General features: G+C 33.3%; 46 protein-coding genes, 2 pseudogenes and 1 CRISPR repeat array. Of the genes and pseudogenes, 34 read left to right on the plus strand and 14 right to left on the minus strand.

Annotated features, from left to right (window positions below; translation table 11 throughout):
- Nucleotides 1–61: 61 nt before the first annotated feature.
- Nucleotides 62–817, plus strand: coding sequence for a cobalt-precorrin-6A reductase (locus tag ACN4EE_RS09780; protein WP_431706256.1), 756 nt, complete (start codon nucleotides 62–64; stop codon nucleotides 815–817).
- Between the two features lie 129 nt (nucleotides 818–946).
- Here the strand turns inward: ACN4EE_RS09780 and ACN4EE_RS09785 are convergent, their stop codons facing one another.
- From ACN4EE_RS09785 to ACN4EE_RS09800, 4 genes are all read right to left on the minus strand, one after another.
- Nucleotides 947–1510 (minus strand): Uma2 family endonuclease, encoded by a 564-nt coding sequence (locus ACN4EE_RS09785; protein WP_431706257.1) that lies wholly within the window; start codon nucleotides 1508–1510, stop codon nucleotides 947–949.
- A gap of 105 nt (nucleotides 1511–1615) precedes the next feature.
- A complete protein-coding gene (locus ACN4EE_RS09790) occupies nucleotides 1616–2188 on the minus strand; it encodes a Uma2 family endonuclease (protein ID WP_431706258.1) in 573 nt (190 codons plus the stop codon).
- A gap of 97 nt (nucleotides 2189–2285) precedes the next feature.
- The gene (locus ACN4EE_RS09795; RefSeq protein WP_431706259.1) at nucleotides 2286–3167 is read right to left on the minus strand and encodes a DUF2887 domain-containing protein; all 882 of its coding nucleotides are present in this window, start codon (nucleotides 3165–3167) and stop codon (nucleotides 2286–2288) included.
- 16 nt (nucleotides 3168–3183) lie between these two features.
- Nucleotides 3184–3654 (minus strand): SH3 domain-containing protein, encoded by a 471-nt coding sequence (locus ACN4EE_RS09800; protein WP_431706260.1) that lies wholly within the window; start codon nucleotides 3652–3654, stop codon nucleotides 3184–3186.
- A 165-nt stretch (nucleotides 3655–3819) separates the two neighbouring features.
- Here ACN4EE_RS09800 and ACN4EE_RS09805 point away from each other — a divergent pair, with 165 nt between their 5' ends.
- The 3 genes from ACN4EE_RS09805 to ACN4EE_RS09815 all read left to right on the plus strand — a co-directional run bounded on the left by ACN4EE_RS09805 (nucleotide 3820) and on the right by ACN4EE_RS09815 (nucleotide 7292).
- Nucleotides 3820–4917: a tetratricopeptide repeat protein gene (locus tag ACN4EE_RS09805; protein ID WP_431706261.1), complete on the plus strand. Its 1098-nt coding sequence runs from the start codon at nucleotides 3820–3822 to the stop codon at nucleotides 4915–4917.
- A 135-nt stretch (nucleotides 4918–5052) separates the two neighbouring features.
- Nucleotides 5053–5880, plus strand: coding sequence for an HAD-IIB family hydrolase (locus ACN4EE_RS09810; protein ID WP_431706262.1), 828 nt, complete (start codon nucleotides 5053–5055; stop codon nucleotides 5878–5880).
- A gap of 254 nt (nucleotides 5881–6134) precedes the next feature.
- Entirely contained in the window at nucleotides 6135–7292 is a 1158-nt protein-coding gene (locus ACN4EE_RS09815) for an aminotransferase class V-fold PLP-dependent enzyme (RefSeq protein ID WP_431706299.1), read from the plus strand.
- 96 nt (nucleotides 7293–7388) lie between these two features.
- Here the strand turns inward: ACN4EE_RS09815 and ACN4EE_RS09820 are convergent, their stop codons facing one another.
- Nucleotides 7389–7739, minus strand: coding sequence for a YkgJ family cysteine cluster protein (locus tag ACN4EE_RS09820; protein ID WP_431706263.1), 351 nt, complete (start codon nucleotides 7737–7739; stop codon nucleotides 7389–7391).
- 143 nt (nucleotides 7740–7882) lie between these two features.
- Here ACN4EE_RS09820 and psb30 point away from each other — a divergent pair, with 143 nt between their 5' ends.
- Nucleotides 7883–8014, plus strand: a complete 132-nt coding sequence (gene psb30, locus ACN4EE_RS09825) for a photosystem II reaction center protein Ycf12/Psb30 (RefSeq protein WP_066115540.1) — start codon at nucleotides 7883–7885, stop codon at nucleotides 8012–8014.
- A gap of 204 nt (nucleotides 8015–8218) precedes the next feature.
- On the opposite strand, the gene ACN4EE_RS09830 is transcribed toward psb30, so the two are convergent.
- Nucleotides 8219–9724 carry a TIGR03985 family CRISPR-associated protein gene (locus ACN4EE_RS09830; RefSeq protein WP_431706264.1) on the minus strand — a complete coding sequence of 502 codons (1506 nt, stop codon included), beginning with the start codon at nucleotides 9722–9724 and terminating at the stop codon, nucleotides 8219–8221.
- 150 nt (nucleotides 9725–9874) lie between these two features.
- Between ACN4EE_RS09830 and ACN4EE_RS09835 the strand changes: the two genes are divergently transcribed.
- Entirely contained in the window at nucleotides 9875–10051 is a 177-nt protein-coding gene (locus ACN4EE_RS09835; RefSeq protein ID WP_431706265.1) for a hypothetical protein, read from the plus strand.
- Between the two features lie 493 nt (nucleotides 10052–10544).
- On the opposite strand, the pseudogene ACN4EE_RS09840 reads toward ACN4EE_RS09835, so the two are convergent.
- Nucleotides 10545–10804 (minus strand): annotated as a pseudogene (locus ACN4EE_RS09840) (ParE family toxin-like protein).
- Nucleotides 10805–11095: 291 nt separating this feature from the next.
- On the opposite strand from ACN4EE_RS09840, the gene ACN4EE_RS09845 reads away from it, so the two are divergent.
- On the plus strand, nucleotides 11096–11551 hold the full coding sequence (locus ACN4EE_RS09845; protein ID WP_431706266.1) for a hypothetical protein: 456 nt from the start codon (nucleotides 11096–11098) through the stop codon (nucleotides 11549–11551).
- A gap of 102 nt (nucleotides 11552–11653) precedes the next feature.
- Here ACN4EE_RS09845 and ACN4EE_RS09850 read toward each other — a convergent pair whose 3' ends face one another.
- Nucleotides 11654–13567 carry a hypothetical protein gene (locus ACN4EE_RS09850; RefSeq protein WP_431706267.1) on the minus strand — a complete coding sequence of 638 codons (1914 nt, stop codon included), beginning with the start codon at nucleotides 13565–13567 and terminating at the stop codon, nucleotides 11654–11656.
- A 96-nt stretch (nucleotides 13568–13663) separates the two neighbouring features.
- Between ACN4EE_RS09850 and ACN4EE_RS09855 the strand changes: the two genes are divergently transcribed.
- Nucleotides 13664–14188, plus strand: a complete 525-nt coding sequence (locus ACN4EE_RS09855) for a tetratricopeptide repeat protein (protein ID WP_431706268.1) — start codon at nucleotides 13664–13666, stop codon at nucleotides 14186–14188.
- A gap of 176 nt (nucleotides 14189–14364) precedes the next feature.
- Here the strand turns inward: ACN4EE_RS09855 and ACN4EE_RS09860 are convergent.
- Nucleotides 14365–14547, minus strand: a pseudogene (locus ACN4EE_RS09860) (ISAs1 family transposase); the annotation flags it as partial.
- A 22-nt stretch (nucleotides 14548–14569) separates the two neighbouring features.
- Nucleotides 14570–14854 (minus strand): hypothetical protein, encoded by a 285-nt coding sequence (locus ACN4EE_RS09865; RefSeq protein WP_431706269.1) that lies wholly within the window; start codon nucleotides 14852–14854, stop codon nucleotides 14570–14572.
- 187 nt (nucleotides 14855–15041) lie between these two features.
- On the opposite strand from ACN4EE_RS09865, the gene ACN4EE_RS09870 reads away from it, so the two are divergent.
- Together ACN4EE_RS09870 and ACN4EE_RS09875 are read left to right on the plus strand one after the other, a co-directional pair.
- Nucleotides 15042–16313 carry a hypothetical protein gene (locus ACN4EE_RS09870; protein WP_431706270.1) on the plus strand — a complete coding sequence of 424 codons (1272 nt, stop codon included), beginning with the start codon at nucleotides 15042–15044 and terminating at the stop codon, nucleotides 16311–16313.
- Nucleotides 16314–16374: 61 nt separating this feature from the next.
- On the plus strand, nucleotides 16375–16641 hold the full coding sequence (locus tag ACN4EE_RS09875; RefSeq protein WP_431706271.1) for a nucleotidyltransferase family protein: 267 nt from the start codon (nucleotides 16375–16377) through the stop codon (nucleotides 16639–16641).
- Nucleotides 16642–16653: 12 nt separating this feature from the next.
- On the opposite strand, the gene ACN4EE_RS09880 is transcribed toward ACN4EE_RS09875, so the two are convergent.
- On the minus strand, nucleotides 16654–17202 hold the full coding sequence (locus tag ACN4EE_RS09880) for a hypothetical protein (RefSeq protein WP_431706272.1): 549 nt from the start codon (nucleotides 17200–17202) through the stop codon (nucleotides 16654–16656).
- A gap of 499 nt (nucleotides 17203–17701) precedes the next feature.
- On the opposite strand from ACN4EE_RS09880, the gene ACN4EE_RS09885 reads away from it, so the two are divergent.
- From ACN4EE_RS09885 to ACN4EE_RS09925, 9 genes are all read left to right on the plus strand, one after another.
- Nucleotides 17702–18172 (plus strand): hypothetical protein, encoded by a 471-nt coding sequence (locus ACN4EE_RS09885; RefSeq protein WP_431706273.1) that lies wholly within the window; start codon nucleotides 17702–17704, stop codon nucleotides 18170–18172.
- 263 nt (nucleotides 18173–18435) lie between these two features.
- A complete protein-coding gene (locus ACN4EE_RS09890; RefSeq protein WP_431706274.1) occupies nucleotides 18436–18894 on the plus strand; it encodes a hypothetical protein in 459 nt (152 codons plus the stop codon).
- A 439-nt stretch (nucleotides 18895–19333) separates the two neighbouring features.
- Entirely contained in the window at nucleotides 19334–19582 is a 249-nt protein-coding gene (locus tag ACN4EE_RS09895) for a hypothetical protein (protein ID WP_431706275.1), read from the plus strand.
- A gap of 120 nt (nucleotides 19583–19702) precedes the next feature.
- A complete protein-coding gene (locus tag ACN4EE_RS09900) occupies nucleotides 19703–19942 on the plus strand; it encodes a hypothetical protein (RefSeq protein ID WP_431706276.1) in 240 nt (79 codons plus the stop codon).
- A gap of 184 nt (nucleotides 19943–20126) precedes the next feature.
- Nucleotides 20127–20609, plus strand: coding sequence for a hypothetical protein (locus tag ACN4EE_RS09905; RefSeq protein ID WP_431706277.1), 483 nt, complete (start codon nucleotides 20127–20129; stop codon nucleotides 20607–20609).
- 156 nt (nucleotides 20610–20765) lie between these two features.
- Complete coding sequence (locus ACN4EE_RS09910; RefSeq protein WP_431706278.1) at nucleotides 20766–21320, plus strand: HD domain-containing protein; 555 nt, start codon at nucleotides 20766–20768, stop codon at nucleotides 21318–21320.
- A gap of 172 nt (nucleotides 21321–21492) precedes the next feature.
- A complete protein-coding gene (locus ACN4EE_RS09915; protein WP_431706279.1) occupies nucleotides 21493–22713 on the plus strand; it encodes a hypothetical protein in 1221 nt (406 codons plus the stop codon).
- Between the two features lie 142 nt (nucleotides 22714–22855).
- Nucleotides 22856–23518 carry a hypothetical protein gene (locus tag ACN4EE_RS09920; RefSeq protein WP_431706280.1) on the plus strand — a complete coding sequence of 221 codons (663 nt, stop codon included), beginning with the start codon at nucleotides 22856–22858 and terminating at the stop codon, nucleotides 23516–23518.
- Between the two features lie 136 nt (nucleotides 23519–23654).
- Entirely contained in the window at nucleotides 23655–24392 is a 738-nt protein-coding gene (locus tag ACN4EE_RS09925) for a pentapeptide repeat-containing protein (RefSeq protein ID WP_431706281.1), read from the plus strand.
- A 496-nt stretch (nucleotides 24393–24888) separates the two neighbouring features.
- On the opposite strand, the gene ACN4EE_RS09930 is transcribed toward ACN4EE_RS09925, so the two are convergent.
- Entirely contained in the window at nucleotides 24889–25443 is a 555-nt protein-coding gene (locus ACN4EE_RS09930; RefSeq protein ID WP_431706282.1) for a DUF6939 family protein, read from the minus strand.
- Nucleotides 25444–25558: 115 nt separating this feature from the next.
- On the opposite strand from ACN4EE_RS09930, the gene ACN4EE_RS09935 reads away from it, so the two are divergent.
- The 12 genes from ACN4EE_RS09935 to ACN4EE_RS09990 all read left to right on the plus strand — a co-directional run bounded on the left by ACN4EE_RS09935 (nucleotide 25559) and on the right by ACN4EE_RS09990 (nucleotide 35307).
- On the plus strand, nucleotides 25559–26458 hold the full coding sequence (locus ACN4EE_RS09935) for a reverse transcriptase domain-containing protein (RefSeq protein WP_431706283.1): 900 nt from the start codon (nucleotides 25559–25561) through the stop codon (nucleotides 26456–26458).
- 101 nt (nucleotides 26459–26559) lie between these two features.
- Nucleotides 26560–27630 carry a CRISPR-associated endonuclease Cas1 gene (cas1, locus tag ACN4EE_RS09940; RefSeq protein WP_431706284.1) on the plus strand — a complete coding sequence of 357 codons (1071 nt, stop codon included), beginning with the start codon at nucleotides 26560–26562 and terminating at the stop codon, nucleotides 27628–27630.
- A gap of 6 nt (nucleotides 27631–27636) precedes the next feature.
- Entirely contained in the window at nucleotides 27637–27909 is a 273-nt protein-coding gene (cas2, locus tag ACN4EE_RS09945; RefSeq protein WP_431706285.1) for a CRISPR-associated endonuclease Cas2, read from the plus strand.
- Nucleotides 27910–27934: 25 nt separating this feature from the next.
- A CRISPR array of direct repeats spans nucleotides 27935–28792; the repeat unit is 35 nt; unit sequence GTTTCCATTCAATTAGTTTCCCCTAAAAAGGGAAG.
- Between the two features lie 317 nt (nucleotides 28793–29109).
- On the plus strand, nucleotides 29110–29682 hold the full coding sequence (locus ACN4EE_RS09950; protein WP_431706286.1) for a LabA-like NYN domain-containing protein: 573 nt from the start codon (nucleotides 29110–29112) through the stop codon (nucleotides 29680–29682).
- Between the two features lie 9 nt (nucleotides 29683–29691).
- On the plus strand, nucleotides 29692–30084 hold the full coding sequence (locus tag ACN4EE_RS09955) for a hypothetical protein (protein WP_431706287.1): 393 nt from the start codon (nucleotides 29692–29694) through the stop codon (nucleotides 30082–30084).
- 107 nt (nucleotides 30085–30191) lie between these two features.
- Nucleotides 30192–30389: a hypothetical protein gene (locus ACN4EE_RS09960; RefSeq protein ID WP_431706288.1), complete on the plus strand. Its 198-nt coding sequence runs from the start codon at nucleotides 30192–30194 to the stop codon at nucleotides 30387–30389.
- A gap of 107 nt (nucleotides 30390–30496) precedes the next feature.
- Nucleotides 30497–30979, plus strand: coding sequence for a hypothetical protein (locus tag ACN4EE_RS09965; RefSeq protein WP_431706289.1), 483 nt, complete (start codon nucleotides 30497–30499; stop codon nucleotides 30977–30979).
- Nucleotides 30980–31181: 202 nt separating this feature from the next.
- Nucleotides 31182–32570 (plus strand): ThiF family adenylyltransferase, encoded by a 1389-nt coding sequence (locus ACN4EE_RS09970; RefSeq protein ID WP_431706290.1) that lies wholly within the window; start codon nucleotides 31182–31184, stop codon nucleotides 32568–32570.
- Between the two features lie 298 nt (nucleotides 32571–32868).
- Nucleotides 32869–33261: a type III-B CRISPR-associated protein Cas10/Cmr2 gene (locus ACN4EE_RS09975; RefSeq protein WP_431706291.1), complete on the plus strand. Its 393-nt coding sequence runs from the start codon at nucleotides 32869–32871 to the stop codon at nucleotides 33259–33261.
- Nucleotides 33237–33398, plus strand: coding sequence for a hypothetical protein (locus tag ACN4EE_RS09980; protein ID WP_431706292.1), 162 nt, complete (start codon nucleotides 33237–33239; stop codon nucleotides 33396–33398). The genes ACN4EE_RS09975 and ACN4EE_RS09980 overlap by 25 nt, the downstream gene beginning before the upstream one ends.
- A gap of 462 nt (nucleotides 33399–33860) precedes the next feature.
- Complete coding sequence (locus tag ACN4EE_RS09985) at nucleotides 33861–34535, plus strand: Uma2 family endonuclease (protein WP_431706293.1); 675 nt, start codon at nucleotides 33861–33863, stop codon at nucleotides 34533–34535.
- A gap of 55 nt (nucleotides 34536–34590) precedes the next feature.
- On the plus strand, nucleotides 34591–35307 hold the full coding sequence (locus ACN4EE_RS09990; RefSeq protein ID WP_431706294.1) for a Uma2 family endonuclease: 717 nt from the start codon (nucleotides 34591–34593) through the stop codon (nucleotides 35305–35307).
- A gap of 224 nt (nucleotides 35308–35531) precedes the next feature.
- Here the strand turns inward: ACN4EE_RS09990 and ACN4EE_RS09995 are convergent, their stop codons facing one another.
- Nucleotides 35532–36977: a GAF domain-containing SpoIIE family protein phosphatase gene (locus tag ACN4EE_RS09995; protein ID WP_431706300.1), complete on the minus strand. Its 1446-nt coding sequence runs from the start codon at nucleotides 36975–36977 to the stop codon at nucleotides 35532–35534.
- A gap of 317 nt (nucleotides 36978–37294) precedes the next feature.
- On the opposite strand from ACN4EE_RS09995, the gene ACN4EE_RS10000 reads away from it, so the two are divergent.
- The 3 genes from ACN4EE_RS10000 to ACN4EE_RS10010 all read left to right on the plus strand — a co-directional run bounded on the left by ACN4EE_RS10000 (nucleotide 37295) and on the right by ACN4EE_RS10010 (nucleotide 40872).
- On the plus strand, nucleotides 37295–37891 hold the full coding sequence (locus ACN4EE_RS10000) for a pseudouridine synthase (protein WP_431706295.1): 597 nt from the start codon (nucleotides 37295–37297) through the stop codon (nucleotides 37889–37891).
- 779 nt (nucleotides 37892–38670) lie between these two features.
- Complete coding sequence (locus ACN4EE_RS10005; protein WP_431706296.1) at nucleotides 38671–39684, plus strand: diguanylate cyclase domain-containing protein; 1014 nt, start codon at nucleotides 38671–38673, stop codon at nucleotides 39682–39684.
- 105 nt (nucleotides 39685–39789) lie between these two features.
- Nucleotides 39790–40872 (plus strand): MraY family glycosyltransferase, encoded by a 1083-nt coding sequence (locus tag ACN4EE_RS10010; protein WP_431706297.1) that lies wholly within the window; start codon nucleotides 39790–39792, stop codon nucleotides 40870–40872.
- 177 nt (nucleotides 40873–41049) lie between these two features.
- Here ACN4EE_RS10010 and glyS read toward each other — a convergent pair whose 3' ends face one another.
- Entirely contained in the window at nucleotides 41050–43185 is a 2136-nt protein-coding gene (gene glyS, locus ACN4EE_RS10015; protein WP_431706298.1) for a glycine--tRNA ligase subunit beta, read from the minus strand.
- Nucleotides 43186–43335 lie beyond the last annotated feature (150 nt).

Here is a 43335-nt window from a genome sequence, read left to right on the forward strand (position 1 = left end):
CTCTTCCCCCTCTTCCCCCTCTTCCCCCTCTCTCTTCTTAACTATTCACTATCAACTATAGATGATTTGGCTTATTGGCGGAACTTCAGAGAGTGTTTCGATCGTACAGTTATTAACACAACATCACATTGATTTTATCATCACTGTCACCACATCGAGTGCAGTACAACTTTATCGATCGAATCCTGAGTGTAAAATTATAGTGGGTAAACTGTCAGCATCGGAAATAGCCTCATTTATCAGGCAACAGGATATAAACCTTATCATCGATTCTTCCCATCCCTTTGCGGTGAATATATCCCAAACGGTAATTAACCTCAGTCAAGAATTAAAGATACCCTATTTACGATACGAGCGCCCAAATCTTAACCCTTCTCCTTCCATTTCCTATGTTTCTTCATTGGAATCTCTTACCACAGAAAACTCTCCTCTTTACGGTAAACGGGTATTATTAACTATCGGTGCTAAATTTTTACATCTATTCAGCAATTATCATCATTTAGCAACTCTTTACGCTCGAATACTTCCTTATCCAGAGTCTATTAATCTAGCTTATGAAGCCAATTTTCAGTGCGATCGAATTATAGCACTTCGTCCACCTATTACCGCAGAATTGGAAAAAGCATTATGGCAAATGTGGAATATAGACATCGTTGTCACTAAAGCAGGGGGGAAAGCTGGAGGAGAAGACATCAAACAGCAAATTTCCCAAGAATTAAATATTCCTCTTATTATTATTGAAAGACCAAAATTAAGTTATCCTTTAATCACTGATAATGTAGAGAAAATTTTAGAGTTTATTGTTAATAATAATTAGAATTTGCTCTTTATTAAAAGAAGTTTTTGATGAAATAGGGTTGAACATTGTTCAACCCCTACGCAAGAGAACATAGAAAAGAATTTTAATAAAATAATTATCACAAATTACAATTTTTACAAAAAATTATCAAAGTTTAAGCCAAGAAAATATTTGATTCGGTGTTAATTCTAAATCAAGGTTATTAATTATGGGTAAAATTTCTTCATCATGGTAAATTTTTAGGGCTTTTTCGGGTTGAAATACCATGATCATTTTTTCATCTGTATCGATTAACCATCCTACTTGTGTACCGTATTCTAAACAGAATAAAATATTATCAATTACTTTCGTTGGTTTTTGATTTGGTGATAAAATTTCGATCGTCAAATCAGGATAAGAATTAAATTGATTAGCTATTTCTCCTTCATCATCTAAGGGTATTCTTTCCCAATAAAAAATAGCAATATCTGGTACGATCGATCTATTAGAAAAGGTACAACGCAGTTCAGGTAAAGCATAAGCGATTCGCTCTTTTAATTGATTAATAATTTCACAAATTTTATACTGAATTTGACTATGTTTTCCTTGAGGCATGGGTTTTCTTATTACTTCATTATTAATATATTCATAGGCTGGAGCTTCGTCTATATAGTCTTTTTGCAAAAATTCTTCTAGGGTTATATGCTTTTGTTTAATAGGTGTGATCGTCATAAATTTTGATAAACTACATTTTTTTGTAATGATTTTAGGGTATTTTAATTTTCAAGAACCAAAAAGAAAAATAATGATTTTTAGTAACAATTTTAAGAAAAATTATCAAAGTTTAAGCCAAGAAAATATTTGACTCGGTGTTAATTCTAAATCAAGGTTATCAATTATAGGTAAAATATCCTCATCACGATAAATTTTAAGAGCTTTTTCTGCTTGAAATACCATGATCATTTTTTCATCTGTATCGATTAACCACCCCATTTTTGTACCGTTTTCTAAACAAAATAAAATATTATCAATTACCTTAGTGGGTTTTTGATTTGGTGATAAAATTTCGATCGACCAAATAGGAGCAAAAAAGATAGCATTATTGTCTAATTCTCCATCTTCATTAAGGGGAATTTGTTGCCTATTTATTATTACTATATCAGGTACGATCGATCTACTACCAAAGGTACAACGTAATTCTGTAAATGTAACGGCTTGTTTTTTCTTTTCCAAAACTGATTCAATGAGACTAGCTAATTTAATTTGAATACGACTGTGATGAGTTTTGGGCATGGGTTTTCTCACTACTTCTTTATTTATATATTCATAAGCAGGGGCTTCGTCTATATAGTCTTGTTGCAAAAATTGTTCTAGGGTTATTTGGGGTTTAATAGGAGTGATTGTTACCATAGTCTTTTCAAAAATTCAAGATTTGACAGAAGATTTCCTCCTATTCTATTGTTTTTAGTGGTATCTTCTTCGATCGCTTTTTATAGTAGTTGGAGAATTATTTATCGTTATTGCTAAACCAGTTTTCTAAGTCATCTATTCCTTGAAAATCTAATAACGCTTCCGCAAGGGATTCTAGTTGAGGTACACACAGCGATCGTACTCTATTTTCCACAGATTTTGATAAAGTACCACAACGTCGTTTTAGCAGACGCATTACTAATTCGACTTCACCTTGTTGTAAACCCTGTTGTAAACCCTGTTGTAAACCTTCTTTTTTAGCTTTTTCTTGCCAATATTCTACTAATGTTTCGTAGGCATTAAGTTCAGGCATTTTTGCAGTTCTCAAATCAAACATCTTCAATATCTCCTCTGTCGTTAATTGGGGCAGTTTACTTTTAAGTATAGCTTCCATGAGCTTGAATCGTCTTTGAAATTCATCCTCTGTTTCTGCCGTACTTAGAATAGATTTTCCTAGACTTTTTACTTCAGAATTTTGGACTACTATTAATTTTAACAATGATAAATTGGGACTTAAATCGTTGAATAGTAATAAATCTTCTAAATAAAGTCTTGTTATGTGAGTGTTTAACAGAGTTCGATAAGGAATATCTGAGCCTAAATCAAGATTCCTACTTTTTAATATCAATAAACCTTGCCAGTTTCTTTTCACTTCATATTGATATAGATAGAGATGACTTTGGGCAAAATATCGCCCATAAAATTTTACATCCCGTTGCATTTGGGCTTCTAAAAAGATTAATGGTACATTTATATCATCTCCTGAAGGAGTTAAAAGTCCATCTAAGCGAAATTCTGTATCTTTGATAACAGGGGAACTATAACTAAATTCACAATCGGCTGGTATTGTCGGTATTAATTCATTGATTAAAGATGGTTCAGCAAGAAAGATATTGTAAAATAGTTTATCGGTTTTCATAAGTTACCATTACAAATTATTCATTGATTTTTTCCACGTTACCTGCTTTAACCCAACCTTCTTGTTGACTATTGGGAATGCGAACTTTTTGCCACTGTCGATCGTTACTGGTGGTTAAAATAATAATTTCGGTATTGAAACCTACTCCCCCAACTCTTTCTGCACTGGCACTAGGCTCTGATCTTAAACTTAAACCCGTTGACCATGTTACTCTTGCTTTATAAGCACCATCGGGTAATTTTTCGGCAGGTGGCTCTTCTTTTTTAACTTCTTCTACTTTGGGAGGCTCTTCTTTTTTTTCAACCACAGCAGGGGTAGGAGTTTCTTTTTTCTCAGGGGTAGATTTTTCTTCGGCGAATAAATGTTTCGAGGGATTGACGGCTACATTGGTAAGGAAAAAATAAGCCCCTCCAGCGATTCCCGCACCGAATAAGATAATACCCAAGAAGAAACCCACGATAAATTGGAAAAAGCTAGACAGACTCATAATTATTACTCTCAATCACGATTTTAATTTCAAATATTAGCAAATTATTTGCCGATCGAACTCGATCGAGCTATAAAATTTTTCATGCTCAATTAATTAACTGTGCAAAAAGTCTTTTTATGTTATTATTAAGATTCTTTAAGTTTAACGGAGGTTAAAAACCGAGTGTATAAGCACATTATCCCTCAAATAATTATCTCTTTACTTTTAGGAGGTATGGGTTTATTTCCCGTAGAATTAACGGCACAAGCTCAAACGACTCAAACCGTAGCTACTAGATTAAATCCTCAACAAAGACAAGAATTATTTAGGTTACTTCAACAAGGTAAACAGTATTTCAACGCTAGGGATTGGAATAATGCTCTATCTATTTACCGTCAGGCGGCAACTTTAGATGGTGATAATCCGAAGATTTTTTCGGGAATGGGTTATCTCTACGCTTCTTTAGGGGATTTTCAGTCAGCCGTCAGTGCCTATCAACAGGCGTTAACTCTTGCTCCTGATAATGGCGATTTTTACACCGCTTTGGGTTATACTTTTGCTCAAATGGGTGACTATTCTAAAGCCATTGAATCCTATCAACGAGCTATGGCATTACAACCCAATAATGCTGATAATTTCACCGCTTTAGGGGTTTTACTACTGCGTAATCAACAATATGATTTAGTTGAAAATTACTACAGAAGGGCGATCGCACTCGATCCTAAAAATGAAACTGCTTACGATATGATGGCTACGGCTTTATATCAACAAGATAAAAATGATGAAGCTATTGCTTTCTTAGAGGATTCGATCGAGAAATTTCCCCACAACCACGATTTAAGATTAAAATTAGCTACAGCTTACTTTAAAGGAGAAAAATCTGCCCAAGGATTAGAACAACTAAAGATTTTAGAACAAAGTGATGCTCATAACCCCAAAATTATCCTAAAAATGGGGATGGTATATGAACAACAACAGGATTTAGAAAAAGCCTTAGAAGCCTACCAAAAAGCATCCGCCCTTGATAGTAATTCCATTCAAGCCTACGGAGGTATTGCTAGAGTATATGAACAACAACAAGATGATTTTCGAGCCATTGTAGCTTATCGGCGTTTTATTGAATTAGCTCCACAAAATCCCTACGGTTATCATCGTTTAGGCTTACTGCTCAAGCAACGAGGAAGAAGTGCTGAAGCCAGACAGATGTTAGAAACTGCCAAAAGTATTTATGAACAACAAGGTAAATTAGATAGCGTTGCCCAAGTGAAAAAAGAATTATAAGCGAATAAATAAAGTGACAAGTAGTGAATAATAAATAGACTGTGATCATAATTATAATTTTCCCCGTAGAACAGGCATCTTGCCTGTTTTTCTGGAGATTTCTAATTAAATTAAGAATGTTTTGAAGTATGCACAATGAATCAACTTTTAATTTGTACGGATTTAGATAGAACTTTAATTCCTAATGGCGAAGCCCCTGAATCCCCTCAAGGTAGAAATTTATTTAGTCAATTAGTATCTCAATCTAACATTCGTTTAGCCTATGTCACTGGACGTGATCGATTTTTAGTACAAAATGCCATCGAACAATATCAATTACCCTCACCTGATTTCGTCATTGCTGATGTGGGTTCAACTATTTTTACTATAGACAATAATCAATGGTTAAGGTTAAAAGATTGGGATGAGTATATAGGTAGGGATTGGCACAATAATAATTCTCAAGATTTGATCTCTTTATTTGCTGATATTAAAGAATGTCAATTACAGGAAAAAGAAAAGCAGGGTTTACATAAATTAAGTTATTATATTTCTCTTGATATTAATATCGAAAATTTACTTAATCAAGTTTCTAATATTTTAGAAAAAGCTAACTTTAAATCTAATTTAATTTGGAGCGTTGATGAAGAAAAAAATATCGGTTTATTGGATATTTTACCTCATTCTGCTAATAAGTTTCGTTCGATCGAATATTTAATGAAACATGAGAATTTTACCTTAGAAAATACAGTATTTTCGGGAGATAGTGGCAATGATTTAGATGTGTTAATAAGTCCGATAAAATCAATTTTAGTGGCAAATGCCCATGGAGAAGTAAAAGAAAAAGTTAACTCTTATATACAAGAAACAGGAGATACAAATTCAATTTATATCGCCCTAGGAAATTACTTAAATATGAATGGCAATTATAGCGCAGGAATTTTAGAAGGCATTGCCCATTATTTTCCCTTTCTAAGTGAGTAGGCAAAATTAATTGTATGTTTACTTTATGAAAGGCAAGAGGCAAGAGGCAACAAAGATGTAAGTTATTTTAATTAATTTTAAAATTCACAATCTATTTTGCATAAATATTTATAGGTAATTAGGGGGCGCTGAAAAAGTATTTTGATGAGGGTAGGTATCAGGCATCAGGTATCAGGTATCGGGTGTCAGGTTAAAGAATGAAAAATCAAGGTTTTGAAGCGTTATCTCTTTCCATTACTCATTATCTATTCACTATGATTGATATTTTAAAACACAGAGAAGAATTTACTGGTTTACAGGATAAATATTATTTTAACTACGGAGGACAAGGTATTTTACCTCGATCGAGCCTCAAAAAAATCATCGAGAGTTATCATTATCTTGAGGAAATAGGCGTTTTTAGTCTTAAATCTAATAGTTGGGTACAAAAAATCATCCAAGAAACGAAAAAAGCCATCGCCGATGAAATTGACGTAACTCCTGATACCATCGCCTTAACGGAAAATGTTACCGCCAGTTGCAATATTCCTCTTTGGGGTATGAATTGGCAACAAGGAGACGAGATTTTATTAACCGATGCCGAACATCCGGGAGTAATTGCTATCATCAAGGAAATTAGTCGCCGTTTTGGGGTTAAAATCGTTACTTGCCCTATGGTTGCTACTCTTAATGAAGGTAATCCCGTTACTGTCATCGAAAACCATCTCACGGCAAAAACAAAATTGTTGGTTATAAGTCACATTTTGTGGAATACGGGGCAAGTGTTACCCTTAAAAGAAATTGTTTCATTATGCCATAACTATTTTCATTATCCTATACCAGTATTAGTGGATGGGGCGCAGTCGGCAGGAAGTTTACCCCTTGATTTATTAGAATCTCAAGTTGACTACTATGGTTGTACAGGACATAAATGGTTATGTGGTGCGGCAGGTGTCGGGTTTCTTTATGTGCGTCAAGATTTAATTTCTCAGTTGCCTCCCACTTTCATCGGTTGGCGCAGTTTAAACTATAGTAAATCTGATTTGCCTTTAAGTGATTCTGCTAGTCGTTATGAAGTGGCGACTTCGGCTTATCCTCTGTTTTGTGCCTTACAAAGCTCGATCGAACTTCATCAACAATGGGGTACTATTGAGCAAAGATACAACAGAATTTGTGAATTAAGTCGTTATTTGTGGTTAAAATTAAACCAAATTTCAGGTATAGAATGCTTAAAACAGACTCCTCCAGCATCGGGGTTAGTGTCGTTTTATCTCAGAAATGGACAAGATGCCAATAAAGTAGTCAAAATCTTAGAAGAAAAAGGGTTTTACTTGCGCACTTTAGTTTCTCCTTATTGTATCCGTGCCTGTGTCCATTATTTCACCCTCGAATCAGAGATAGACGCATTAGTTAATTTTTTGGACAATATGTGATTAGAATTTGCTTAACAAGGCTTTTTCTTCCCCCTCTTCCCCCTCTTCCCCCTCTCTTATCTTCATCATTTTATATCGAACTCAGGTAAACTTAGATTATCCCTCTGTTTGTTTTATATAATTAATCATTTCCTCACTTTCTTCCCCGTAAACTCCTTCAATTTGTTGATGACAGCAATCAATGGCAAATTCTTCAAATTCTTCTAGGGGAATATCGTACATTTCATGGAAAATATCAGGTTTGACTCGACAAAAACGAGGTCGATCGAGATATATTTGACATTTTCTGGTTTCTCGATCGTAATTAATACACCAACCATCTTCTCCTACCATACTCATATATAGCTCTAACTCTGATTCTGTCAGGTATTCAGCTAAATTCGGACGCTCGATCGGGTCTAAGTTACAACAAGCACCACAATTTTCTACACAAAGCCAATGACTCATAAACAAAAAGATTTGTTACAAAACTTAATAAATTTTCGTTGATTTTAAGGATAACGAAAGCAACCTTTCCTAGTATCATATATTTTGTTAGCTTTATGATTAAACATTTAAAATCACCTGTTTAAAATATATTAGGAGTAAGTATGGATTTTATTACCAATCTTTTTAGCGGTTTAGATTTGCAAGTTATTTTACAATTAACCTCCGTAGGTTTCATTTTAATTGCTGGTCCTGTAATCGTTTTCATCCTTTACGCATTACGAGGAGATTTATAAATCCTTCGTCTCCATACCCCTCATCTCCAAGAGAAGGGGGGAAACATATTTAAAAATTACACACTAAACACGAAAAAATTATCATTCTGGGCTAATACAGACAGGATGCCAGTGCCACTAAATGTCGAACTGAGGTATAAATGGGCATGAAGTTATTATTCCCCCCTTTCAAAGGGGGTTAGGGGGGATTTCGATCGAATATCCTCAAATTTTAGAATTATAAACTTTCCATAATTTTTGACAATCTTCCTGCATTCTTTTTCTCAAATCATGGGGTGCTAAAATCTCCACATTATGCCCCCAACTTCTCAAGCGCATAATCACATCCGCCTCCACATTATCCCCCCCCTCCTTGCCGTGACGATAATCCATTACATAATAAGCATCATCCGGATATTTTTTGATTACCTCATTAATTAATTCCCTCTCATTATCGGTGATAATAGTTTTAATGTTAGAGTTTTTTAAATGTCGATCGAACTTTGCCCAAAAATCCTTGAGATTCTTTACATTTAATCGTTGAAAAGTATCATGACGTTTCGTATTTTCAATATAATATTTATGAAAATCTTTGGGAAAACGTAACAGCATGGTTTTAATTTCCCTATGTAAATCTACCCCTAAAGCCTTCTGCAATTCATTATAAATATCATCGGATTTTTGTTCTTGTTTTTCGTCTTTTTCATTAGGTAATTCAGGATGAATATATGGATCATCATCATCCCAATTTACAGTGATAATATACTTATTTTTTTCCCATTCCTGAAAATGATCTAAACGATAATTATAATAACTTAAATAATTATCACCCGGTTTAGAACCATAACCCGTTAAATACATTCCCCGTTGATTATAGAATAAACAAATAGGATAAGTAACTAAAGCATCATAAATTTGTTTTTGACTAGAACTTTGATATTTAATCTTAATTAAAGGTATATCTTCTTTTTCCCAAATATTTCGTAACTCATAAATTATATCTTCAACTTTATCAACATCATTTTGATTAACGATGTGTTGAAACTTGATAAAAAATCTTTGTTGATCTTTTAAATTTTCTGAAGTCATAGTTAATACCTGATCAAACTTAATATTATTCACAAAGTCATAAATATTAGTACTTTCAGCACCATTATTAACATTAATATTAGCTGTTAATTTCTGTTCAATATCTTCTAAAGATAACTTACTATAACGTTTATTTTCAGAAACTAAGAAACCTCTTTTTGCTAAACAAATAAAATCGTTATTAAAAGTTCTAATACCATTTTGACCATTTTGTTCATTTAAACAGTCAAAAGGAATTAAATTAAGTATTTCCTCTTTTTGCTCTTTTGTTAATTCAAGCCCAAATAAATCTTGAAATTGTTGAAGCCAATTTTCTTTCTTAATACCAAATGTATCTAACCAATCTTTGACAGACTCTTGTAAAAATTCTTGGTTATCTTCCCTATTAAAAAAATCTCTCCAATCTTTTTGAGTAAAAGTTTCTTGAGGATTTATAAAATAAAAATCAGAATCTTGATCATAAAAACTCATTATTTCTACATATAAACGAAAGGCTTTTTTAATATTATCAAAGAAATTTTTTTGTGCCTTTTCAAAATTAGGTCGATCGAACTTAGGATACCGTAGGTTTTTAGGTATATCAATAGTCCATAAATTAGCAGGTAATGGGGGATATTCTTGAGATAAGGACATTTCTGGCATAACTATCACACTGACAATGAGGATAACTTAACCTTAGCGTAATGGGATGCTAAAGAGTTTTAATATTACATTTTTTTTACAATGTGAGGAAAACCCCTTTTCCTGCCCTAAGTTTAAATTATATTTGTTAACCAAAAAAAGGTAAAAATTATGACTGAACAAGAAGCATACGAAAAAGGCGAACGTGACGGCGCTCACAATCAAGGCTATCATAATCCTGCCAGTGATCCCGCCAGTAGAATGGTTTGGTCGGGTGCAAAAGCTAACGCCATTAGTGAAGCCTACGCCGCTGGTTATAAAAACGGTCAAAAAAATAAGCCTAAATAGGGCGTTGACAGTCTGAAAGTATGAGTTAACAAGGGGTTTAAGCCTCTTGTTTTTTCTTAAATCGACGCAATAAACCAAAACCCAAAAATCAGTTCGATCGAGCTATCGTCTTCTAGCTAGAATTTTATCGTATTCTGTTATACAAAACTTAATCATAGTTGATTATTTAACTAAAACATTGGTTTTAGAGAGTCTGCTTCTTGCTTCATCCAGTCAAGTCGGCTTGATACTGTCCACAAGCGTTAATTCGGCTGTAACCCAACCTATTTTCCTGAAATGTTCACCTATTGCTTAACCATTATTTTCAACTGTTTTAATGTTTGTGGCATCCCAAACAACCTTGTTACAGGTAAGTTAGTTTTAAACGAGGTATGGTCTTTCTACCAGAAATATTTTACGCCTTGGTTTTCGGCTTTACTTAATCATAACACATTATATTGAGTAAAATTAATCTTTTTTTAGATATATATAGTTAAATTTGATTAACTATTCGTTAACAGTTAATCGCTCCGTGAGAACCAATCCAAAACCAGATAATTTTATCTTCATCACTTCTCATTACTCCTAATGCCCTCCATCCAATGCCCACTCGAACAGACCAAATATTTTCTTTTGGCTTAACTATTTTAAATTCTAAACTAGGATGAAAAGGATTTTGTTTCCAAATTTGGTAATTTTTTTTGCTGTTTCTTGAATTCGTGACGGTAACTGTAAAAATTGTTGACGAAAATTTTTAGTTCTTGAAGATTTTATTCGTCTTCTCCAAATCCTTACCGATTGGGTTAAATCGGATTTGTTTACCCTATACATTCTGGAGCACTGCTTTGATGATGATCCAGTAGATATCCCCTACCGATTGGGTTAAATCGGATTTGTTTACCCTCACCCCAACCCCTCTCCCAGAGCAGGAGTGGCTTTTCTTTCCCCCGTTTGGAAAGCTAGGGGAGATTATAGGTTCGATCGCATCTTAGAAAAACCCTTTTCCTGCCCCTATTTATATTAGTAATTGTTGAAACGGGATAGAGGAAAAGAGGGGAAATTTCTATGTTAAATTTAAGATTTCAAACTTTAGCACAACAATTAAAAGTATTAGCATTTGACGCAAAAGATTTGAACCCTGAACACTTACTTTCTGTTGCCGAAAAATTTGTTTCTAAACGATTAGCATGGGCAAAAAATAAACGCTATGATTTAACTGATATTTTTGTACTTTGGGAAACTTTAAATATTGATGCGGTTATGGAATTAGAAAATGCAGGAGGTAAATTAATCCGTGTTGGTGTTTCTTTTGTCGGCAATGAAGATAAAGGGCGCGATCGAGTTTATGATTTAAAAAGTCGTAGTGGTTATGGTATTCGTAAAGCATTAAAATTAGAACAATACTGGGTATTTGCCGTAAACTTCAAACATTTTCCTTGTCAAGATGAATGGATTGATATTCTTTACCGTGAAATCGATACCCCTGTCAATCATTCTGGTTGCCGTTTAATCATCTTGTAACGGAAATTCCCCCCTTTCAAAGGCTAGGGGGCTGTTTGCAAGGCTCATTGAAATACAATTCTACCCCGACTTTGAAAAAACCCTGCTCCCCTAGGGGGATATTTAATAACCGATTTGATTACCTAATTTAAGCAATGCCTTTTTCACATCCACCACGTTATTTCGATCGATTTGAATAGCGGTTATTGTTTCCTCTACTTCTGTTTTAAAAGCTCTTATTTTTGCAAAATCATCATTTCTTAATTGCCCTATCAAAGAAGTAATTGTAACTTTAGTTCGATCGTTATTTGCAATAATATTATTAAAATCATTAGTTAATTCTCCCGTCCAAATTAAACCTGCATACTCAAGATAAGTGGCTATGTGTATTAATCCCAAAATAGGACTTATAGTTATGGGTTTTAAGTTATTTAATCTTCCTAATGCCTGTTGTGCCTTTTGTTTATCTCCCATAATTACAGCAAAACTTACTACTCTTCTGAGGATACCGTGAATAGGATAATTACTATAATCAGAAGTGAGAAACCAAGGATTAATTAATAACTTAGAATCTTCCAATGCTTTTCTAAAAATACCCCATTCATCAAATTCATTTTTAAAATAAGATTGATAACCTAATCTAAATAAATGCAGTAAAGAAAACCCTTGAAAACTTATGTCTAATTGTTTAATATGTTGCATTATTTCTAAATAGGAACTTTCCTCTTTTAAATCTAAACTTTTTGCCAAATATTGACGGGAAATGTTAAAATTACCTGCAACAGCTTCTAATTGACAACGATATTGATATTGTCGTTTTTTATCATTTAAAGCCACAAATTCCGCTATAGCTTTTTCACTGTTCGATCGAGCTTTAGTTAACAATTCAGCATCATTATTTTGTAAATATTGATAGATTTGTGCTTGTAAACAAGTTCCTAAACCTTTAGCTCTTAAATCTGATTTAATAGCATTATCACTATCATCATTATCTATGATTAAAGCAAAAAATTCTTTCATTCCTTCACTAAAGAAACTATCATAAAAATCAATAATAAATTCAGTTTCTTGAATCGCTTTTTCAAAATCAAATCGATCGGTATAATGAACCGCTTTAGCCACTAAACCTTCCATAAATAAACTGAGATGCTCTATTTGGTGATATAGTTGAGATTTTAATTCATCTAATTTTTGTACTTCTTGACTAGCCTTAAATAATTTACCACTGTGATTATACGCCGTTAATGCCCAATAATGAATAGCATATTTAAACCAAATTACGTTATTTTCTTGATTCTTTTCTCTCAGCTTTTCCGCTAACTTTTGATAAACATTTTTTTCGATATTTTCTGCTAATAGATAACCTGATTCTAAACCTCTTTTTTGATTAATTTCTTGTTCTAACCAACTGATTAAATAGTTAAGATGAGCATTTCTTTCACTATAGGGTAATTTCACTAAATTATCAATAACATTATTCAGAAATTCTAGGGCTTGATTTTTATTATTTGGTAAGTTTATTTCAACTAAAATAAATCGTAAAGCAAAACCGTAGGCTTGTTCTTGAAGTAAAGATTCAATTCTTTGAGAAAATAAGGGTACAATTAAAGTAAAATTATAATCTCCAAAAGTATCCTTCATTATTTCTTTCAATTCTTGATTCAATCTTCCATAGCTTCTATAACTCCCATTACTTAATAAATCTGCTATTTGTAAGAGGCGATGATTTTTAGCAAGTTGTTGTTTTACCCTTGTTAAATTAAAATTAATAATTTTTTCTTGACGCACTTGTAGAAAACGTAAAATGGTTTCTATTTTTTCTTCATATTCTTCATTTTTTGCAAATCGAGAAGCTGGATATAAACGTAAATTAATCTTTTTAAATCCCTCTTCATCTTTTTTTTGCACAATTTTTAAGACTAATTCAGCTATCATATAAAGATAATTTTCATTATTATTTTCATAAGCTATTTTTTCTTTATTAACTATGCGTATTGGTTGCCAATTTTTACTAACTCTTATATCTAATAACGGCACACCCCACCAACAACGGCAAAAGAAAACCTCCTTTCTTAATACCGTTTACCATGAAAAATGTTAATTAATTTGTAAATTACTGAGGACATAACTATTATGACAGACAATCAAACTATCAACGACTTAACCAGTGCGATCGAACTCAACTCCCAAGATAAAGAGGCTTATTTTAATCGAGCAAATGCCTATATTGATTTAGAAAAATATGAAGAGGCGATCGCTGATTTCACTAAAGCCATTGAACTCGATCCTGAAGATTCATCAGCTTATTGTGATCGGGGAAGTACTTACTGTGAGTTAAAACAATACCCAGAAGCACTCACAGACTATGCTAAAGCGATTGAACTTGATCCTAAAGATTTCGGTGTTTATTATTGCAGGGGAATTACTTACGATGAATTAAAACAATACGAAAATGCCATCGCCGATTTTACTAAAGCCCTCGAAATTGAGCCTGAACTTGCTTTTGCCTACAGTAATCGAGGGGAAGCCTACGAACACTTAAAAAAATACGACAAAGCCCGACAAGATTGGCAACAAGCCTTAAATCTTTGTCAACAACAGGGGGATGAAACTATGGCACAAACTATCATGGAATCATTAGAAAAACTACCAAAATAATGATAATTTAGTTCTCCCCTTTCAACAGCTCGTAGCGATATTGTCCCCTTTCAAAGGCTGACAGGGATATTCCCCCCTTTCAAAGCAGGGCTGTTTCATTTTAGATGAGTAAAAAAGGCTGAAAGATTTGCCCCAAGGCATCTACGCCCTTCTATTATCGATTCAAATTTTAACTATCTAAAAAAATTAATCCCAATTGTTTTTAATACTGAGATATTTATGGCTGCTTGTTTATGTTTTATTTTTGACTTATCTTCCTCCATTATTACATCTTTTACCCAATGTAGCTGATTTTCTATTCTCCAATGATTTCTTATTTTTTTTGCTACTTCTGTCGCTTTTTCTAAGTTACTACTTAGGGTTTGATTTATTCAGCAAACCCTAATTATTTTGATTCTCTCCAAACAAATGATCTAGTATTCTTTTATTTTCTGTTTGCAACCCTTTAATTTCTGATTGCATACTACGCATAATGCCTACGCTTTCTACAAACATTTCACTAAGAGATGCTATTTGTGTTGTAAGTTGACTAATCTGTTGATTCGTTTGTCGAGCAAGTTCAGATATTTCTTGTCGAACTTCTTTAATTTCAGTTTGATTAGCAACAGTGACTTTAGCACAAGTTTCTAATAATATTTCGATTCGTTTAAGTCTTTCTTCTGACATAATAATAGTTAGGTAAATAAGTATTGGATAGTTCGCTCTATCCTTACTTCATATTTTACTTCCATACTATACTGTTCAATGTGAAATTAATTCTTTTATTAGAATCTATTGCTGAATTGGAATCAGGAAAAGGGTTTTTCTCAAAGTAAGTTTTAATAGAATTGTCAATCATCACCATTACTATAATATGGACAATAGCCAATTCACCATTAAATATCATTCTCAACTAGAAAAATCCGAATTTGTCTTAGAAGTTGCTCCCATTTCCGATGAATTTACCGTTATTGATTTAATCAAAGATGCGAAGATACAATTAAATGAATTAGTTAATCAAAATATTTTTACTGGTTTTAAAATTCTCAAAATTACTGGACGTTTACCCTTACCTATTGCCTATCTTTTTGCCCATGAATTTCAACATTTTTTCAGTACGATCGCAGTTTATTACCCCCAAAATAACGTTTATGTGATCACTAATAGCACTGATCCGAATTATCACATTGGAGATAGTATTAACCCCATAACTAATGAAAAAATAGCCGTTAAATCCTCAGAAAAAGAAGCCTTTACTGCTCATACTTCAGGAGATATTTTATATGTTGATTGTACCGTAGGTATTAAAGAAGGAAATTTGTTAGCAAAAGAAGTTAATGAAAAAATCGATCGACTAATAGAAAATAAAGAAATAAAAGGCGGTAAATTATTAAAAATTAATGGAAAATCTAGCGTTTTAACCAGTTTTATTATTGCCCATAAAGTTTGTCATTTATACGCTAATATTCTTGTCTTTGATCCTAAAATTAATGGTTATGTCACCGTTATTCGTCATGGAGGAGAGTATGCCATTGGCAATTTTATTCCCGAAAACCTATCATTAAATACATCAAAAAAAATAGTTATTGGTGGTAATGCAAACCGAGGAAAAACATTAATTAAAGACGTTTTAAGAATAGTTTTAAGTCAATATTTAGATAACAAAAATTACTATCTTGTTTCTGGATGTCCTGATGGAGATGGTGCGTGGTATAATCAACTATGTCAAAATAATCTCACTTTAGCAAGACAATTAAAAGATAAATATAAAGCTAGTTTTACCCTCGAATTTGCTCATAATAAAGCTCAAGAAATCAGAAATATTAACAACCCTTTATTAATATTTGATGTGGGTGGCAAAACTATTAATAATCAATTAACTCCTGAAAATGAGATTATTATGGCACAGGCAACCCATGCTATCATTATCGGTGCTGATGAAGCAGAAATTACTATTTGGCGTGATAGTTGTCAAGCATTAAACCTAAAAATTATCGCCGAAATTATCACTAAAACTGAGTCGGGAAAAGATACTTTTGAGGTGAAAAATGACATTTTTACTGGTACAATTCATCAATTACAAAGGGGTAATAATATTGTGGGTTCGATCGTCCTTAATAAACTAGCAGAATATTTAGTAATATGATCCATTTAGGATTGCTATAAGATTTAATTTTGCTATAGTAATTATAAATTAGATGGTAAATATGATGACAACATTAATTAAAGATAAAATAGATATTTTTCAGGAATTGCAAAAACATCAAAAAACTTTAGAAAGTTATGGTGTAAAACGTTGCGGTTTATTTGGTTCATTTCGCAGAGGAGAAGCCACAGAAAACAGTGATATTGACTTATTAGTAGAATTTCACCCTGAGTTAAAAACTTTTGTTAATTTTATGGATTTATGTTTTTTCTTGAGGATTTATTTGGGCGAAAAGTCGATATTTATCATTACTGTAGAAGAGCCATAACGATCGTCTCTGCTAAAGTAATTCTAAAGAAAATAAGGTGATTTTTTGACTATTTTTTTGATACTCAGAAAAACGAATAAATTGCAAATCATCTTCATCTAAAACCACTTGATAGTTAAACACTTGATAAATGGAATTAAGAGTAGGATAACTAGGGGAAGATTTAATTTCTTCTGTGAAACCGAGATTAATTAAAGGTTTAGTGACATTATTTAAGCCGATTTCTTCTTTCAAACAACGATATACCGCTAATTCTGGGGTTTCTCCTGCCATAATTTTCTCCGATAAACTATTTAAACCCCGTTTTCTTACCGCACCAGTAAAGAATATTTGCTTATCTTCCACAAGGGTAAATAATTGTTCTCCTAGCTTAACTTGCACATTTACCGATACTAATTTTACTACCCGATAGAGTCGATCGAGCCTTGTTTCTAAGGTAGTTTCTCCCGATTCGATTTCGTTTTGGAGTTCAACGGTGGTTTTTGTTCCTTTTTCGTGACTCCATTGTTCAAGGTTAATGTTATGTTGTGATAATAAACTATTTAATTCAGTGATACTCATTTTTTTTATTTTTAACTACAATTAGATATTAGAGTATCTGAGGAAAAGAGTCTTTCTTTGATCTTTTGTAAATACCTACGTCAGGAAAATTTAAATGAAAACAACATTTTCTCCACTCATTATTTTCACCCAGCTGTATTAGGTAATTACAGAAAAATTTTGAAATGACAATTCCATCTATTAATTAAAATCTCAACTGCTCAGTAAAGGCGATATACGCAAAATTATGAATGAGTATAAAGTAAATTCTAGGGGTGATCAAGTTCGATCGAACAACACCACAACTCGATCGAACTCTTAGAAAAACCCCTTTCCTAGCTTCTTTTATATTAGTAATTGTTCAGTTAATGAATGTAGGAGGATAATATTATGTCTTGGTAAATGTTTTTCTAAAAAATTAAGTTGCCTTACCCGGGTAAGGCGCTTAAGACTAACAGAAAAGCCCTTTTCTTAGCCCCATTTATCTTAGTAATTGTTGAAAGTAAAGGAAATAAGAAGTATGAAAAATCAAGCCCTCGTCATTACTATTTCTGGTTTATTAATTGGTGGATTCGGCATTGCTAACAAAGTTGAAATTCTTAAAATCGCTGGTACTGGTTTATTATTCTCCTCTGTCACCCTCACCCTCATCGAAGATAAAAAACAAACACAACCTAAATTAGATACCCCCCCTCAAAATCCCCCCACATTTAACCTCCCTCCCAAACCTAAAAACCCTCAACCTTCCACTAACACTGCAAAACCTATAATTCCTACTAAACCTAAAAAACCTCAAATTATCGCTTCTACTAAAACCGAAAAACCCGTACTTTCCACTAAACCTAAAAAACCTCAAATTATTACTTCTACTAAAACCGAAAAACCCGTACTTTCCACTAAACCCCAAATTATTGCTTCTACTGACACTGAAAAACCTGTACTTCTTCCTAAACCTACTCGCCCCGTAAAACAACTCGCTCAAATCCGTTAATTTTCATCGGTAATGGTAAGTCATAATTCCCTTATCATTACCAGAAAAGCCTCTTTCTTAACCTCATATATCTTATTAATTGTCGAGGGAAAAAAAATTTTTTCAAAAACCCTTGACGAAATTAAATTTTGAGGTTATATTGTGTATGTGACTCAAAAAAGGGCTTAAACCTAACCAAGTCGCAACGCATTGTTTACCTCTGTAAATAAAACCAACGATCCGCAGGATCGCTGTGTCTAAAAATAGAAATGGAGGAAAACTCAATGTTAGGTTTAAGATTTCAAACTTTGGCTTCACAATTAAGAGTATTAGCTTTCAACGCCCCCGATTTGAATGTAGAACATTTACTCTTTGTGGCTAAACAATATCTACCAAAACGTTTCTTATGGGCAAAAAACAAACGTCATGATTTAAGTGATATTTTTGTCCTTTGGGATGTTTTAAATATTGATGCCGTCATGGAATTAGAAAATGAGGAGGGTAAATTAATCCGTGTGGGTGTTTCTCTACTAGAAAATCAACACAAAGGGTTCGATCGAATCTATGAATTAAAAAGCCGTAATGGCTATAGTATTCGTAAAGCATTAAAATTAGAACAATATTGGGTATTTGCCGTAAAATGGAAAGACTTTCCCAAAGATCAAGGAGAATGGATCGATATTCTTTACCGTGAAATCGATGCCCCTGTCAATCATTCTGGTTGCCGTTTAATTGCCTTGTAACCACGCTCTTATTCCCCCCTTTCAAAGGGCATTATTGTTCCCCCCTTTCAAAGGGGGGTTAGGGGGGAACATCCTCGATATTCGGAGTTGTGATGGCATTTTCTCCTCAAGAAAACCCCTTTTCCTAATCCCATTTATGATAATGAATGTTAATTAATCTCTAAAGAGATTACTACTAACCAAACTCACCAGACAAAAAGGAGGCTTAAAAATTTAAGAGATATTTTCCCTTGCACAAAGTGAAGATTTTGTGTTATGATAACCTTTGTGTCAATTTGAAAGGCTAAAACCTTGACGGTATAAGCCCCCTGACACTAAAACGTACCTTGACAATTTAATACATGGCTTGAACAATTCGGCTAACCCACCTCAGAAAACTCTTTTCCTAGCCTCATTTATCGTAGTAATTGTTTATTAAGGGATAGATTTAAAAATTTTTATGGCAAAAAACTTACACCAATTAGAAATGTCAGAATTGTTGCAATCTGTAGATATTACTCATATCGGAGTTCAAAAAGTTATAGAAGAACTATATCAAGCCAATAATTCCATCGATAAAAACCAAATTGTACCACTGTTGCTCATCCTCAAAAATATCAGTTATAATCTCGCCATTGTCCGTCGCAATCTAATCGAGCGATTTCCAGAAGATTATGCAAAACTTTTTCAGGAATTGGTAGATGAATAACTTATAAATTAGTCAATACCTTAGAATCTTAATTAAGATCGAAGTCTATTAGGAAAACCCCGTTTCTTAGCTTAAGTAATAATCTTTTTTTGTAACTGTAAATTCAACAGAACTAAAACTATGGATATTATCCCCCAATTAAAACAATATCGAGAATACGTTTACAGCGAATTAACCTTATTAGAATCTAACGATAAACATAACCGAGTTTTAATGGAGCAAAAAGGAGAGCAGTTAACCACATTATTGGATTTACTATCTAACCTAGAAGAAGAAATAATGAAATATGAATTAATGAAAGATACCCGCCTTCAACTTTCCCATGTCGAAACCGTTGAATTTCCCAGTCGTTTCAATTAAAATCCTACCGTAAATTGTAGATAATGTTCTCTCCTTTCAAAGAGCATTATTTCTTGTTCCTTCCTTTGAAAAAGGTTCGACAAACCTGATTCCCCCCTTTGAAAGGGGGGTTAGGGGGGATAATTCAATCCATTTGTTTTTTTGTGTAATTATTAAAATATACTTAATTAGGCTAAATTTTAACATGAATAGAGAGCAAATATACGCAAAACTACGAAAAGAATCAAAAGAATTAAGAAAAAAACAAGAATTAGAGATGGTGGATAAATTACACCTAATCACTATGTTTGTATTTGACTATGTTTTTGCTCCATATGTAAAAAAAAAAGAGACGCACGAATACTGGTGCCCAAAAGTGTTAGAAATTAAATCTCTGTATAAAAATGAAGTTTTTTTTCATCAATTTGATTGTCTTTTGAGAGAATTTAGAGTAAAAATGTATAGGGACTGTTTTGAACAGGCTTTATCCTTAGAATTAGAATTTTTCCAAAGATGTAAAGATAAATGGTTTGAAGGAAAATATAGTTATGTTGATATAGTTAAGCGACGTTTTAATGATTTATTTATTATCATATATGATCTGGAATATAATTCTATGTTTGGATTGTTACAAGATGAAGAAACGAAAAATAATAAAGAAATCCTAGAGAAAATATATAAGTTATAACTCTACCACCTAGAGAAATTTTGTTAGGTAACAATGGCTAAATAATCCTCCCTAACCCTGCTTTGAAAGGGGGGAATATAGGTTCGATCGAACTTTGAGGAGGGGAAAATATAGGTTCGATCGAACTATAATATTATTTATTTTGAATCAATCATCATGTCAGAGCAAATCAAATATTGGAATCCAGAAATTTATCTGAAAGCATGGAATTTTGCGTCCTTTGCTCATCAAAGTCAATTAATGCCTAGTTCTAATGTTCCTTATCTTAATCATATTGGTAGCGTAGCAATGGAAGCCATGACGGCTATTACTTATAGCGATAATATCAAACATCCAGATTTACTTATTCAATGTGCTTTATTACACGATGCAATTGAAGATACAGATATTAATTATGAGGAAATAAAGAAAGAATTTAGTATTGAGGTAGCTCAGGGAGTTTTAGCATTAACGAAAAATAAAGAATTACCTACCAAACAGGAACAAATGTCGGACAGTCTCAACAGAATTACTCAACAACCTCCTGAAATTTGGATGGTAAAAATGTGCGATCGTATTACTAATTTACAACAACCCCCAAAACATTGGAGTCAAGAAAAAATTATCAACTATCGACAAGAAGCAATCTTGATTTGGGAAAGATTAGGGAAAGCAAATCAATATTTGGCACAAAGACTTAACAATAAAATTACCCAATACCCACAAAATTAAAATCTTACACGACAATAGAAATTTATTTCTTTACGAGATATAAGGGTTTTCATCAATAAACCGCACCACAACTCGATCACTAAAAGTGGCGCTGCTCGATCGAACTCTCAGAAAAGCCCCTTTCCTAGCCTAGTTTATCTTAATAATTGTTGAATACTAAAGCGGTAAATAAATGATGAAACCAGACAACACTACCGAATTATCCCAAGCTGAAATCCTCGTTAAATTCATCAAACAAGATCCTAATTGTAGTGAAGTTGTTGAAATTACCGAACAAGGCAAAAAATTAACTCCCCAAGATGAATCATTAGTCGAAAAAATAAGCTCTTGTTTAATCGCTAATCCCAAAGACTATTACGGTAATGTTTACGTCACCGATAAAGTCAAAAACGATGCCAAAATCACAGCTTATCTTAATACTTTTGCCAATGGATTTGACTTTGTTACTAATGCACCCTTTTACTTCTTCTGTTTCAACTTTTTAAGTTTTTTCCCAGCCCTTATTCTCGGATTGTTAACTAGTGCTGGAGTTCTTTCTTTTTCTAACATAACGGCGGCTACCGTTGCTAATCGTAGCAAAAAAAATCGAGCTTGGGCAAATGTTGGTATTTTTGGCATGGTCAGTATTAGTATAGTTAAATCCCTTGTCTCTGGTATTGGAGTAGAATTACTTATGAACCGCACTGGTATTCAGCAACAAGCCGTTGATTATTTCGTCGCTGAACAGATTGCCAAAGTAGAAGCCCTGAAAAACTTAGATTCTCCCCAATACGAAAACGCCAAATTACAATGTGAACAAGGAAGAGCAAAGTTAGCTACAATGACAGAACAGGATAGAGATTATGACGCACTCCGTGTAGATGTAAATGGTTTATGGAGTGAACGTGATAAAGACTGGAGTAATACTCCTTTAGACAAAGTTCCCTTATGTAATCGTGCCAGTGTATTAGAAACACAACATTACGCTATTTATAACCAGAGTAAGGAGGCTTTAAATGAAAAATTAAGTATCCGTGCGCAAAGAGGTAATGATTTAGCATTTTTAAGAGATGAATTTCCTGAAGTATATGAATTTCACTTTGATAAAGATGGTAATTTAAGATCGTCTGTAACTCAAGTTCAAATGGCAACCCTTAGCTTTTTTAACAAATTACGTCAAGGTGACTTTGCTAACTTAGGTTTGAGTTTATTCTTGTTTTCTCTCTCTATTATTAGCAGTGCCGCCGCCGTTTTAATTACCATTACCTACGCTAACCGTGAAGATGTGTTAAAATCCCGTGATGAAGATTTTGCCCGTCAAAGAGATATTCAATTAGAACAAATTTACAAAGAATTAATCATGGAAAATAAAGCCCGATTAGACAAGATTAACCAAGAAAAAGACCTTTCCTAACATAGTTTATCTTAATAATTGTTTCTTTGATTATTTGGGCATGGCGAAGGATGATTGAGCCTTTCAGATTCCTTCGCTATCTCTTGAAATGACATTGTTTGTGACTGAATAAATTGTATTTATTATCAAAGGGTAAAAAACCATGAATCATAGTTCTATCAGTTTAGTTGAAAAGGAATTAAAAGAGCAAATTATAAAACATGATTTAGCTCAAAACGCCCTATTTGAAGAAAGATTAATTAGAAATTTTATTACCTATGTTAAACAAACTGGTGACTGTAATTATTTAAGTTTGTTATATGCCAATAAATTAGAATTAGAAAAACAAGAGGAAGCTACCGAAGAAAAAGAAACCCTTATCCAAATCCATAACAACATTGCGGAAATTTCCCTTAATCTCAAAGACATCGTTAAACAATTTGCTGAAACTATCCACCCTGCTAATGACAGTGACAATATCCGCAATTTACTGGAAGATATTAACCAACCTACCCCTACCCCTTACTTAATCACTGCTTTAAAACAAGAACAAGAAAAATTAACTCGTTTATTAAATTCTATCATTACGATCGCCAAGAAAAAACAAGACAAATCTTTAAAACAATTTATCCGTGATTTAACCTACTATCATCAATATATCCAAGAATATGCACAACCCACCAAAATACAACATAATTTAAGCCAAATGTCTGATTCATTCTTATATTTAAGACGATTAAACCAATACTTAGATTTACTTCCTGAAACCGTTAACAACTTAATCGAAGCAATGGAAAACCTCTCAGAAGAAGAAGCCAAAACCTAGTAATCTTGTTCCCTCCTTTCAAAGGCTAGGGGGGATAAAATGCTTGATAACTTGAGATTGCTTCGTTACCTCGCAATGACAGAATATCCTTATTTTTGCGTAAATTCAGATAATAATAAATAGGAGAAAAAAAACAATGATCGAAACATTAAGAAAACAAGGACTTTGGTTTAAAAAAACGATCGATCAAAAGCAATTTGAACAGATTTATCAGCAAGGAGAAAGAGATTTTAGAGGTTATAAATTCATCGATGTTGAATTAAATGAGTATATAGACAATATCGATATAACCCATTCAGATTTACGTTTTGTTAAAGATTTAGTGGCGGTTTTAAGTAATGCCAAATTTATCAAATTAAACTTAGAAGGAGTAAATTTAGAAAGGGCAAATTTAAGTCATATAGTACTTACAAATACTAATCTAAAAAAAGCGAATCTTAGTGGTGCAGATTTAAGAGGTTCATCTTTAACCCATGTCAATTTACAGGAGGCTAATCTTAGTTTTGCTAATCTCACAGAAGCAGAATTAAGTCAGAGTAAATTGCAAAAAGCTAACCTTAATAATGCCTTTTTACAGGGTGCTAATTTATATCGAGTTAATTTTAAAGGTGCTAATTTAGCCCATGCAGATTTAGAACAAGCTAACCTTAGTTTTGCGGATTTAACTGACAGTAATTTGACTTGGGCAAATCTACAAAAATGCAATTTAAGCTCTGCTAAATTATACCGTACTAATCTTACTAATATCGATTTATATTCGGCTAATTGGAGTTCTTTAAAATTGAGAAAGGTTAATATTCAAGGTGCAAGATTTTCTGATACTTTAGATTATAAAATGCCTCAAAAATTTGAAAATGTTGACCTAGATTTATAATTATTTTCACTTCACCGTAAAACAGGCATCTTGCCCGTATTGCTACCAGATAATTTGATCCTCCCACCCTGGTTCGTAGTGAGGGCTAAGCGCCCTTATTTCAGGAATTATTGGAGATGTCTAATTGTCATTCTGAATGAACGTGAAGAATCTCTGAGTGTGCTAAACAACTGGACAAATGCGATAAATCAATTTAGATGCGATTTTTGTTGGGTTACGCTTTCGCTAATCCAACCTACAAATTCTTAAATTATGTGTCTTCTTCCTGTGTCTCTACGGGTTCATAATAACATCGGATAGTGTCTTCTTCTATATCAATATCTAATTTGAATTTATGATTGGCGGGGATTTCTACCATTCTTTTGTGAAATACTGCACAATCTGACGAAAGAATAAGCTTTTCGGGGTTTTAGCTTATTGTGTCGATTTTGAAAATCATGGAGGAAAATAGGGAAGAATTTAGGGAAGCTCGATCGAGCCTATGATGATCTCATCATTACTTTTCAAATATGGGATAATTACCTTCTACATAATATTTAATTAAATAGGCATGAGACAGGGGTTTTTTACAATTTTCAACCTCTCCATTGGTTTCATAATCTAACAAAATTACTGTTTGAGATTCAGACATTTTTCGTAATTCTTTCACCAAATCAGCGAGGGGATTTTCTAATACCCAAAGATAGCTAGGAAGATAAATTAATTTTCTCGCATCAAGATAACCTAATAATGTCGTATAACCTGCGGAATGCCCTTTACATTTACCATATTTTCTCACAGTACGTTTAATATTTTTCATGTCTTGATTACTCATTTTAGCTCGATCGACTCCCGCCGTTTCAAACACCTTTAAACCTTGCCAAATTCCCTCCACACTTTCACTTTTCCAACGGGGATAAAAAGGCACAGGAATATTACCATGGGGATAAAATGGACTAAACTTAACCCAAGGTTGCTCACCTTTCGATGTCACATCAATAATCGTAGCTGTTGGGTAGTCTTTTTGAATATTCTCTAAACGACGACGGCGACTTTCCACAATAATCGACATATATTCATCCTCTTTTTTTGATTACATTTTCAATCATAAATCAAAGGAGGAAAAGGGGTTTTCTTTGGTTTTTTTATCCTATTGATTATTCCTATCAAAAAACTATCAATCAAAAATGTCCTCAACAGAAATTATTAATCAATTTCTCGCTTTCCATAACTTTGAAAATGCTTGGCAAAAAGTAGAAAAAAATAAAGGATGTGCAGGAATTGACGGCGAAACCATCGAAAAATTTGCCCTTCAGCAAAAAACAAATTTACTGCAACTCAGAGATGAAGTCGCCAATAACACTTATCAACCGTCACCTTATCAACAAATACTAATCCCCAAAAACCATGACAGTTGGCGAGAATTAAGAATACCCACCGTCAGAGACAGAATTGTGCAACAAGCCCTATTAAATATTCTCAATCCCCTCATTGAAAAACACTTTTCTGACTCCAGTTTTGCTTACCGCCCAAATATCTCCTATTTAGATGCGGTAAAAAAAGTTGCCCACTGGCGAGATTTAGGTTATCAATGGGTTTTAAATGGGGATATTGTTAAATATTTTGATAACATTGATCATCAAATTTTACTATCATCCGTGAGAAATTGGATTAACATACCCGGTATTTTATGCTTAATTAAAGCATGGCTTTCTGTGGGTTATTTAACAAAACAAGGAATAGTAATTAGTGAAAAAGGAATCTCCCAAGGAGCAGTTATATCCCCCTTACTTGCCAATATTTATTTAGATGAATTTGATAAAATTATCTCCGCTTCTGAAGTTAAATTAATACGTTATGCCGATGATTTTTTGATTTTATCTCAAAGCCAAAAATCTATTTTACAAATCCATTCAGAAATAACAAAAATTTTTGAACAACTCCGTTTACAACTTCATCCTTACAAAACTCAAATTACTAATTTTTCTATAGGATTTCGTTTTTTAGGGCATGGTTTTTTAGAAAAGGCAATTTTCCCCCTAGAGTCAAAAAATAATAGTAAAAAAAAAATTTTCTCAGCACCATAGATGATTTTAATTTATCAGATTTATCGTTAACTATTACTAATGAGGATAATAGTTTTTTCTCCCAAAATATCAGTAATAAATCCCCAAAAGAAACAAATTTATTGCTGAATAAATCATCAATATCGGCTACTAAAAATCATTATCAAAAAAGAAATACATGGCATCAAGAAATGGCAACATTATATTTATTAGAACAGGGTACATCCTTATTTAAAGATCATCTCAGATTTATCATTTATTTAGACAAAAATCCTTCCCTAGAAATACCCATACGAGAAATAGAAAGAATCATGGTTTTTGGAAATATTCAATTAACAACTCAAGTAATTTGTGCCTGTTTAGAACAGAATATTCCTGTTATTTATTCTAGTCAAATGGGAGAATATAGAGGGCATTTATGGAGTGAAGATTCCGTTAATCTAAATTTACAATTAATTCAAATCGAATGTCATAAATTGTTGCCTTATCAATTTAAAATTGCTCAGGAAATTGTCATCGGTAAATTAAACAATTCTAAGCAGTTATTATTACGTTTAAATCGGAAGCGAAAAAGCTCTTTAGTTAACGAAGCCATTGCAGGAATTAACTCTGATTTGAAAACCTTACTTTTAGTCAATGAAATTGATAGTATCAGAGGTTATGAAGGCATCGGAGCTTCTCGTTATTTTTCTGCTTTAGGCACATTAATTGTCAATGATAATTTTACCTTTAATCTTCGTAATCGTCAACCTCCCCAAGACCCTGTTAACTCTCTTTTAAGTTTCGGTTATACTCTCTTATTTAACAATGTTTTATCGTTAATAATTGCTGAAGGTTTATCTCCTTATTTTGGTAATTTGCATTATGGAGAAAAGAAAAAACCCTATCTTGCTTTTGATTTAATGGAGGAATTTCGCTCTGTAATTGTAGATAGTTTAGTGATTAAAATTATTAACAAAGGAATTTTTACACCTCAAGATTTTCAACTATCTAATAACCAAGGCGTTTATTTGTTACCTCAAGCTAGAAAAACTTTTCTCAAACATTTTGAAACTCGCATGGACGAATTAGTATCTCACCCTGATTTACGATCGCCAGTTTCCTATCGTCAGGTAATTCAACTACAAATTAGACGTTATAAACGTAGTTTGTTAGAAAAAGAAAACTATAAACCTTTTATCAGAATGGCGTAGAAAAAAATGGTAATAATTGTTTATGACATTCCCGACAATAAAAGACGCAATAATTTATCTAATTTTTTAGAAGGCTATGGTAACAGAGTTCAATTTTCTGTATTTGAATGCTTTTTAACTTTGTCGGAAATGAAGGATTTATTTGAGAAAGTGAAAAAAAAAGTGAAAACTTCTGAAGATAATGTGAGGTTTTATTGGATTTCTAGTAATGCAACTTCTCAAATTTTAACCCTTGGCAGTCAACCTCCAGAAGCTCCGCCAAAATCTTACATCATTTAATTTGATGTTTTTGGTTTACAACGTTGTTTCCATTCAATTAGTTTCCCCTAAAAAGGGAAGCAGTTATGATTAACAGAACAGGATTTAGTGTAGAAGGAGTTTCCATTCAATTAGTTTCCCCTAAAAAGGGAAGGAAGGCTTAGGGGTAGCCCCTGGTTGCCTTCTTGAAGAAGGTTGTTTCCATTCAATTAGTTTCCCCTAAAAAGGGAAGTTTTTTTATTAATTTAATGATTCAGATTAGATATATAAATTAAAATGTTTCCATTCAATTAGTTTCCCCTAAAAAGGGAAGGGCTAAAGTTACAGGAACTATGGGAGATATTAAGTTTTGTTTCCATTCAATTAGTTTCCCCTAAAAAGGGAAGGCTGGAGGAAACGATGGAGTTGGGTACAATCCCGACCAAGAGTTTCCATTCAATTAGTTTCCCCTAAAAAGGGAAGAGCATTATTGTACTAAACTAGCTGTTGCTTCATCTAGTTTCCATTCAATTAGTTTCCCCTAAAAAGGGAAGTTTCTAAATTATGATAAATAAAAAAGATTTAAATTTAGGTTTCCATTCAATTAGTTTCCCCTAAAAAGGGAAGTAAGGAGATCTTATGACGCAGGTAACTAATGCAGGTACCTAGTTTCCATTCAATTAGTTTCCCCTAAAAAGGGAAGTTCTCTGGGGTTTTCAAAGCTCAGCAAGAAGCTGAGAGTTTCCATTCAATTAGTTTCCCCTAAAAAGGGAAGGTTAAAGCCCAAAATGTACCTGCTACATCACCATTCACTGTTTCCATTCAATTAGTTTCCCCTAAAAAGGGAAGAAGTGTTAGAATTTGAATGATTTGAGAGTGAATTTCTTCTTGTTTCCATTCAATTAGTTTCCCCTAAAAAGGGAAGTCTTCGTCTCAGAGAGCTTATACCATAAAGGTTTTAGGCGTCAAATCGACACAATAGTTATTTTAACGCAAAATATCATTTTTGCACAAGAGGAGAAGGTATCTCAAACCCTTATTTGGCAATGGATCGACACAATCTGACGAAAGAATCAGCTTTTCGGGGTTTTAGCTTATTGTGTCGATTTTAAAAATCAAGGAGGAAAAGAGGGGAGAATTTAGGGACGATCGATCGAATCCATTAAGTTAATTTTTTTGGGAAAACCCCTTTTCCTAGGGATTGTTTTAATAGGGAAAATTAAAACCAATGAAAAATTGATAATGAAAATCAAACGAAGGGTGATGATTTTTGCTGATAGTGACAATATCACGATCGCAGCTCAAAGTTTTAATCGCCGACTAGACTGGACAAAAATCAGAGACTACCTCGCCGACTCCGCCGAGGGGAGAGAATTAATCGAAATGGTAATCTATGTAGGTTTACCCCCCGCAAGACAACGCTTTGAAGAAGCCCGAAAAAGCAAAGAAAAGTTCATTTATTGGGCAAAAAGTAATGGATTTGTGGTAGTCACTAAAGAAGGAAAAGCAAAGGGTGACGAATTTGAAACCAATATCGATGTAGTCATGGCAATGGATGCCTTAGAATTTGCTTTAGAGGTTCGCCCTGATATAGTGGTGTTACTGACAGGAGATTCAGATTTTGCTTACCTCGCAGAAAAATTAAGAAGACGAGGCATTAGAGTGGAAGTAGCAGCCATCGGACAAACTTTAGGAAATGAGTTAAAAAACTCTGCTAATAGTGTTATTGATTTGATCCCTATTTTTGATCAATTTAACTCTCAAAATAATAACCAAGAGTGTCACCGTATTGGTAATATTAATATCTTTAATTAGAGGGGAGAAATGATGGAAATAATTAACGGAAAATTAATTACTGAACCTTCGGAAGAATCTCAGTTATGGCAACAGAAATTAGAGGAAATTATTAACCAATCAGATCAATTACAGCTAACTTTAACTAAGCAAAATCATCAAATAGAATCTTTAAAGTTATTGGTGACAAGTTTAGAACAAAAAATTAGCAAGGTAGAAAAGGAAAAATTAATTCCTATTCAGTCAAGTTTAATGTTATTAAATACTCGTGTTCATCGTAAATTTTTAACAGTTACCATAACTGCTATTATGGGTTTTTTAATATTAGGATTTACGATCATTAATACAGATAAAAATGAGAATAAATCTAATAATTTCTCAATAAGAGAATTAATTAATATAGCGTTCCTAAATGATTCCTGAGATATGATCCCCCCCTAACTAAACAAAGAGGGGAATTAGTTTAAATTTCTCACAAATGATTTAGGACGACTATATCACCACAGTTAATAGTTAAATAGGAGCATAAAATGAGAGCAATTGTTAACGGTAAATTAGTGGATTTACCCGAAGGTGCAACGGTGGAAGAACTCAGAAAAAAATTACCAGAAATCGGTAATGATGATGTGATGGAAGAAGGTTTTAAGGGTACAAAACCCTTGAAAGAAAACGAAGCCCTTAAAGAAGGTTCAAAGGTTTGGACTGTTCCTAAAATTGTTAAAGGTTAAATACTATTTTAGCAATCCTAAATGAATCATAGGAATATGATCCCCCCTAACCCCCCTTAAAAAAGGGGGAACTTAGTTTAAATTTCTCAATAAAAATTAGTATAAAAATGGCGATCCAATTTATTAATAATAAGTCCAATTTTCAGCTCGATCGAAGAATTAGTAGTGAACTAAAAATACTGGAAAAAGTAGGCAAAAATATCATCGTTGGCAGGAAACAAATAGAAAATCGATCGTACACAGCAGTGTTAGTAAAAGCTATGGCTTTATCATCGAATAAATTTACTGTTTCTAATACGGATATTCTCTTTTTATTACCCCCTGAATATCCAAAAATTCCTCCCATTGGTTGTTACTTAAATTATCCATGGAAAACTGTAGGAGAAGGAGATCATCACTTTACCCGACAAAGTTATTACGGTGCACCTTTTCTCAGTGAAGAAGGTTGGTATTGGTATTGTGTGGGTTTAGGAGGAGGTTTTAATCAAGAGCGATGGGTTAATGCTTGGCGCCCTGCTAATAATCCCGAAAAAGGGCATAATTTAGCAACTTTATTTATCACGGCTAAACACGCCATTAACACTGACTAATTTTATTGGGTTATTTATTAAGAATAATGCCTATTCTGTCATTGCGAGGCACGAAGCAATCTCTATTAATCTTAATTTTCGTTTCGGACAAATTCTTAAGTCCAAATAAAGCTATAAATAATCAATATTTTAGTTTGGTTGAACATTGTTTAACCCCTACCATAAACACAATTTTATCTGGAAATTTAACTGATTTATTCCTATGAAAATATCTCTACATATTCCCCCTCAAATGTGGCAAAAAATTCGCTCTTCTATGTTGGCATTAAAACCAGATCATGAAGAAATCATTGGATTTATTTTTTGTGAAAAACAAATTGATCATTTTCAAAACGTTAGATATATACCAAAACATTGGATAATTCCTTCTCAAGACTGTTATGAATATCAATCTCCTAGTGGTTTAGTGGTAAAGCAAAAATTGCATCATTATTTATTAGAAGAATATCTACAAAATCAAGAGTTAAATGTGGTTCATCTTCATACTCATTTTGGTAATCAATTACCTCATTTTTCTAGTGTGGACGATCGATATGAATCAGAATATGCAAAATTTTTAACAGATACTTTTACTTATCAACCAGACTTAATTTCGGGAGTATTTGATGAGAATTTAGAAAACTATCAATTTCGACTTTGGAATCATCAAGGTACAGATTTTCAAACGATTAAATTTTGTCCTGATTGGTTAGAAATAGAGCAAAATCCATCAGAAAGTTTAGAAGAAATACCCTTGATATTTTCACGTCAAAAAATATTTGGTCAAGGGTTTCAAACACAACTAAGTCAACTAAAAATTGCGTTAATTGGTTGTGGTGGAATTGGGGCATTATTTGCAGAAAATTTAGGACGTTTAGGGGTAAAAAATTGGTTATTAATTGATCCTGATGATTTAGAATTAGTGAACCTTAATCGCACTCCTTGTGCTGTATTAGAAATGGTAAAAAAAGGATGGTCAAAAGTTGAATATGTTAAACATTTACTGAGTAAAATTTATCCCGAAGATAATAATATTATGACTCAAAAAACAACCCTTGAGCAAATGGAAAATAGTCAAGAAATTGCTAATTATGACTTAATTGTAGTGGCTACGGATAATCACCATTCCCGACAAATTGCCCAAGAATTAGCTTTAAAATATCAACGCCCGTTAATCTGTTTAGGCACTCACATCGAAGTACAATCTGATGGTACACCGAAAATGTTTGCTCGAATCACGATTCCGCCTGTCGGCGGTGGTTGGTGTTTAATGTGCGGTAACATAATCAATTTACAACAATCTGCGTTAGAAATCGCTCCTTCTGTTATTACTGAATTGGCAAATACTAGGGGTTATCTTGATGATGTGGAAGCCCCCGCCGTTTTTTGGTTAAATAGTATTTGTGCTAGTAGTGCTGTGGGTATCATTCATGGAATCCTCGCTGGTTTTCTCAATGTAGATGAAGGGTTAGATTGGATTTATCATTTTCCCGCCCAAGAATGGTTAAAGACTGCGCCCGAATATTTGCATAATGAAGATTGTTTATTCTGTGGTATTCCCTCTCCTTGTCAAGATCAAGATTCAGAAGAAAATGATTATGGTTATCTTTAGTGATTTTTTTGGGTTTCGTATCCTCAACCCAACCTACAATATCTTTAATTTTAAGGTTATTTATCTCGAATATTACAAAATATTAATAATTTGGTCTATGACTAGGAAATTCATACTAAAGTTAAATTAACGTAGCATTATTGAGAGAATTTATTGATCGATTATATTACAACCCCTAGTAATCAGGGGAATAAAGGGCGGTGCATCCCCTTCGTATTGAGCAAACAAGGGTGGGGCATCCCCTTAGCCTTTGTTTGTCGAAATTTTGATTATTTTTTTCGATAATTAAGGAGTATTTATGCTAAAAGAAATACGCACAGATCAAGGATATACTGTCATTACTTTTGCACCTGTACAGGCGTTTATCGAGAAATCTCGTAAATTAAGAGATTTGTATGGTAGTTCATATATACTGTCTTTGATGTCTTGGGTGATTTGTCAATGTGCAACAAAGTTAGGTTATGAAATAGTCTCTCCTGCGTTGCCTAATGTTACTCAGGGAATGCCGAATCAAATTGTCATCAAAGGGGGAGTTTCTCAAGGAGATATTATTAGAATTAAATATTATTTCGATCGAGCTTGGAAATGTTTAGTGTATAGTTGCAAAGAATGGATTGAAACGGAAATCACTGAGTGGAATTATCAATATTGGCGAAGAGATTGTCTATGCAAAAATTTATCGAAATATTAGTAATTTTCCCTGATAATTCCCCTGAATTTACCAATTTTCAAAATTATCTCAACGGTAATCAGACAGATTTTCAACTAGCTTGGGGTAACTTATACCCACTAAAACCTGAGTTCGATATAAAAATAGGTGAGGGCTGACTTGGAAGACTCCGAAGACAGGCAGACAGGCAGATTGTATTTCTGGTGAATGAATAAAATTCTCTCAAAAGTACATCAAATATTGAGAATTTTTCTCCCCGTCCACTTGTCCTCCTGTCTAGTTTTCATCATTTTCTTTAGACATCTCCAAAAATTATTTTTAATTATTTCGTAGTAAGGGCTTCAGCCCTTAAAATCTTAATTAATGGAGAAGTCTTTTATGTCGAACTGAGGTCACTAAATAGGTAACTGAATTTTGAGGTATTTTACAGCAGGATTCTGTGATGATTCTTGGAAGTTCGATCGTCTCCTTGTGTTTTCAACAAAGCCATTGAGATCATTCAAATCTAAAATCATCTCATTTTCTTCTTTTAAAAGAATTAGGGGTAAATTAGATGAACTGTAAATCTCTCAAATTGTTATGATGACAATAAATTAACCAGATTTGTGTTCTAAAATAATATGGTTGCTCAACTTCAAAAAACTTCTAAACCAGAAATTATTTATCCTGACAGTGACGGTAAACCTATGGCAGATAACACCCTTCAATTCCGTTGGATTACTACCATCAAAACTAATTTAGATTGGCTATTTGCTGATAATCCTGATGTTTTTGTCGCTGGTGATTTGCTTTGGTATCCCGTAGAAGGAGATAATAAAAAACGAGTTGCTCCTGATGTTATGGTAATATTTGGAAGAGAAAAAGGAGAGCGAGGTTCATATCAACAGTGGAAAGAAGATAACATTGCCCCTCAAGTGGTGTTTGAAATTCTCTCCCCCGGTAATACCGCCAAAGAAATGTATAATAAACTCCTTTTCTACCAACATTATGGAGTAGAAGAATATTACATTTACGATCCCGACATTAATGATTTAACAGGTTTCATCAAAGAAGATAATATATTAGAAATGATTGAAGAGATAGACGGTTGGATAAGTCCCCGTTTAGGTATTCGTTTTCAATTAGCACAACCAGAGTTAAAGATATACTATCCTAACGGCGATCGATTTTCTACTTACAACGAGGAGAGAGAAAAAGCATTAGCTGAAAAAGCAAGAGCTGAACAAGAAAAGGCACGGGCTGATAAATTAGAAGCTAAACTAAGAGAATTAGGGATTAATTTAGATGAACTGTAAATTCCTTAAATTGTTATGATGACAATAATTAACCAGATTTGTATTCTAAAATAATATGGTTGCTCAACTTCAAAAAACTTCTAAACCAGAAATTATTTATCCTGACAGTGACGGTAAACCTATGGCAGATAACACCCTTCAATTCCGTTGGATTACTACCATCAAAACTAATTTAGATTGGCTATTTGCTGATAATCCTGATGTTTTTGTCGCTGGTGATTTGCTTTGGTATCCCGTAGAAGGAGATAATAAAAAACGAGTTGCTCCTGATGTTATGGTAGTATTTGGAAGAGAAAAAGGAGAGCGAGGTTCATATCAACAGTGGAAAGAAGATAACATTGCCCCTCAAGTGGTGTTTGAAATTCTCTCCCCCGGTAATACCGCCAAAGAAATGTATAATAAACTCCTTTTCTACCAACATTATGGAGTAGAAGAATATTACATTTACGATCCCGACATTAATGATTTAACAGGTTTTATCAAAGAAGATAATATATTAGCCATGATTGAAGAGATAGACGGTTGGATAAGTCCCCGTTTAGGTATTCGTTTTCAATTAGCACAACCAGAGTTAAATATATACTACCCCAATGGCGATCGATTTTCTACTTACAACGAGGAGAGAGAAAAAGCATTAGCTGAAAAAGCAAGAGCTGAACAAGAAAAGGCACGGGCTGAACAAGAAAAAGCACGGGCTGAACAAGAAAAAGCACGGGCTGATAAATTAGAGGCAAGACTGAGGGAATTAGGGATAAGTGTAAATGAAATTTAAATAGACTTCTGGTAGAAATTGGGCTAGAAGCCCGAAGCACAAAAAATATTAGTGTTTGCTGAGGGAATTTGGGTTAACTTTAATTACTCTTATATCTATCTATAGCAATCAGGAATAATTTATGAGAAATCAATTATTAGAAAAAATATAGAAAATAGCATCACTATTGCCCATTGCCTATTCCCTTTTAGAATAAGATAATTCTCACAACTCATAACTGACTGCTATATATTGCAGGTAATTGAATCATTAGGATTAAATTTAGCGATAATCAAAGTCATATCATCTGTATTTTTGTGACCAACACCAATAAATTCTTCAATTTTACGGAAAATATAATTAAGAATTTCCTCCGAAGAATCATAATTTTTACAAGCATAATCAAAACAAATATGTAAATTTTCTTCGTCAAATCTCTTGTTATTTTGATTCACTGCATCGGTTAAACCATCGGTATAGTAGAGGATAATATCATTCAATTCTAAGTTAATAAAATTGTCTTCATACTGAGAATCAGATTGCAACCCAATCAACATTCCGTCTGTGTCTAAACGAATAATTTTTTGTTCTTTTTTACGCCATAATAAAGGGGGATTATGAGCGGCGTTTGCATAGCGTAAAGTTTGACTTTGAGGATCATATTCTGAATAAAATAGAGTCACGAAACGATGAGAATTTTCTAAATCCGCATACATAACCCTATTCAAATGTTCTAATACTCTTGCAGGAGAATGACGATTCAATACCTCCGCTCGTAACATTCCCCTCGTCATAGTCATAATTAACCCTGCTGGTACTCCTTTCCCCATGACATCACCGATTACAATACTCCATGGTTCACAAGGAGCATTAGAAAGTTCTGATGTACTCTCATTCCATTGATCATAATTAACGGGGATAAAATCATAATAATCCCCCCCAACTCGATTAGCAGTTTCACATTTGGCGGCTATCTGTAAGCCTTTGATAACAGGACATTTTCTCGGTAATAATCTGGATTGGATTTCTGAGGCTATCTCTAATTCTCGATCTTGACGTTCTTTCGATCGTAATTCAACCGTCAATTCATGGTTGGCGATCGCCACTGCCGTTTGATCAGCTACTAATTGAGCTAATTTTTTACGAGTTTGAGTCCATAAATAATTAGAATCTTGACTGAAAACGTATAATCTTCCCCTTTCAATATTTTTAATTAAAATAGGGGTACTAAAAATTTTTAAAAAATGGGATAATTTTTCTTGAAACTTATCTTGTACTAATACAGAAAAAGAATCAGTTTGATTATGGTAAATATCTTGTTTTTCTAGTTTTTTTTGATAATAATTAATATCTTCTACGACAGTTTCAAAAGCCTTAACTATTTTTTCTCTATATTGATTATTTTGACAATAAATTTGCTCTAATTTTACCTGATTTTTTTTATCATAAAGGATTAAAACTCCCCCTTCACCATCGGTAACTCTTGCTATCATTAAAGGAGTTAACTCTAAAAACTGATTCAAATTATTAAAACTACGCAGAGCAAAACTTAAAGAACTTAGTAAATTTTGGATTTTATTTTGTTCTTTTTGTAAACTGGCAACTAATTCTTTTAACACCAAAACAGGGGAATAATTATCCCCTTGTAAATTACTATTTATCTCTGAATTAACCGAATTATAATTAAAAATAGACACTGAAATATTTTAACAACTCCTAAAATTTAATACCCCATGACAAAATACCTAATTGAGAATAATTAATTCAAAAAAATCTTTAAGTTTACTGAGCAAAATTAAAATTTTGTTTTATTTAAGCACTTTATCATTATTTCATCAATCCCATAGTTATACGATCGATGATTAAGAAAGTATATCAACTATTTTTGAAATGTCAAGAACAAATTATACTTAAAGTAAAAGAGCCTTTATTTTTGTCACATTGTAAGCTCGATCGAACCCTTATTCTCTGATAAAATTCTATTGAATCTTAAAATTGTTAGTGATTAATGAAGTATAAATATATTTTATTTTATAAACCCTATCATGTAATGTGTCAGTTTACGGATAACACCCCTCATAATAGAGAAACCTTGAAAAACTATATTAATATCCCGAATATTTATTCCGTAGGACGATTAGATTTTGACAGTGAAGGTTTATTGTTATTAACTGACAATAATAGAGTAAAACATCGTCTTTGTGAACCTAGTTTTGCCCATCCGCGCACCTATTGGAGTCAAGTGGAAAATATCCCTTCTATTCAAGCCTTACGACAGTTAGAAACGGGAGTCGTCATTCAAGGGAAAAAAACCAAAAAAGCAACGGCAAAATTACTAATGAATGAACCACAATTACCACCTCGTAATCCTCCCATTCGTTACCGAAAAGAAATCCCTACAGCATGGATAGAGTTACAATTAACAGAAGGGCGTAATCGTCAAGTAAGAAAAATGACAGCATCAGTAGGACATCCTACGTTAAGATTAGTCAGGGTGAAAATTGGCATCAATCCTAGTATAGAATTAAGTTTAACAGGATTAGCCCCCGGACAATGGCGAGAATTAACAGATATTGAGCAAAAAAGCCTCGAAAAACTTTGTTAAGCCAGTTTGAATTTAAGTTTATTGATAATGCTAGGCAGAGATTTGTGTTTTTGTGCCTAGTTTTTGACTAAAAATTGTCAAAAATGTACACTTTTTTTTGGCGAATATAGTGTGTCTAAACCTTTGATTTTAATAGCTTTTTGATTTATTCAGCAAACCCTAAATATTTTGTTAAAATATAATTATAGCATTCTTATCTGATTTATAAGAATTTTATCCCCTTAACCTAGGGTGTTCAAAATGTAAATGATTACGATGTAATTTTTCACTCAAAATTTGATTTAACTCAAAACTATAATTAACAAAAAATCTAGCCATTTTTTAGGTTAGAAAATCAATTATTGTGAAAAACAGTGATATTTTTGGGAAAATTGAGTTAAATTTATTTAACGATCGCTATTAGACGTGTAATTCATTACACGTTGGGATAATGGTTTTAACTAATAACTCGCTGTGTAATAGACTTCTCCAATAATTATTTTTACCAGATTAAAAATGACGATAAACTATATTAATTTAACGATTTCAATATCTAAATTGATTTAATTTTTCATTTCTGGAGATGTCTAATAAATTCCACAGCTAACATTTATCGTTCAATAAATTGAACTAACAAATTCTCACGAATGATTTAGGATTGCTATATCAGTTATGATTGTGAGAATTATCTTATCTTAAAAGAGAATAGGGAATAGTTATGGTATTTTCCATATTTTTATAACGATTAATTTATCATAACTGATTCGGTGATTGCTATATAAATATTCAAGTCATAAATTATGAGCAAAAAAATTATTATTTTAGATGATTTAGAAGAACAAAGTCAGTTTTTTTTAAGACTACTTCATGAGGCTAATTATAAAGTAGTTATTACGGATGAAGAACCTGTACTTTTAGACTTAATTAATAGTGAATATCCTGATGTTGTTTTAATAAATGCGACTTTTAAAGATAAAGATGTTTATTTAGTTTGTAAAAAAATTAAACTCTTAGAAATGGGAGAAAATATCCCTGTTATTTTTATTAATAGAGATCAACGTTATTTTGATGCTGAAACCATGTTTAATGCTGGTGGCTCTGATTATATAAGTTATCCTTTTAGTAGTGCCGAAATACTCCATAAAATATCAATGCAGATACAACTAAAAAGTCTGCGTAAAGAATTAACAGAAAAGACTAATCAACTTCATAAATTAATTCCCCATTATCAAAAACTAAAATTAGCCCTAGAAAAAGCTAAATTAGAGTTAGCAAAAATTAATCAAGAAGATCGATCGAGCAGTTTACCACATCAAGAAGAATTTGAGAAAAATTTAACCCAAGAATGGTTAAGAGGGGCAAGACAACGATCGAATTTTGGAGATTTAGCAGGGACAAATATCTCTTTAATTATGGCAGGAATTAACGATTTTCAAAACTATCAAGAAAACCATGATAAAGACTTAATTGATAATTGTTTAAATATTATTGGCAGTATGATTAAATCCACTGTCAAAAGACCGGGGGATTGTGTGGGAAAATTTAATCAGGGTAAATTTGCCATATTACTACCAAATACAGATCAAGATGGTGCGCAAAAAGTTGCAGAAATAATTAACAAAAAAATCAAAGATTTGCAAATACCTCACCATTACTCAGATTTTAGCGAATATATTAGTTTCAGTTTTGGCATTGCTACGGGGATTCCCAGTCAGGCTTTACCTGCTAATATCCTAATTGAAGTAGCTGACAATGCTTTAAACACCGCTTTACAGGAAAAACAAGACAATAGTATTATAATTGATAACTTTTAATTGTTAATGATTAAAAAAAAGCCATAACCAAATCAAGTTAATATTACTTAATAAAGCTATGATTTATATGGCATTTATCTCAATATTCTTCAATTTACCAAACCCATGAATGGTGCATCATCCTATACCAACGAAATTTATCACCTTATCGCTTTTCTTGTATCCATGAATGTTGTATTGTGGAGTACGCCTGTTGTTAAAACTATTGGCTTAAAAAGTGGCCATGTGGACAAACCTGATCCTCGTAAAGTACATAGGAAACCCATCGTACGCATAGGAGGAGTAGCAATATTTGCAGGTACAACAGCAGGATTATTAATAGTATGGTGGTTAGGAGGTTTTGGAGTATTGCCACCCGAAAAAGATGCCGAAATTTGGGGGGTAACAATAGGGGCAATATTTTTCTTTTTTATCGGTTTAGCCGATGATTTATTTAATCTTTCTCCCTCCTCTCGTTTAATTATGCAGTCGATCGTGGCTAGTTTTGCATGGTATAAAGGAGTCAGAATCGAATTTTTTACTATCCCCTTTGGGCATCTAATTAATATTGATATGTGGTGGTTGAGTCTTCCCATTACGGTAATTTGGTTAGTAGGCATGGTAAACGCTATTAACTGGATTGATGGTTTAGACGGATTAGCGGCGGGGGTATGTGGTATTGGTGCTGTTGTCATGTTGATTGTCAGTTTATTTATGAATCAACCAGCTGCCGCCTTACTCGCTGCCGCTTTAGCAGGAGGTGCATTAGGATTTTTAAAATATAACTTCAACCCTGCCGAGATATTTATGGGTGACGGGGGGGCTTATTTTATGGGATTCATGTTAGCAGGAGTGGGTGTCATTGGTTTAGCGAAAACCGCCGCCGTCACTGCTGTAATTTTACCCTATATTATTTTAGCTGTACCGATTTTAGATATGTCTTGGGTAATTTTTTCGAGAGTGGCGCAAGGCAAATCACCATTTTTAGCAGATAACCGTCATTTACACCATCGTCTTTTAAAAGCTGGAATTTCCCAACGATTAACAGTGTTGTTTATCTATGCTTTAACCTTGTGGGTGGGTAGTTTTGCCCTTGTGTTTTCTGGTTTTCCTAGTGGTGGAGTTTATGCTTTGGGGGCAACCTTATTATTGATTTATACCGCTTGGCAAGTATGGCGTAATCGTCGAGTGGATGAAAATGATTACTAAAGTAAGGCGCATCTAAGTTTACTCTTCCCTTTTCCCTTTTCCCAAATCCGCTCTTCCCTATCTTCATCAAAATACTTTTTCAGCAAACCCTAGATAAAGGTTTATAACATTTTGTTGGGTTACGTTATCACTAACCCAACCTACAAAATCAATGTAACTCATTGTCCGAACTTGGTGCTACTTGACGATCGAACCAAAGTCAGCTAGGATGCGACTATAATTGCGCAATAAACCTAACAAATTAAGGCGATTATTTTTCACTTCTTCATTGTCTGCCATAACTAAAACGCTATTTTCACCATCAAAAAAGTTGCTTACTTGGGGATTAATTTTTAGTAAAGCATCCGTTAATAATTGATAGTTACTTTCACTTTTTGCCTGTTGACTAATGGGTGCTAATTCTAGTAAACCTTGATATAATTCTTGTTCAGAAATAGACTCAAATAAATCTGGATTAATCACATTATTAGGTGTTAATTCTTGGCTGTTTAAACTACCTTTAGAGGCTAATTTGGTCGATCGATTGACAGTTTCATAAATGTTCGCTAAAGTACCTTCATTACGAATTTTCTGTAAAAATAAAGCTCGATCTCTTACATCTAATAAATTGTTTAATGCCCTTTCTATATACTCAGCATCATTGTCACCTAACACGGCATTAACTAAATCATAATCGATGTTTAATTCGTCTTGTAAAAGAGTATTAATTCTTTGCACAAAAAACTCTTTAATGATGTTTAAAGGAGAGTCTTTTTTTGGATGTGCAGTGACAAATTCTTCACAGGCTTGAGTTAATAATGTCAACAAATTAAGCTGAAGATTACCATACCATGTGATGTTAATGATAGCATTCGCCGATCGTCTTAAGGCAAAAGGATCACTCGAACCCGTAGGAATCATACCTAAACCAATTATACTAACTATGGTGTCTAATCGATCGCTAATGCCCACTACTTGCCCATTAAGAGTTTCTGGCATCATATCTCCTGCATTTCTCGGTAAATAATGCTCAAAAATTCCCTTCGCTACCGTAGCCGACTCTCCACTAACAAGGGCATATTTTTCTCCCATAACCCCTTGCAACTCAGGAAATTCATACACCATCTGGGTAACTAAATCCGCTTTACATAAAGAAGCAGTGCTTTCCACTTCGGTACGTTGTGCTTCATCAAGGTTTAATTGTTCCGCAATTTGTTGACTAATAGCAATGATACGGTTAACTTTATCGTGCATTGAGCCTAAATCTTCCTGAAAAGTCACCGTTTCTAATTGTGGCAAATAAGTCTCTAAATGCTCATCACAATCCGCTTGATAGAAAAATTGTGCATCGGCTAACCTTGCCCGAATAACTTTAGCGTTTCCTGTGGCAATAATATCAGATTTTTTGGGATCACCATTAGAAATCGTGATAAAATAAGGTAATAATTGCCCTTTTTCGTCTCTAATGGGAAAATAACGCTGATGTGTCACCATCACAGTACTAATAACTTCAGCAGGAAGTGCTAAAAATTCGGGTTCAAATTTGCCTAAAACGGCGGTGGGATACTCAACTAAATTCGTCACTTCTGTCAACAAATCGGGGTAAATTTCCGCTTTTCCCCCTACCGTATCCGCTAAAATCTTGATTTCCCCTTCTATCTTCGTTTTTCTGGTGTTAACATCCGCTAAAACTGATGCTTTTTCTAGGGAGTCTATATATTTATCAGGTGCATCAATGGTAACGGGGGAGGGGTTTAAAATACGATGTCCTGTTGTAACTCGATCGCTGTTTAAGGTAACTGAACCATTGACTAATTGAATAGGTAAAACTTCTTTATCCCAAAGAGCAACAATACCACGAATAGGACGAGGAAAGCGCACATCTCCATCACCCCAACGCATAAACCTTCTACCTTCTAATTTAGTAATCCATTGGAGTATTAAATTCTCTAAAATGGCGGTGGTTTCCTTGCCTTCTATTTTTTTATTGACAAAGATAAACTCTCCCTTTTCTGTCGCTTTGATGTGAAAATCCTCGACATTTACTCCTTGTTTACGGGCAAAACCTTCCCCCGCAGGGGTAATTTTACCATCTTTGAATGCACTAGCCACAGGAGGTCCTTTAATTTCTTCTTCTCGATCGAGCTGTTTACTTTCTAATCCTTCTATCAATACAGCTAATCTTCTCGGAGTACCGTAAATCTTAACATCTTTTGGGTTCAAAAACTCATCAGTCAAATTTTGTTTAATTTTACTTTGCCATTGACTGATGGCACTATCAATAAAATCCGCAGGTAGTTCTTCTGTACTAATTTCTAAGAGAAAATCAGGCATATTTTAAAATTCTTTGATAATCACATTTGTTTTAATTATCGGTTATTATCCCTCAATAAGCAACCTGAGTGAACCATAAAATGGTGAAGATGATTAGGAAAAGGCAAAGAGGGGGAAGAGGGGGAAGAGGGTGGAGAGGGGGAAGAGGGG

The organism is Geminocystis sp. CENA526 (assembly GCF_050753365.1).
Lineage (GTDB): Bacteria > Cyanobacteriota > Cyanobacteriia > Cyanobacteriales > Cyanobacteriaceae > Geminocystis.

What these genes read in the sequence shown, in the direction of transcription:
- ACN4EE_RS09815 (WP_431706299.1), top strand. Translation starts at nt 6,135, where the DNA reads ATGATTGATATTTTAAAACACAGAGAAGAATTTACTGGTTTACAGGAT.
- ACN4EE_RS09905 (WP_431706277.1), top strand. Translation starts at nt 20,127, where the DNA reads ATGAATAGAGAGCAAATATACGCAAAACTACGAAAAGAATCAAAAGAA.
- ACN4EE_RS10000 (WP_431706295.1), top strand. Translation starts at nt 37,295, where the DNA reads ATGAAGTATAAATATATTTTATTTTATAAACCCTATCATGTAATGTGT.
- ACN4EE_RS09970 (WP_431706290.1), top strand. Translation starts at nt 31,182, where the DNA reads ATGAAAATATCTCTACATATTCCCCCTCAAATGTGGCAAAAAATTCGC.
- ACN4EE_RS09865 (WP_431706269.1), bottom strand. Translation starts at nt 14,854, where the DNA reads ATGTCAGAAGAAAGACTTAAACGAATCGAAATATTATTAGAAACTTGT.
- ACN4EE_RS09950 (WP_431706286.1), top strand. Translation starts at nt 29,110, where the DNA reads ATGAAAATCAAACGAAGGGTGATGATTTTTGCTGATAGTGACAATATC.
- ACN4EE_RS10005 (WP_431706296.1), top strand. Translation starts at nt 38,671, where the DNA reads ATGAGCAAAAAAATTATTATTTTAGATGATTTAGAAGAACAAAGTCAG.
- ACN4EE_RS09990 (WP_431706294.1), top strand. Translation starts at nt 34,591, where the DNA reads ATGGTTGCTCAACTTCAAAAAACTTCTAAACCAGAAATTATTTATCCT.
- ACN4EE_RS09830 (WP_431706264.1), bottom strand. Translation starts at nt 9,724, where the DNA reads ATGCCAGAAATGTCCTTATCTCAAGAATATCCCCCATTACCTGCTAAT.
- ACN4EE_RS09845 (WP_431706266.1), top strand. Translation starts at nt 11,096, where the DNA reads ATGTTAAATTTAAGATTTCAAACTTTAGCACAACAATTAAAAGTATTA.
- ACN4EE_RS09910 (WP_431706278.1), top strand. Translation starts at nt 20,766, where the DNA reads ATGTCAGAGCAAATCAAATATTGGAATCCAGAAATTTATCTGAAAGCA.
- cas2 (WP_431706285.1), top strand. Translation starts at nt 27,637, where the DNA reads ATGGTAATAATTGTTTATGACATTCCCGACAATAAAAGACGCAATAAT.
- ACN4EE_RS09810 (WP_431706262.1), top strand. Translation starts at nt 5,053, where the DNA reads ATGAATCAACTTTTAATTTGTACGGATTTAGATAGAACTTTAATTCCT.
- ACN4EE_RS09920 (WP_431706280.1), top strand. Translation starts at nt 22,856, where the DNA reads ATGAATCATAGTTCTATCAGTTTAGTTGAAAAGGAATTAAAAGAGCAA.
- ACN4EE_RS09885 (WP_431706273.1), top strand. Translation starts at nt 17,702, where the DNA reads ATGAAAAATCAAGCCCTCGTCATTACTATTTCTGGTTTATTAATTGGT.
- glyS (WP_431706298.1), bottom strand. Translation starts at nt 43,185, where the DNA reads ATGCCTGATTTTCTCTTAGAAATTAGTACAGAAGAACTACCTGCGGAT.
- ACN4EE_RS09900 (WP_431706276.1), top strand. Translation starts at nt 19,703, where the DNA reads ATGGATATTATCCCCCAATTAAAACAATATCGAGAATACGTTTACAGC.
- ACN4EE_RS09935 (WP_431706283.1), top strand. Translation starts at nt 25,559, where the DNA reads ATGTCCTCAACAGAAATTATTAATCAATTTCTCGCTTTCCATAACTTT.
- ACN4EE_RS09800 (WP_431706260.1), bottom strand. Translation starts at nt 3,654, where the DNA reads ATGAGTCTGTCTAGCTTTTTCCAATTTATCGTGGGTTTCTTCTTGGGT.
- psb30 (WP_066115540.1), top strand. Translation starts at nt 7,883, where the DNA reads ATGGATTTTATTACCAATCTTTTTAGCGGTTTAGATTTGCAAGTTATT.
- ACN4EE_RS09790 (WP_431706258.1), bottom strand. Translation starts at nt 2,188, where the DNA reads ATGGTAACAATCACTCCTATTAAACCCCAAATAACCCTAGAACAATTT.
- ACN4EE_RS09915 (WP_431706279.1), top strand. Translation starts at nt 21,493, where the DNA reads ATGATGAAACCAGACAACACTACCGAATTATCCCAAGCTGAAATCCTC.
- ACN4EE_RS09960 (WP_431706288.1), top strand. Translation starts at nt 30,192, where the DNA reads ATGAGAGCAATTGTTAACGGTAAATTAGTGGATTTACCCGAAGGTGCA.
- ACN4EE_RS09855 (WP_431706268.1), top strand. Translation starts at nt 13,664, where the DNA reads ATGACAGACAATCAAACTATCAACGACTTAACCAGTGCGATCGAACTC.
- ACN4EE_RS09835 (WP_431706265.1), top strand. Translation starts at nt 9,875, where the DNA reads ATGACTGAACAAGAAGCATACGAAAAAGGCGAACGTGACGGCGCTCAC.
- ACN4EE_RS09895 (WP_431706275.1), top strand. Translation starts at nt 19,334, where the DNA reads ATGGCAAAAAACTTACACCAATTAGAAATGTCAGAATTGTTGCAATCT.
- ACN4EE_RS09875 (WP_431706271.1), top strand. Translation starts at nt 16,375, where the DNA reads ATGATGACAACATTAATTAAAGATAAAATAGATATTTTTCAGGAATTG.
- ACN4EE_RS09820 (WP_431706263.1), bottom strand. Translation starts at nt 7,739, where the DNA reads ATGAGTCATTGGCTTTGTGTAGAAAATTGTGGTGCTTGTTGTAACTTA.
- ACN4EE_RS09975 (WP_431706291.1), top strand. Translation starts at nt 32,869, where the DNA reads ATGCTAAAAGAAATACGCACAGATCAAGGATATACTGTCATTACTTTT.
- ACN4EE_RS09980 (WP_431706292.1), top strand. Translation starts at nt 33,237, where the DNA reads ATGCAAAAATTTATCGAAATATTAGTAATTTTCCCTGATAATTCCCCT.
- ACN4EE_RS09985 (WP_431706293.1), top strand. Translation starts at nt 33,861, where the DNA reads ATGGTTGCTCAACTTCAAAAAACTTCTAAACCAGAAATTATTTATCCT.
- ACN4EE_RS09930 (WP_431706282.1), bottom strand. Translation starts at nt 25,443, where the DNA reads ATGTCGATTATTGTGGAAAGTCGCCGTCGTCGTTTAGAGAATATTCAA.
- ACN4EE_RS10010 (WP_431706297.1), top strand. Translation starts at nt 39,790, where the DNA reads ATGAATGGTGCATCATCCTATACCAACGAAATTTATCACCTTATCGCT.
- ACN4EE_RS09890 (WP_431706274.1), top strand. Translation starts at nt 18,436, where the DNA reads ATGTTAGGTTTAAGATTTCAAACTTTGGCTTCACAATTAAGAGTATTA.
- ACN4EE_RS09955 (WP_431706287.1), top strand. Translation starts at nt 29,692, where the DNA reads ATGATGGAAATAATTAACGGAAAATTAATTACTGAACCTTCGGAAGAA.
- ACN4EE_RS09780 (WP_431706256.1), top strand. Translation starts at nt 62, where the DNA reads ATGATTTGGCTTATTGGCGGAACTTCAGAGAGTGTTTCGATCGTACAG.
- ACN4EE_RS09870 (WP_431706270.1), top strand. Translation starts at nt 15,042, where the DNA reads ATGGACAATAGCCAATTCACCATTAAATATCATTCTCAACTAGAAAAA.
- ACN4EE_RS09880 (WP_431706272.1), bottom strand. Translation starts at nt 17,202, where the DNA reads ATGAGTATCACTGAATTAAATAGTTTATTATCACAACATAACATTAAC.
- ACN4EE_RS09965 (WP_431706289.1), top strand. Translation starts at nt 30,497, where the DNA reads ATGGCGATCCAATTTATTAATAATAAGTCCAATTTTCAGCTCGATCGA.
- ACN4EE_RS09795 (WP_431706259.1), bottom strand. Translation starts at nt 3,167, where the DNA reads ATGAAAACCGATAAACTATTTTACAATATCTTTCTTGCTGAACCATCT.
- ACN4EE_RS09925 (WP_431706281.1), top strand. Translation starts at nt 23,655, where the DNA reads ATGATCGAAACATTAAGAAAACAAGGACTTTGGTTTAAAAAAACGATC.
- ACN4EE_RS09785 (WP_431706257.1), bottom strand. Translation starts at nt 1,510, where the DNA reads ATGACGATCACACCTATTAAACAAAAGCATATAACCCTAGAAGAATTT.